Genomic DNA, 57,671 nt, shown 5'->3' with positions numbered 1-57,671 from the left:
CAAGGAAAGCACCCAAAGCCGGGGAGAGACCAATGGCAACCATCAGCTCGGAAACCCCGATTACCAGAAACAGGGAGGAAGCGGTCAGAAGTTCTGTCATTCCGGATTTGGAAACATATCGTAAGAAAGGAACAAATACATACCTGCCTAAAAGGATCAGAAAGGCAACGCCAAAGATCACCGTAGCTGCCTGAAGCCATTCCGGAAGTTTCTGAATAAGGATCTGAATCTCGTTATCATGATGTGTTGCTTTATAATTGGCGATAAGCGGCAGAATAGCCAGAATAGGAATTACAGCAATATCCTGGAACAGGAGCGTCGAGAAGGAAGCTTCTCCTGCCATTGTTTTAAAGTTATTCTTTTCCTGAAGGGTCTGCAAAACAATGGCTGTGGAAGACAATGCAAAGCACATGGCAACGGCAACAGCCTTATCTATTCTCCATCCTGCACTTATGAATACCAGAAATAACAATGAAATCGTGAGAATCATTTGAGTAAGCCCCAGTCCCATGATCTTTTTCCGCATTTCCCAGAACTTCCGGGGCTCCAGTTCCAGTCCTACCAGAAAGAGAAGCATAATAACCCCGAATTCACTGGCGTGCATAATATCATTAACGTCTTTTCCCGTAAGCCTGAGAACATAAGGGCCTATGATGATTCCGCCTAAAATATAGCCGATCACAGAACTCAGCCCAAATTTTCTGGCGAGCGGAACCATAATGATGGCTACTCCCAGAAAAATTAATGTATTCATTGCTAAGCTGGATTCCATAGGCTATTGATTCAAAAGTTCTGTAAATTCTTTTTTGTGTAAAATAATTTCTTTTTTGCTGAGTTTATTGGCTTCGTATACAATCTTAAGATGTCTGATATCTGCTTTGAAGACTTTTAATGATACAATCAGCCCGCTGATCAGTTCATCAACGGTATACTGATAGGTCCCGTTTTTACTGAATGATCTTTCTTTTCCGCCGGTGGTGACAAGGATATAGACTTCTTTTCCTTCTAATGGATTGTGTTCGCCTTCCTTCAGCCAGTCCCTGTCAAAAACTTCATCAATCCACAGTCTCAGCAGAGGAGGCATCCCAAACCAGATAAGAGGAAACTGGAATATAAAACGGTCATAATTTTTCAGACGTTTTCTTTCCCTGAAAGCGGCAATATGAAAATCAGGATATTCTTCATAGAGATCTCTTAAAGTGTAATGCTGGTGGCGGACATAGAAATTAATGAGCTCCACATTCGAATTGGAGTGCTCCAGATAAGGATGGGCAAAAACTACCAGCGTCTTCTTCATAAACCTGTTTTCAGTAAATATAACGAAAAATTTTTGAATTAAAACCAGTTTTTGTGTTGATTTGTTAATTTTTTAATATGTAAAACGGAATTTAATGTTAAAAAGGATAAAGAAAGGTTTGTTTTTTAGTATTTTAAATAAAAAATCGGACTGTTTAGTCCGATTATGTTGAATTTTAAATATTGTTGGGTTACCATCCGCCGGATGCCCCGCCGCCGCCAAAGCTTCCGCCTCCTCCGAAGCCGCCAAAGCCTCCTCCTCCGCCTGAACTTCCGCCGCCGAAACCGCCTCCTCCGAAGCCTCCGGGGAAAGGAAAGAACCCACCCGGATAATTTCTGCGTCCGCGTCTGGTGATGATCACGTCATCGTCATCATAATTTCCACCGCCACCACCACGTCCGCCTCCTTTGTTTCCGAAGAGAATAGCGATAATGATGAAAATAACAAATGCAATAATGAGTACTTTGAAAGCGCTTCCATTACCGGAAGGTGATGAGGTTTCCGTTGGTTTAAATTTTCCCTCAACAGCTTCCATGATTGCTGAAGTCCCACGGTTGATCCCTTCATACCAGTTCCCCTGTCTGAAATGAGGGGTCACAATATAATCAATGATCTGCCCTGCTACAGAAGCGGTCAAGTATTGTTCTATAGCTCGTCCCTGCTGGATAGCCATGGTTCGGTCTTCAGATGCGATCAGGAAGACAACGCCGTTATCCACCCCTTTTTTTCCGATTCCCCATTTTTCCCCAAACATTGTTGCCAGAAAGTTAATGTCTTCTCCTTTGGTAGATCGAATGATGATCACTTCAATTTCCGTTGAGGTAGAGTCTGCAAATTTAATCAGCTTATTGTTCAGTTCGTTTTTTTCCTGCTGGGTAAGCAGCCCGGCTTCATCCACAACAGGATAAAGAACCGGTGGCTTTGGGGGAATGGTATACTGTGCTGATACAAAAGTGTAAAAGCAGAGCATCATCAATGAAAATACTATTTTAAGAGAACGTAATTTCATTTGGGAGTTGGTTGGGGTTTTCTCCCTGTATGGGAAAATATTTTTTTAGCTCAATACCGGTTTCCAGAATAGCACTTTTCAGCGCTTTGTAATAATTTCCTTTGGCAAATTCAGCGGTGATATAATCATGAAGATGGTCCCAATAGGATTGGTGTACTTTTTCATGAATTCCGATATCCCCAATAATGGCCAGATATTTTTTCTCAAAATTGACATGAAAAAGCACAGCATTCCTGTCAGCAGTTTTATTCATACAGAGTTCTCTGAAAACTTCAAATGCCGTTTTTGCATTTTGGTCTTCCGTATTAGAGTCTATGTGCACTCTGATTTCACCTGTAGAATATTCTTCTGCCGATTTTATCGTTTCCACGAGGGAATTAATCTGCTGATGGGTCAGGAATTTATTCATCTTTGAATACTTCAGGCGCTTTATTAGCTCCGGCTTCTGCCTTGAAATAAGGTTTTTCTTTAAAGTTGGTAAAATTGGCCAGAATGTTATTCGGGAACGTTTTGATGGATGTGTTGTAATCTTTAGCAGCATCGTTATAATATACCGTTTCGGTTCTGATGCTGTTTTCAATCGCTGTATATTCTCTCTGGAAGTTAATGTACTGTTGGTCCGCTTTTAAGTTCGGATAAGATTCCACTACGGCCATCAATCTGCTTAATGCTCCGGATAATTCTCCCTGTGCTGCCTGGAATTTTGCCATATCAGCTTCAGTCATATTCGAAGGGTCAATGTTGATAGAAGTTGCCTTGGAACGGGCTTCCACTACTTTTGTTAAAGTTTCCTGCTCGAATTTAGAGTACGATTTAATGGTTCTTTCCAGATTAGGAATAAGATTGGCTCTTTTCTGGTAAACAGTCTCAATATTAGACCATTTAGCATCTACGTTCTGCTCTTTTCCGACGAAATTGTTGTAGCCGCTTTTTCCCCAGAAGAAAATAACTGCAACAATGATAAGCAGCGCAATACCGATAGTTCCTGCGCTCAGGCAGCCTTTATTTTTCATAGTTTATTTTTTTAATTTTTTGTGCTAATCAAATATACAAATTATGTGCTAATTTTGCAGAAAATTATTAGAATGATAACAATAGTGGTGGCGATAGGAGAAAACCGCGGTATTGGTTCCAACAACCAAATGCTATGGCACCTTCCTAAAGATTTAAAACATTTTAAAAATATCACTTCGGGACATCCTGTAGTGATGGGCAGAAAAACGTATGAAAGTATAGGAAAGCCTCTCCCTGGACGTACTAATATTGTCATTTCAAGAAAGAATGACTGGTTTGAAGAAGGTATTTTAATTGTTGGAAGCATCAAAGAAGCCCTGAAATTTGCTAAAAAAATTGATGAAGAAGTATTTATTATCGGTGGCGGGAATATTTATAAGCAGACTATAGATCTTGCGGATAAGATTGAACTTACTACCGTTAAAGCAACTATTGAGGCTGATACCTTTTTTCCGGAAATGGATGGTAAAGTCTGGGTAAAAACAAATGAAACCTGTCATGAGAAGGATGAGAAAAATCCTTATGATTTCTGTTTCCAGACGTTTGAAAGAATCAAGACTGATGAACTGTAAAAATTCTAAGTTCTAAGTTCTGGGTTCTAACCTCTAAATTCTTTATCTTTGCACTTCTAAAATTGAATAATGAATAAATACATAAAAATTGTAATTGCGGCAGTTCTTATCCTTTTAGGACTTTATATGATGTTCTTTACGAGAAGTTTAGGCTGGGGGATCGTTGTATTCCTTCTTGCTTCACTGCCGATCTTACTTTTCTTTAAAAATGAATATATTCTCCTTGCTTTCTGGCAGCTGAGAAAACAGAATATGGAAAAAGCCGCTGAATGGTTAACTCACATCACAAGTTACCAGGCACAGCTTCATAAGTCCCAATACGGATATTACCACTATCTTTTAGGTCTTACGCAGGCTCAGGCACATCCTACGAAAGTAGAGCCTTTAATGAAAAAAGCCTTGGAATATGGTTTAAATATGAAACATGACCGGGCGATGGCTACCTTAAATCTTGCAGCCGCTGCGATATCCAAAGGAAGAAAGCAGGAAGGCCAGAAACTTCTGGATGAGGCAAAAAGGTTAGACAGCGCAGGAATGATGACAGATCAGATCAAAATGATGAAAGACCAGCTGAAAATGCCTACGATGCAGAAACATATGCACAACCCTAATATGAGACAAAGAGGAAAATTCTTCTAGCAGATATAACAAAAGCACCTAATTTTAGGTGCTTTTTTATTTTGAATAAACTACAGTTACATTTCAGAATTATGATCATAGCCATAAAATTTGGGCATCTGCCATTGATATTTCACAGCAAGTGTTCTGATGGCAACAATCAGTATAATTGTAAAAATCTGTATAAAGGTATAGGATAATGAAGTGAATTTCGTCATCAGGAGAAATGCAGAACCTCCTACAATACAGGCGGTAGCATAAATCTCTTTCCTGAAAATCAGAGGAATCCTGTTCAGAAGAATATCCCGGATAATACCTCCAAAACAACCAGTAATCGTCCCCAGAGCAATACATATTAATGGGTGAATACCCGCATTTAATCCTTTCTGAACCCCGATAATGGTGAAAAGCCCCAGTCCGAAGCTGTCAAAAATGAACAGTGTTACCTTAAAGTTCTTTTCAATGGATTTAAATACCATGGCAAATATCGCGGTGATCAGGATTAGGGCACACATCAACAGATCATGCATCCAGAAAACAGGAATGTCCAGCAGAAGATCTCTTACTGTTCCTCCTCCTACAGAGGTAACGAAGGCAATAATGAGCACCCCAAACGGATCAAGGCGTTTCTGCATGGCAGCAAAACTTCCTGACATCGCAAAAGAAATGGTTCCAAGAACTTCTATGGCAAAATTAAACTGTTCGTGCATATCATGGTGAGTAATGAATGATGAGCAATGGGTAATAAAAATTATGCCATTTCATCCGGTAATCATTCGAATTAACTATTTTATAATCTTTACATTCTGCTTTTAAATGTAAGATTTTCTCCAGATTAAAAAATCTTTATTATATTCCAGATGGTTCTAAAATTACTTATTGCTCATTACCAATCATTTATTTTTCTATCCTCACCGAGTCTGGTACCAGCAGTTCGTATTCTCCGCCGTGATTGATGATCTCCCGGACGATGCTGCTGCTGATGAATGATTTTCCGGAAGAGGTCAAAAGAAAGACCGTTTCCAGTTTTTTGTGAGCCAGTGTTCTGTTGGTATGAGCGATGGCTTTCTCAAATTCAAAATCAGCAGGATTTCTTAATCCTCTGATGATGAACTGGGCGTTTTTTTCAAAACAGTAGTCTACCGTTAATCCTTCAAAATAATCTACTTCCACATTGGGAAATTCAGCGACTGAGTTTTGAATAAATTCCATTCTTTTTTCAAGAGGGAACATATATTTTTTCTGGGAATTCTGCCCGATTGCAATAATTAATTTGTCAAAAAGCGGAGCCGCTCTTTCTATAATATCATAGTGTCCCAGAGTAATAGGATCAAACGATCCGGGGAAAACAGCAATTTTCATATGGTATGAATTATAAATTTTCAGTTGTAAATTATGAATGATACATTTTTATTGTATATCTATAATGTACAACTTCTACTTTCTATTTTTTAAGTAAAGCTTTTTCTACCTCGTTTCCGCAAAGATCCATGATAGAGATTCCGTAATGTCTTGCCTGTTGCGGCAGGATACTGGCAGGAGAGAAGCCCGGATTGGTATTCATTTCAAGCATGTAAGGAATTCCTTCCATCAAAATAAACTCGCTTCTTGAAAATCCGCTCATTCCTAATGAATTGTATGCTCTTTTTGCAATTTCTTCCACTCTCAGACGGGTTGCATCATCAATTCTTGCAGGTGTAATTTCTTCGGAAGCTCCTTCATATTTGGCTTCATAATCAAAGAATTCATTGGTAGGAACAATTTCAGTGATTCCTAAAACAATGGTTTCGCCTTTAAAATCAATAACTCCTACGGAGACTTCCATTCCGTTCAGGAAACTTTCAATCAGGATCTCGTTATCCTCTTTGAACGCAATTTCTGTGGCAGCAATCAGTTCAGATTTTTCTTTTACTTTAGAAATTCCCAGAGAAGATCCGGATTGGTTCGGTTTTACGAAAAGAGGAAGCCCAAGGCTTTCTGTAATCTCATCGATATTGATGTTTTCTCCTTTTCTTAAATAAATGCTTTTGGCAGCCGGAATTCCGTACTTTGACAATACAGCCAGTGTATCTTTTTTATTGAATGTTAGAGCACTCTGATAGAAACCGCAGCCGGTATACTTTTGTCCTATAGCGTCCCAGTAAGCCTGAAGAATTCCGTTTTCGCCCGGTGTACCGTGGATAATGTTAAAACAGACATCAAATTTCAGGGTTTTATGGGTATCTAATGTTACAGAGAAATCGCCCCTGTTGATTTCATATTTTTTATCATTTTCGTCTAAGAAATACCATTCATCTTTAAGGATCACTACTTTATATACATCATATAGATTTCTGTCCAGAGAATCATAGATCAACTGACCGCTTTTTAAAGAAACGACATATTCGTCTGAATAGCCTCCCATGACAACGGCAACACATTTTTTGCTCATAACCATATAGTATCAATTAAGGCAAATTTAAACATTTTATACATTGTAATAAGGGAAATTGGGAAATTTTAGAGACGAAAATGAAATGTGTTAAATAAAAAGCACATTCTAAAATTATTAGCTATATTTGCCGTTATAATTATAGTATTTTTAAGTATGCTTAAATCACTTTTCAATTGGAAAGTTTTGCTGAACTTAGTAGTGGCCATCGGTGTTTTTGTGGGGTTGGTATGGCTTACGTTCCGCTGGCTGGAATACCACACCAATCATGGTCAGGAGATTCCGGTTCCCAATGTTATTAATAAATCGGTATATGACGCTGTTAAAATATTAGAGGATACAGGCCTAGAATATGAAGTAGACAGTGCAGAATATAATCCTAAATTTAAGCCTTTTCAGGTTTTAAAGATGCACCCGCTATCCAGTTCCAGAGTAAAACCGGGATCACTGGTCAGAATTGTAGTGAATCCAAGAACCTGGGCGCCTATTACGGTTCCGGATGTAATTAATAAATATTCAGGATTAGCTTTCCAGAGATTGGATCAGGTAGGACTGAAGATTGGAGATACGATCTATGAGCCAAGTATTCAGAAGGATGCCCTTTTAAGAATATTATATAAAGGAAACGCCGTAAGTCCGGGAGCACGTCTGCCTAGATTCTCTATGATTGATGTTGTAGTAGGATCAGGTCCTATGAGGAATATCTCCATTCCTAGTGTAGTAGGATTATCCGTAAAAGAAGCAAGAGCAATTATTGCAAAAAGTATGTTTGAAGTAGGACTTGTAGAGCATGAAGATGGTGGGAAAGATGAGTCTGATATTATCTACTATCAGGATCCTGCATCGGGTGATGTAAGAGATCAGGGAATGCAGATTGATCTTTGGGCAAGTAAGAAAACTCCTGCTGAGTTGGGAGCTAAAATAAGTCAGCTGAATTCTATCTACCGTATGAAAGTAGATACTTCGCTGCCTCCGGTGCGTTACGAAGAAATTCCTGCTCACCCTACCCCTAGCTATGATCCGCCTGCGGATGTTCCGGCTCCAAGGAAAGAAGCTCCAAAGCCTGAACCTGTGAAGACAGAAACACCGAAAGCAACAGTTCCTGCCAAACCAGCGGGATCTGCAACGGAAAAGCCTAAAACGTCTTCAGCTAATCCATCAGCCGGAAATACAAATAATAAACCGGCAGCCTCTACAACAGGGCAACAACCCGCTCAAAAGCCAAAAGCTAAGAAGATGGTCATAGAATAGTAATAACTTATTATAAAAAATAAGGCTTCAACTGTAAAATGTTGAGGCCTTTTGTGTAAAAAATAAAACAATGGCAGAAGATAACGAAGATTTTTTTGACGAGGAATTACTGGATTCCGGGAATATAGACAGTATTGAAAATATTGATATTGATGAGGAGAATAAAGGGTTGTATGAACATCTGAATATTACAGTAGACAGCAAGCAGGAACCTCTGCGGATCGATAAATTCTTATTACTATACAGACAGAATTCTTCAAGAAACAAAATTTCCCAAACCTGCCGTGCCGGAAATGTAGTGGTAAACGGAACTCCGGTAAAGCAGAATTACCGTGTGAAGCCGGGAGATCAGATTTCGGTACTGCTTGCGCATCCACCGAGGGAGAATGTGATTATTCCGCAGGATATTCCTGTTAATATTATATACGAAGATGATGATCTTGTCGTTGTAGATAAAGAAGCCGGAATGGTAGTACATCCCGGTTTTGGAAACTGGGACGGAACTCTGGTGAATGCGCTGGCTTTCCATTTTGAAAATAACGGGGAGAAATCTGATCTGGACAGGGTGGGACTTGTTCACAGGATTGATAAAGATACTTCCGGATTACTGGTTATTGCCAAAAATGAATATGCTTTAAGCTTTTTGGCTAAACAGTTCTTCAACAGAACTACAAAAAGACTCTACTGGGCTTTTGTCTGGGGAAATCTTCAGGAAGATGAAGGAACAATTAAAGGCCATATCGGAAGACATCCGAAAAATAGAATGCAGATGTCGGTATATGAAGATGGCAGCCAGGGGAAACATGCTGTTACCCATTATAAAGTATTGGAACGTTTCAAGTACATGACCTGGGTGGAATGTAAGCTTGAAACAGGAAGAACGCATCAGATCAGGGCTCATTTCAGGCATATCGGGCATACTTTGTTCAATGATGAGAGATATGAGGGGCATACTCCTTTGCGGGGAGTGAATCTGCCTAAGTATAAGCAGTTTATAAAAAATGTTTTTGATATTCTGCCAAGACATGCACTGCATGCCCATACTTTAGGTTTTATACATCCCACGACAAAGAAGGAATTGTATTTTGAGAGCCCAATGCCAAAAGATATGGCGGATGCTGTAAAAAAATGGAGAAATTATTTGGAAAACTAAAAATATATTGAGAATTTTTTTATATTTGTTGAATTGAAATCAAGATTTGTTATGAGAAAACTATATGCTATCGTATGTTTAGCTCTTTTGTCGAATGCATACAAAGCACAAGAATCACTACCATACTATCAGCAATATCTTTTGGATGGTGAGTTCCTGTTCAACCCAGCTCAATACGGAAAGACAGATTACGTACAGCTCAACGCCAATTATCACAAACAATTTGACAAGTTCAGCGACTCTCCAAACACGCAGTCTATTGGGATTAATGGAAACATTTTCGATAGAGTGGGAGCCGGACTTTCTATTTTCAGAGACAGCAATGGGCCTATCTCTGCAGGTGGTATTACTGCTGGTGCTTCTTATTTTATTCCACTAAGTAGTGAGGGGGAAAGAAAAGACCAGTTCTCTTTCGGTACCAGTGTAAGTTTCTATAACATGAATTTTGACTATACTTCGGTGAACGTTGAAGATGGTTATGATCCACTATTGATAGGAAAGGAAGGAAATATCTTCATGGCTTATGCCAACTTCGGAGCAGCAGCTACCTATAGAAATATTTTTGCAGGTGTTTCCGTGAATGATATTGCTTTAAGTAATGATAAAGCAATCGTAAACGGAATTGAACCTTCACCAATTAAGTTCTTCCTTAATTTAGGATACAACTGGCATTTAGCAGATAATATTTTCCTGACACCGTCAGCTTTGATCAACTTAAATACAAACTCAACAAGAATGATCGATTATAACCTAATGGGTACATTCTTTAATGATATCAACTCTTTCTCTTTCGGGGTAAGCTACAGAACAGTACAAAACAGATTCGACAGCCAGCAGCTTCAGGTTGCACCCGTAGTGAAAGTAAGATTTAATAAATTTATGGTTGGAGCTACTTACAACATCGGGATGTCTGATATTCAGACGTATGGAGGAAACAGCTTTATGATCAGTCTTGGTTATAACTTCGACAACTTTATTAATCATAGAGGATTTAGATATTAATCTGATTTAATTTAAATAAATTTGAGCTCTGAATTTTTTCAGAGCTTTTTTTATGATCTATATTCACGTTCCTTTCTGCAGACAGAAGTGCAGCTACTGCAATTTTCACTTTTCCACATCCCTGAACTTTAAGGATGAGATGATCCGTGCCATGAAAACGGAAATCATGCTCAGGAAAGATGAGCTTCAGGATAAAAATTTAAAATCCTTATATTTTGGAGGAGGAACTCCTTCCATTCTTTCTGCGGATGAAATCGGTTCTCTTATTGATGAAGTGCTCCGATATTTCAGTTTCGACAAAGATATTGAGATCACTCTGGAAGCAAATCCGGACGATCTGGATAAAAACTTTCTGAAACAGCTTTCAAAACTGCCGGTTAATCGTCTTTCCATTGGAACACAGAGTTTCTTTGATGAAGATTTAAAGCTGATGAACCGTGCACACAATGCGTCAGAAGCAGAAGGTTCCATCAAAAGAGCCCAGGATTTCGGCTTTGAAAACCTAAGTATTGATCTGATCTATGGTTCGCCAACCTCTAATCTGGAAATCTGGAAAGAAAATTTAAATAAGACCATTGCTCTTGAGGTTCCTCATATTTCATCTTATGCTTTGACGGTAGAACCAAAGACTGCTTTGGAAAACTGGATCTCAAAAGGAAAAGTGATTAGCCCGAAAGAAGAAGAGCAGAACAGAGAATTTTATTACTTGACAGATTTCCTGAAAGATAACGGATTTGAACATTATGAAGTCTCTAATTTTGCGAAACCCGGTTTTTATTCCAGACATAATTCCTCCTATTGGAAGTATAAGGAGTATCTGGGAATAGGACCTTCTGCCCATTCCTATAACGGATTTGATGTCAGAAGCTGGAATGTGGCCAACAATCAGCAGTATATCAAAAAACTGAGTAGTAAAAATCTTGCTAAAGAAGAAGAATTGCTTTCACAGGAAGATCAGTTCAATGAAATGATTATGATCGGGCTGAGGACCATCTGGGGAGTAGACCTGGAAAGTCTTAACAGTAAGTTTTCGGATCAAATTCTTGAACAGTTCCGGAATGAAATAAAATCTAAGCTGGAAGAAGGTATTTTAATGACTGAAAATAACCATTTGAAAATTCCTGAGAAACACTGGTTCATGGCAGACGGAATTGCTTCAGATTTGTTTATTGTATAATGGCTGTATATATGCAACTGTGCCATAAAATTCACTATTTTTGTATAAAATTTCAGTTCGTTTGAAAACTAAAAAACAAGATTATTCGCATCTTTCATCCAGCCAGCCGATCGGTATTTTCGATAGTGGGGTGGGAGGTCTTACCGTAGCTAAAGAAATTAAGAGGCTTCTTCCGAATGAGGATCTGATTTATTTTGGAGATACCAAGCACCTTCCTTATGGTGAAAAGTCAAAAGAAGCGATTATAGAATATTCAACCAAGATCACCAATTTTCTGCTTGAGCAGAACTGTAAAGCTATTGTGGTTGCCTGTAATACAGCTACAGCCAATGCTCTGAATGAAGTGCTGCAGTCTGCTGCAGGAAGAGTTCCTGTTATTGACGTCATTAATCCCGTGGCTGAAAAAGTATCTTATGAAATCCATAATAATGTTGGGGTAATCGCTACGAAAGCTACAGTAAACTCAGGCTTGTATAAGAAAAGCATCCGGAAGCATAATAAATGGATCAAAGTAGATGAGCTGGCAACACCGTTATTGGTTCCGGCTATTGAAGAGGGGTTTAAAAACCATCCGATTACGCACGCCATCATTTATAATTATTTAAGCAACAGCAAGCTGAAGAATATAGAAACCCTGATCCTTGGCTGTACTCATTATCCGCTTTTGATTGATGAGATTAAACAATATTACGGAAACCGTGTCCGTGTGATAGATTCTCCGAATATTGTAGCCAATCATTTGAAAATTATTCTGGATAAGTACCATCTTCTGAATGAAAACAATCCAAAACCCAACTATCATTTTTACCTTTCAGATCTCACCAAAAATTTTGAAAAGATCTCTAAGAAGTTTTTCGGGAAAACGATAGACCTGGAGTTGAAAGTATTATAAATAAAAGGCTGTTTCTATAATGAAACAGCCTTTTTTGATGTTCAGACCAGTCATTGGTTTTTACAACGCATCCAGAATTACTTTCTCAGCCTTCAGTCTGGATTTTGGATTGAATTTCGGTTGATTGGCATCTGTTTCCTCTTTAACTCCAATAGCTACAGCAAATAAAGTTTCATATTTTCCGTTTTCCAGAATTTCATCATACTGTTCCGGCTCAATTCCTTCCATTGGGGTAGAATCTATTCCCATAGCTGCACAGGCGGAAAGCAATATACCTAATGATAAATAGACCTGGTGAGCCAGCCATGATTTTACAGCAGCTTCACCTTTAGGTTTTACCCGGTTTATGTAATAGTTTACTGCTCCTTCAGGAAGGTTTTCCTCAATCTGCTTTTCAAAGTCTTCAGTCTTTTTTATCACTTGGAAAATAATCAGATGGCTGCAGTCCAACACTTTTTCTTTATTAATGAAAGAAACTTCTGCCAGCTGTTTTTTTAATTCAGGATTGCTGATGAAGATAAAATTCCATGGCTGGCTGTTGATGGATGAAGGGCTCAGGTTCAGAATTTCTTTCAGTTCACTGATTTGTTCTTCACTGATGGCTGCCTGAGGGTTATACTTTTTTACCGTATACCTCGTTTTCATTTTTTCTAAAAAGTTCATAATTTATACTATCATTTTTATAGTTGCAAAATTAATGTAAGTTTGTTACCTTTGCAATAACGGTTAAAAAGGATAGTATAAAAATGTATACAATAGACGATAAAAAATATCCCTGCTGCACAAGCGTGACGATGAGATTTATAGGTGGAAAATGGAAAGCTGTAATCTTATATCACCTGATAGACGGAGTTAAAAGATATAATGAGCTGCGAAAGCTCGTTCCCACCATTACAGAAAGAACGTTGAGCCTTCAGCTAAAGCAAATGGAGGAAGATGATATTATTGAAAGAAAAGTTTATACTGAAAAGCCTCCTTTAATGGTAGAATACAGCCTGACCGATTTCGGAAAGACGCTGCTGCCTGTTCTGCACGCCATTACAAACTGGGGAAAGGGTGCTCCGGAGCTTTCCAAAAAAATAATCAGGAATTAAATTTCCTGATTATCTTCTTTATTCGGTTCAAAAAAACTGAAACTAACGTTTCCGTATTTTCGGGTTTCTTTTAAATTGGAGTGTTCAAGCTTCATACGGCTTTGATGTTCTACGATCAGAACTCCGTTTTCTTTCAGGAATTTATTGTTGAGGACTAAAGAGATCAGTTCATAATATTTCTTTTCTTCCATTTCGAAGGGAGCATCAGAAAATACAATCTCAAAACTCTTTTTATTTCTGAACTTTTTAAGCCAGTCAAACACATCCCCTCTCTGTACATTGATCTGTAAGGACATATCCAGTTCTGATGCAGTAGAATTGATAAATCCGGTATGTTTCGGGTTCATCTCCACAGAAGTAACATCCTGACATCCTCTGGATGCAAACTCAAACGAGATAGAACCAATCCCTGCAAAAAGATCCAGTACGGAAATGGACTGCATATCATACGTATTTTCCAGAATACTGAATAAAGCTTCCTTAGCGAAATCGGTTGTTGGTCTGACATCAAAATTTTTCGGAGCCGCTATTTTCTTGGCTTTCCACTTGCCGGATATTATTCTGAACATATTTTTTTAGTTGTTAGGTAACAGACATAGGTGGCAGATCACTGAATTTGGGAATTAATCCCTATGATCCGCTGCCTGCAGTCTAATTGAGTATAAAATTCTTATTAGGAACGTTATCAAAAACAATTTTCAGGTTTTTGACAAATTTCTGAAGTTCGGAGATAAAGGTTTCATTTTCTGTGGTCTCACCATAAGCATAGAAATGGGTCTCATTGATGCCGAAACCTATTTTACTCAAAGTAAACATGATGAAATAAAGAAAATCTACTTCCGAATTGACATCCAGGTTGTTATACAGGATGATTTTTTTATTATCGATAGCAAAAAATTCACATTGGTTATGATATAGATTGATATGAATTTCTTTGCCGGTTTTAATGTTGATAGAATTTAAAAACTTTTCTCCCGAAAAATTAAAATGGACGGGAACCGCAATTTCTTTTATTTTTTTATAAAAGTTTTTCTGAAAAGTATAATAAAACTGTACCCCGAATTTTTTATTAACAGAGAGCATCAGTTCTTCTTTTTCTTTGTTGGTAGGAGCATTGAACGCAATAAGTTCAAATCCTGCCTCATGCTCAGAATATCCTTCCGGCATCAGGGTAAAATGATTCAGAGCCGAAACCACCTGTATTTCATCAAACCTTTGTTTGATAAGCATTTCATCAAGCTTGTCTTCGATTAGATTTTCCGTTGTTTCTTCCGTAACGAAATAAGACTTTTCCTCCAGGACACTCTTGTTTTTGGTGATCTGGCAGATTATTCCGTCTTTGGTAAAAAGTAAATTAAGTACGTTCATATTTCTATTGAATGCAAATTTAGTGAAATTCTATCATAACGGCACCCGATTGATGGTGAAGTATTTCTTTATTATAAAAATCGATATCAGTCTGGCTTTCCAGAACATTCCATACCATTCTCTGCAGGGTTCCGTCACCAATACCGTGAACAATTTCAAGTCGCTTCAGATGATGTTTTCTACAGAAACTTAGCACTTCCATCAGTTTTTCCTTTTGGATGAAAAGTCTTTCAAAACTGTCATAATCATTAGGATTCTTCACCAGATTGTGGAAATGAAGATCCAGAACCATATGATTTTTCTGGTGTTTTTTAGAAATAACCTTTTTCGGTTCGGCTTTCTTTTCAACCCTAATATTCTCGTAAAGATCAACATCTTTGGGAACCAGCTTTTCTTTTGGATACTGATGAGTGAATCCGTACTCATCTTTAAAAACCACAATATTTCCATTTACGGAAGTAATAATTCCGCTCAAATCTTCATCTACTACAGAAACTTTGTTCCCGATCTTCATAATTCTTAACGCCTGTTTACTTTTAACCTTTGTTTCCCAGTTCAATAACTTCAAGATCCTTTATTTCTTCACCATCTACTACAAATCTCATCATGGTTCTCACCTTATGCCAGCCCTGTTGTCCGCATGCGCCGGGATTAAGGTGCAAAAGGCTGTTCTTTTCATCATACATTGCCTTTAAAATATGGGAATGTCCGGAAATAAATAATTTAGGGGCTTTCTCAGCAATCTCTTTTTTGGTTAACGGAGTATATTTCCCAGGATATCCACCGATATGAATCATCAGAACCTCAAGATCTTCGCAGAAAAACCTGTTCACTTCAGGAAATTCAGAACGGATCTTTGCGTTATCAATATTTCCGTAAACTCCTTTCAGAGGTTTTATTTTTTCCAGTTGTTCAATAACGTCCATACTTCCGAAGTCGCCGCAATGCCACACTTCATCAGCCTGCTGTGCATATTCTAAGATTCTGTCATCTATATAAGAATGCGAATCGGAAAGGAGAAGGATCTTGGTCATAAAACGCTGGAATTTTTTACAAAGTTAGGAAAGATTTAATTTTTCAATATTTAAAACGAAAAACTTTTATCATCCGTAAAATGGTATCTCTTAATATTTAGTAAATTTGGGAGAAATATATAAAAAAAATGAAGCAGAAATTTTCTTTTTTCCTTCTTCTTTTGGCGGTGGGATTTTCCAATGCCCAGGTGGAAGAAAAAAAACTGGATGAACTGATCCAGAATACTCTGAAAACCTTCGATGTTCCCGGAATGTCTGTAGGAATTGTAAAAGATGGAAAAGTGATCTATTCTAAAGGTTTTGGGCAGCGCTCTTTAACTACAAAACAGCCGATGGATGACAATACACTGGTAGGTATTGCTTCCAACTCCAAAGGGTTCACCTGTACCGCTCTGGCCATCTTAGCAGATGAAGGAAAACTGAATTGGGACGATAAAGTTTCAAAATATATCCCTGAGTTTCAAATGTACGATCCGTATGTTTCCCAAAATGTAACGGTAAAAGATCTTGTAACCCACAGAGCCGGATTAGGATTAGGACAGGGGGATCTGATGTTTTTCCCGGAAGGTGGAAGTATGACTGTGAATGATATTATACACAACGTACGTTATCTGAAGCCTGAGAACCCTTTTAGAACAACGCTGGACTATAATAATATTATGTTTATCATTGCCGGAGAAGTTATTCACAGGATTTCCGGTTTAAGCTGGGCAGAATTTATTGAACAGAAAATCATGAAGCCGGTAGGGATGACCTCCAGTTATGGCAGCTATAACAAAGCAAAAGCAGTATCCAATAAGATTGATGCCCATGCTCCTGTAGATGGTAAAGCAGTAGCCGTTCCGCATGACTGGAATGAGACCGCTAATGCAGCAGGCGGAATTATGAGCAATATTAAAGATATGACTACCTGGGCAGATTGTCTTTTAAATAATTTCACTACTAAAGACGGCAAAAAACTGGTTTCAGATAAAAATGTACAGCAGTTGTGGAGCCTTCAGATTCCGGATAGAGTAGCGATGAAAAATCCTTATGACACCAGTTTCTATGGATATGGATTGGGATGGTTCTTAAGTGATGTGAAAGGACATAAACAGATACAGCATACCGGCGGATTAATAGGAACTGTTACCCAGTTCACCCTTATTCCGGATCTGAAATTGGGAATTGTAGTATTGACTAATCAACAGTCGGGAGCGGCTTTCAATACCATCACCAATACCGTAAAAGATTCTTATCTGGGAATTGCAGACAGAAACTGGCTGAAAACTTACGGAGAGAGAATGGCAAAAGTGAATGCTGAATATGAGAAGCAAAAAAAAGAAGCTTTTGCAAAATCTGAAGCTTTCAAAAAAGATAAAAACCTGCAGCCTAAAGCCGAACAGTTTGTAGGAAAGTATAATGACGAATGGTTTGGAGATGTGGAAATTTCACAACAGGGAAGTACCTACAGAATTATCTGTAAAAATTCACCAAGACTGAAGGGAGAATTGCTGCCTTATTCCAATAATACATTTATCATCAAATGGGACGACAGAAGCTACGATGCCGATGCCTATATTATTTTCGCCTATGATGAGAACGGTAAGGCAGAATCTGCAAAACTAAAGGCAATTTCAGATATCACAGATTTCAGCTTTGATTTTGATGACCTGGATCTGAAAAGAAAATAACAGAAGAGATTATTAAATTAACCTCAGTTCGGGATAAGAATATCTGATAAATGCAGGTTTGAAGCTGGATGATGGAAGAGGGAAGTTATGAAAGTCATTAAGAGCAAATATTGATTTGTTTTAATTTTCTGGAGGCTTTCAAACTCCTTGGCCCGAACTCACGTTAAATTATTCAATAGAAACGGGCTTAGGCCCGTTTTGTTTTTTTATATTATTTCAACACATTTAAATCTGCTTCAGTACGGGAAAGTTCAGTATTCAAATGTTGTTTTTCAAAGAATTGTTTCAGCTGGCTGAGGCGCTTTTTAGGATCGTAATGAATACTTGAGTTCAGTTTTTGCTGACAAAGCGAGCAGGCTCTTGCAAAATGAAAATCCGCCTCAGAAAGTGAATTGGTTCCGTTCATCACACAATTGGCATGAAGGCAGTGGCTGATGCCGAACATATGTCCGATTTCGTGGGAACTTATTTTTATTAGCCTAAGAAGACTTTCATTAAAATTAGATTCTGTTAAGTTACCATTAGCAAATCTGTACAGGGAAGTTACACCTACACCGTCTTCATAAGAAGCAAATCCGAAAACATAATTCCATTCCGGTCTGGGATACAGATCTCTTTCTGTAATTCCCATGAGTACCACACCATCTTTGGGCTTTCGTTTAATCAGAATATTGTCCAGAACATAGCTCGCCAATACCTGCTCATGTCCTTCCCTGGATATTCTTTTAGCCGTTTTGTCAATAATTGAATTAGGTAAAGCAGGAAGAATTTTTGTTTCCAGTTGGTAATAAGCATTTAAATATTCCTTAGTGAGCTGGATCTCCTTTTGCTGCAACGCATTGAAATTTCCTACAGGCTGTAGATAAATGATGTTTTTTCCGGGCTCAGGTTTTATTTTTTTTGACTTCTGAAAGTCTTCAAATTGCTGAAATTTTTCATCGTGGCTGTACCTCCAGCTTCCCGGTTGGGGATCAGAAAGTTTTACATCATTGATGGCGATTGTTTCCAGATAAGACTTTTCCTTCTTCTGGCAGGAGAAAAGGAAAATAAAAATAACTGCATAAAAAATACTATTATATTTTACCTGGTTCATAAAAGAACAGCAGCTTCTTTTTGGCTCCGTCAAATTCAGACCACGAATTGCAGTCGATCTCAAAGCCTGCTACCCCGCAGGTGGGAAAGTGAAAAATATCTTCCGAAATAGAATTGGCAAAGTTTGAAATACCATTGTTATGAGAGAACAGGGCTACAGAATTTATATGGTCATCCAGCTCGTAGATCACAGATTCAAAATTTCTTTCCGAGGGATTATACAGTTTATCTGCTGTTGACATATTCAGCTGATAGGTCTGGTTAAAGATCCTGCAGGTATTCAGTGCACGGACCGCCGGGCTGGATACCAGATAATCGATAGAAATATTCTTGTTTTTCATGAATCTGGACATGTTCATAGCGTCCTGCAATCCCTTATCTGCCAGGGGTCTGTCAAAATCTTCCGTTTCTTCCGGCCAGTCGCTTTTTGCATGTCTCACGAGGATGAGTTTCTTCATACTTTCGTTTTTTGGAAGATTAAAATTATAAAAAAAATAATGGAATAAAACATGATTTTTATAAAAAAACTGCGTTATGAATAAAATCAGTAAATTTTACTAAATTTGCAGACTTATGGGACAGATCCTTGCAATAGACTATGGAAAAGTGCGCTGCGGTATTGCCGTAACAGATGATATGCAGATTATTGCGAGCAGCCTGGATACCATTCAGACACCACTTCTGATGGAGTTTTTGAAGAAGTATTTCAGTGAAAACAAAGTGGATGAAGCAGTCGTAGGACTGCCTACAGATCTGAAGGGTAATATTTCTGAAGTGGAGACGGATATTTTGAAATTCATTGGAGTGTTTCAGCAGGAATTTCCGGATATCAGGGTTCACCGTTTCGATGAAAGATTTACCTCGAAGATGGCTTCCTTTTTTATTTCCCAGAGCGGAAAAAATAAAAAAAAGAGGCAGGAAAAAGGATTAATAGATAAAGTAAGTGCAACTATCATATTGCAGAATTTTTTAGAACAAAGAACAAGATGATTTTACCGATAAGAGCTTTTGGGGATCCTGTTTTGAGAAAAATGGGAAAAGACATAGATAAAGACTATCCCGGATTACAGGAATTGATAGACAATATGTTTGAGACGATGTACAGTGCAAACGGTATCGGATTGGCTGCACCTCAGATCGGGCTGGATATCCGTATGTTTGTGATTGACGTAACTCCGCTGGCGGAAGACGAAGATTATGAAGATATTAAAGACGAATTAGCAGAATTCAAAAAAGTTTTCATCAATGCACAAATTCTTGAAGAATCAGGCGAAGAATGGAAGTTCAACGAAGGATGTCTTTCTATTCCGGATGTAAGGGAAGATGTAAAAAGAAAGGGAACCATCGTTATTGAATATTATGACGAAAATTTTGTGAAACATACAGAAACTTTTTCCGATATTAGAGCCCGCGTAATTCAGCATGAATATGACCACATCGAAGGGATTCTGTTTACCGATCATTTGAGTGCGTTGAAGAAAAAGCTGGTAAAAGGCAAACTGACGAAAATCTCTCAGGGGGATGTAAGCATCAACTATAAAATGAGATTTCCAAAATAAGGATAAACAAGGATAAAAAGAAAAAATAATACAGAGCAAAAAGCCCCGAGCTGATTGCAGAATTTACAAACAATATAATTATGCTGTTAGAAAAAATAATTTCAATTTCAGGAAAGCCAGGACTTTACAAATTAGTTTCTCAATTAAGAAACGGGTTTATTATTGAAGACGTTACGACCAAGAAAAAAGTAAGCATCGGAAACTCAAGCCAGGTAAGCTTATTAGATAATATCGCAATGTTTACAGTGGATAAAGAAGTTCCTTTGTTCGAAGTTTTTGAAAATATTGCTAAAAATCAAGATTACAAAGAAACAATCTCTCACAAATCTTCAGATGCTGATCTGAAAGAATTTATGACGGCTTCTCTTCCTAATTATGATACGGAAAGAGTATATGCTTCTGATATCAAAAAATTGGCTCAATGGTATAATATCCTTCATAAAGCAGGATATATTACTCCGGAAAGCTTCGTAAAAGCAGAATCTGAAACTTTAGAACCTGCACAGGAAGAAGTAAGCATTGACAAAGATGCTCCTAAAAAAGCAGCTCCAAAAGCAGAAAAACCTGCCGCTCCGAAAGTAAAAGCTACTTCAGCAGCAAAAGCAGCTCCAAAAAGTACACACAGAAAGCAAGGATAATTAATCCTTAATTGTAAAATACAAAGCCCCGTCAATCCCGATGGGGCTTTTTTGTTGAAATTTATTCGCTCGCAGATGGGGTCTATAGCGCAGATTTTTTGATATATTTTGTTAGGTTTGCACAAAGACGCTATTTTTTTACCAGCTTTATGGATATAAGACGCCAGATTTTATCTCCGATAAAATTTCATACTGTGAAACTTGCTGAAAATCTCCGATTTTCTTGCGCCTTAAAGCAGCATAATCAAAATCTTGCGACCTTGCGTTTTCCAACCAAAGATTGCTGTTATGTTTCGGATTCATTCAATTTTAAAAATAAGGTTTGCCGGGGAGCCCAAATAACCCTTACCTTTGTATAATATTGAACGTTCAACAAGTTATGAATACCAGACAGGAAAAATTAGAAGCCTTCGGAAGATTGCTGGATATTATGGATGATCTCCGGGAAAAATGCCCATGGGACCAAAAACAGACCCTGCAGTCTTTACGTCATCTGACATTGGAGGAAACGTATGAACTTTCAGATGCCATTCTTCAGGAAGATCTTCAGGAGATAAAAAAAGAATTGGGTGATGTACTTCTTCATCTTGTTTTTTATGCTAAAATAGTTTCTGAAAAAGAAAGTTTTGATATAGCAGATGTAATCAATTCCCTGAATGAGAAACTCATCTTCAGGCACCCGCATATTTATGGGGATACTGAAGTAAAGGATGAAGAAGAAGTGAAGCAGAACTGGGAAAAACTGAAACTGAAAGAAGGCAATAAATCTATATTAGGCGGTGTTCCGAAAAGCCTTCCAAGCATGGTAAAAGCCTACAGAATACAGGACAAGGTAAAAGGGATTGGATTTGAATTCCATGATGCGGAGGATGCCTGGAAAAAAGTGGATGAAGAAATACAGGAATTCCATGAAGAAACTGATCCTGAGAAGAAGGAACAGGAACTTGGGGATGTATTTTTCTCATTGATTAACTACGCAAGAATCTCTGGGATCAACCCGGATTCAGCGTTGGAAAGGACTAATTTGAAATTCATTTCGAGATTTCAGAAAATGGAAGGACTTGCTGAGGAGGACGGCCTGAAACTTGCAGATCTGTCACTCGAAGAAATGGATGTCTTTTGGGAAAAGGCTAAACGTTTGCCTTAGCAAAGAATTTTTTCAGCATCAATAGATAATTAATAACTTAGATTAAAAATAGATATGTTACGGACACTCATATTTTCAGCCTGCATTTTGTGGAGCTGTAATCCCAAGGCTCAGGATACCCCTAAAAATGATGAATTAAAAGTGGAGTTTTCTCTGCCCAAAAAGCTAAAGGAAGTTTCCGGAATAGCATTATCCAAAGATAAAAAAACGATCTGGGCTATTGAAGACCAGGGGAATAAGAATAGGGTGTATGGCCTGGATATGAAGGGGCAGCAAATTGCTGATGTTTTGGTAGAAAATGCAGAAAACAGAGACTGGGAAGATATAACAGCCGATACACAGGGAAATATCTATATTGGTGATTTCGGAAATAACGACAACAACAGACAGGATCTTGCCATTCTGAAGATAGGCCTTCAGAATATAGAGCAGAAAACAGCTAAAGTAGTGGAGACTATTAAGTTTCATTATGAGGGACAGACCGAGTTTCCTCCTAAAAAATCGAACTGGCTGTACGACTGCGAAGCTTTTGTTGAGATGAACGGTAGTTTTTATCTGTTTACGAAAAACAGAAGCAAAGGTTTTGACGGAACATTTCTGGTATTCCAGGTTCCTAACAGGGAAGGAGATTTCGAGGCTAAGCTAATAGGGAAACTGAAGCTTGATGGAAAATACAGTGATGCTGCTATCACATCTGCTGCCATTAACAGTACAAAAGATAAAATTGTTTTGCTGACCCATAAGAATATTCATGTTCTTTCCGGATTTAAAGCGGATGATTTCAGTACAGCAAAGATTGAAAAAATATCTTTAAATCATAATTCCCAGAAGGAAGCCGTTGTGTTTCTTGATGACAAAACCCTGCTGATTGCTGACGAAAAAGATAAGCAGACAGGCGGAAACGTGTACCAATTTTCTTTTTAGATAAACGACAGATCTAAGCTTTATATAACTTAAACTAAAAACCTTCAGTTGAAAGCTGAAGGTTTTTTGATGTTATATGTCATAATAGCTTAAAAAGTCATTCCGACTCCTGCCGAAATCCTTCCGCCATCTGAACCGTAAAAATAATTAAGCCTTGCAGAAAGCATCTCTACAATGCTCATCCAGAAACCTGCTCCTACAGACTGGTGCCATTTGGTGGAATTTTCATTATCATTCCATACACGGCCGATATCATAACCGATTAGCACTCCCATATTGGCGGGAACGATATTGTTTCTCACCCTTCCGAAATCCCAGCGGACTTCAGAATTGTTGGTGAAGTATGATCTTCCTGAGAATCTGTCGTTTCTGAAAGCTCTCATTCCGTTATTCCCTCCGATACTTGCCGCCTGATAGAATTCAAAATTATTATTGTTAATCCACATCACGTTGCTGGAATTGGCAAAAACAAAATTTCCTTTTTTATCAATTCTGTGGTCAATCGTCAATGTTCCGTTCAGCGTGACGAAATTCTTTTCAAAGTTGGATGTATTGGCTTTCCAGTCTGCATTAATCAGGAATTCCAGTCCTAAAGTCGGGAAAGCATTATTATCCATGTTTTTGTAACTGAATGTATAGTTGGCCCCGGTAAACTGCTGGCTTTTGAACACATCAGGACGTACATCCGGTGACTGGTCTACAAAACGGTCGCCTTTTCGCTGTACTTTATTATCCTCAAACGTAAGCTGGAACTGATGCTGAAGATTCATCCAGCTTTTTTTGGAAATGGAAGGGGCAAAATTGAATCTGGATATTCTGGCCCGGTTGTATTCCCTTTCCGTATTTTCTTTGTCGTAGGGGCTTTCATTGGAAAGGCCAAAGAAGTTTCTGGAAAATTTCGGAGTGGTATAACCTGCGTCAATATTTAAATCCCATCCGGAAATCGCTTTCTTAAAGATCCCTTTATACACAAGATTGAATCCTGCCGTAGCCGTATAGAAATTAGCTTTCAGACTGTGCTTCTGTGTGTAAGGATCGCGGATGAAGTTATTCACAGTATAATTGGCAAGGAAACCTATAATTACCCCGTCATCAGGATTGTAATCCGCATTCGGGTAACCCGCAACATAATTGAATTTCGGGTGTTTATAATTGTAGGTATTGATGTCATAGTCATCAGAAATATTTTTTGTTGCCGATCCTGCATTGTAGGTGTTTTTCTGAGATTTGAAATCATAAATTTTCACTCTGCTTCCGTCTGCAATATTATACACATCATGGTTGTAGCCACCTACGAGTCTGATGGCCATTTTAGGTCTGCCTTCTCCTGAAACTTCATAAATATCATCATCTTCCAGTCCGTAAATCCAGAGCTCCTTGGTTTTGGAGTCATCATAGTTTTTTTCGAAGACCAGCTCAGGATTTTCTTTGTCTTTGTCTAATTTATATTGTTTTACATTAACTGAATGCCCGGTTTTTGTGACCACAAACTTATCAGGATTCACGGTTCCGGCCAAAGGAACTTTTTTCTGAAGCACATCATAATATTGGGATGCATAATTCTGCAGTTTTGTTTTCCGTATTTTCAGCTTACTCAGGATGTCGGAAAGAGTTTCATCTTTTACTTCTTTCGGAAGATTAGTGAAGGCGTCGTCAATATCAGCATCCGTAAGATGATCCTGGATGTATTTGGCCTGAGCAATCCATTCTTCCTGTGTAGAACCTTTCAGGAAAACCAGATCCAGTGGATAAGGCTCCATATTCATCCATTTTACATTTTTTATGTCATCTTTGAAGGTTTTCATATGGCGGATAGCCGGAACATTCATAATGATTCTGAATGCAGCCCCGTCATACTTGCTGAAAGCCTGATCTCTGTCTTTCGGGATCGGTTTGTATACCACCTGATCTCCCTCCTGGTATTCTGCCCATTTCCATTGATCAGAATGCCTGTCCCAGTCGCCGATCAGCATATCGAAGATTCTTGCTCTGATGTAGGATTCACGGTCTACGGAATATTTATAATTTTTAGTGAAATTTTTCAGAACATCATCTGTAGAAACAATGTCTTTGGCATTATCCAGTGAGGCAAGGGTTTTAGGATCGGAAGAGAAACGTTCCTCAATCATGTACATTTCATCCCCGTAGTTTTCATTATATTCTCCCAGCGTATACTGCTTCGGGATGTAATATAATTTCGGATTGCTGTGAAAGATTCCCACCTTATCAGCCATATTTCCTACAGAAAAAGGGGTAAAAGGATGATTGGTAGTGTAAAAATCCAGCAGGAATTTTTCCGGGAAGGTATTATTCAGCTCATTTCCGAAAGTACTTTTCTTAAAAGCCATATTATTAAGGAAACGGACGGCGCTTTTCTTTACTCCACGCATCACAAACTCCTGTCCGTCTGCTGCTTTTAGTCGTAAGCTGTTCGACTGGTTTCCTCCTCCTTCTCGGAAAGGGGTAAAGCCTCCGTTTAACGTAGCAAGATCAGCTGTAGGAGCTTCGATAGGAATTCCGTAATACTTTCTGTAGTGTTCGCCCCATAGCCAGCGGTACACATTCCCTTTTTGGGTAAGCTCCACAGGGTATACTGTTGAGGTAGCAGTCCCAGGAAAAGTACGTGGATAATTATTGACAAATACATCCGGTTTTGAGATCACGGAAATATGGGTAAGCTTTTGTAAGTTGTTATTTTTTGTAGAAAAATATTCAACATCAGTGCTTTGATCTTTTCTGATATTCAGGACTGCGAAGCCGCTGCCTCCGTAAGAGAAATCGGTCTTCTGGGCAATGGTGGAGGGATCTGTTTTGGAACCTGCGCCACTGATAATCTGTCTTATATTCCGGTCTTCATGATATTGAAGATTATGATCATGTCCGGAAACAAAAATGATATTCTCTTTATCCTGAACAATGCTTTTTAAACGGTTGGCCAGATCAGCATAATGCTGGTTATTGAGATCTTCTGGACTGGCACCGGAAGAACTTCTCAGTATATTGATAAGACTTGCGACACCGGGAACCGGAATTTTACTTTTCAACGGAAAAAGATGGGATTTTGCTGAATTGAATCCCGCATGGGTACCACTGCTGATGATGGGATGATGCAGCGCAACAATGATTCTTTTATCCTGGTTTTTAGTCACCAGATCTTTAAATTCTGTAAAAAAATCTTCACGGGTTTTGATGGTGCAGCCTTTGTTCACCCCTGGATAATTATCCCAATTGGCCAAAGCCCATTCAGAATCAATGACGATCAGTTTGATGTCTTTTGATAGGTTAATATCATCTATAGGACAGGAATTTTTCGGTAAAAAAGCTTTTTTGTCGTTGAAATAATTCTTCACGAAATCCTCCTGTGCTTTTAGACCTCCCAAACCATTGTACCAGTCATGATTTCCCGGAATAACTAATGTTTTTCCTTTAAAATTTTTAGTGATAATCAATTGGTCTTCCAGCTTTTGTTTTGCCAAAGTATAGTCTTTGTCTGTCTCTTGGGGCATTCCGTTGGGATAGATATTATCTCCCAGGAAGATCAGCATCGAATTACTGTCTGCAGAGTCCAGCTTGTTTTTAAGAAGGCTGAGCGTCTGTTGTGCCTGAACTTCATCTGCATTGCCTGCATCACCAATCAGGAAAACTTTAAAATCATTTTCAGATTTTATATCAGAATTTTTTACTTCAAATAAGTTTTTACCCTTTTTTACGTTATATGTTGCGCAGGAGTAGAGAACTCCGGCAGACAATACTGCTCTAAAGGCAATAGAAGTATTTTTTAAATGAGTTTTAAAGGATAAATTCATAAATTTACATTAACAAAAATTCAGGGATGAGCATTTTACACAAAGCCAAAGATTATGTTGAAATCTTATTCAAAGATAAGTTATCTTCTGTATACTTTTACCATAATTTTATTCATACCACCTATACGGTCAATAAGGCTGAAGAGATTATGAAGCATACCCCGGTTTCTGAAGAGGACCAGGAAAAAGTGCTGCTGGCTCTCTGGTTTCATGATACCGGTTATATAGAATGTGCCCAGAACCATGAGGAAAGAGGGGTTGAAATTCTGAAAGACTTTTTACAGAAAGAAAACTATCCTGAAAATTATATCCACGATGTTTCCCAATTGATTCTGGCAACAAAAATCACTTATGAGCCGCAGAATCTTCTTGAAAAAATTGCGAAGGATGCCGATTGCAGCCATTTTGCAAGCCATGACTACAGTGATATTTCCGATTGTCTGAGAAAAGAATGGGAGCTTACGAATGTAAGATGCTTTTCCAATGAAGAATGGAATGCCGGAAATCTTGATATGCTGAAAAATAAACATCATTACTATACAGAATACGCCAAGGAAAACTGGGATCCTTTGAAAAAGAAGAATATTAAAAAAATAGAGAAAAAGCTGGAAAAAGAAGACGATAAAAAAGAAAGCTCCGATAATAAAAAAGAAAAGGAACCTAAATCTGACCGTAGTGTGGATACGCTGTTCAGGGTAACTTTGAATAACCATACCCGACTGAGTGATATTGCAGACAGCAAAGCGAACATCCTGCTTTCCGTGAATGCGATCATCATTTCTGTATGTCTTTCTGTGCTGGTTCCTAAACTGGATACTCCCAAAAATTCACACCTGATCATTCCAAGTTTTATTCTCCTGCTATCGAGTGTACTGACAATTATATTTGCGATTTTATCTACAAAACCCAATGTCACGAAAACGGCATTTACCGCCCAGGATATTAAAGAAAGAAAAGTAAACCTATTGTTTTTCGGGAACTTTCACCAGATGTTGTTCAATGATTATCATGATGCGATGAGAGACCTGATCAAAGACCGGGATTATATCTATGATTCTATGGTAAAAGATCTTTATTTCCTCGGAAAAGTGCTGGATAGAAAATACAAGCTTCTTTCTATTACCTATAAAATCTTTATGGCCGGTATTATTATTTCCGTGCTTTCTTTTGGGTATGCGTTTCTTTCGCTTTGATGAAGTGAAAACTTTATCTGCATACTTTTTTTAATCAGAGGGGCTATTTTTTCTTAAAAAATTATTGACGAAAATTTCAAATACTTTTCGCCCTACCGTCACAGACTTGTCAATAGATAAGCCTGGGACTTTGTGATGATTAAAAACAAGCATATTTGGCTGCTTTTATTTTTATTTTATTCATGCGTTTGTGAATTTTTTATATATTTAACCCACCAAAAAAACAAAAATGTATGAAGAAAAAATTAAACCTTACCAGGATTTTCCTGGTCATTCTGGCAGTGCTCTCTGTCTGTTCCTGTATCCGTGAGGATCTCCTTCAACCCGATAATACCAAGGGATTACCATCGAAAGGTGCCACTGCTGCAAAATATGTTTCGAAAAGTTTATGGCAGGAAGACGATGTATATATTGCGAAAATACAACAGGTATTCTTAAAGGCCGCCAACCTGGAAAAAGTAAAAGAAACTTATGGCGAGCTGTACTGGAATTATGCGATGAGTTTCGGTCAGTTTGGGGAAAAGTATCTATTGGTTCCTGTAGTGAAAAAAGACAAAGTTGTTCTTTTGATGGAGGCGGTAAGAAAAGGTAACAGGGTGTATTTCTATGAAAAAGATGATGCTGATCTTCTAGGTTTCTTTCAGCATGTACTATACTCTAATATTCTTAGCCACAGCGAAGTGATAGACGGGGCTGCCGCTAAGTCAAAATATGTATGCTCTACCAGAACCATTGTGATAGGCTGTCTGAATGGACAAACGGATTGTGAGCCGCTGAGCTACTCACAGATGGTTTGCGAATGGAAGGAAGGTGGGAACGGAGGCCCTCCTCATAAGAGTTTTGATCCGCTTGGTGACCCGTTTAGCGGTGGAGGTGGTGGAGGTGGAAGCAGTGATGACGGCCATGAATATCCTGATCCACCAGAAGATCCATGCGAGAAAAATAAACAGATCATTACCAACCCGGGGATACAGAATAAAATAAAAGATGTAAGAGAGAAAGCTGACAGTAATGGCAGATATGAGTTTGGGTTTAAGGTGAATGTAGATGGTACATCCACTGAAGTAACTCAGGGACCTGTAAAAGGAGAATGGGAGGTTGGAAGTTTAGCGGGGATTAAAGGTTTTTATCACTCACACCCGGATGTAGGAATCCAGATTTTTTCTCCTAATGATATACAATCATTTTTCAGAACTAGAGTGACTTCAGGAACCCCCTCTACAGTAAGTGATATTTTTATCGGAGTAATAGGCGCTAAACCATGCAGCTGCCCGGGTGGTAAAAAATATTTTCATTATATGATTCGGTATGAAGGTTCATTAGAGGATGCAGGGACGGTTACTTTTACAGATTATAATATGATAGATATTATAAAAGATTATCAAGAAAGAGAAAATAAATTAACGTCTATATTGCCTACTTCTCCGTATTCAGATGATGGAGGAGTATCACTTAATTATAAAGGTGTTGAAAAATTATTTTTTGATACATTAGATAGAATGAATATAGATAAAACAAAAATGGTATTGCAAAGAATAGAAAATGATGGAACTATTAATACAATTATGTTTAATAATAATGGAATTCCAACCGAAATTCCTTGTCCTAACTAAAAAATTATCAAAATGAAAACTTACTTGTCAAAAATTATATTATTAGCTACTATAACATTAACTTTTTCATGTAAAGCACAGCAGGTGTATCCTTTAAATACAGATTATGAGACAGTACCCAATAATTCATATTTAAAAGATCTTAATAGCGAACTGGAACGTTATATTGGGGTTTATAAAACTAATTATGGAGGAAATGAAATTACATTGTTTATCACAAAGGATAATCAAAGACTGATTAAAAGAGCAAATAAAAATTTCTATCGGGATATTTTGATAATAAGATATATGATAAAGAATTCGTTTGGTAATGTACTGCAAGATATTCAAAATATGACATTTCCAGATAATCAACCCTCACATCATTTTATTGAAAGTATTGCCACCAACCCCTTACAAAATACTGTAACATTTATTTATAGTGGAACTAATTGCGGGATAGGCTGGGGAAAGATTATATTGAAAAAACTTAATGATACACAGATATCTTGGATCTATAGGCCAAATGGTTCAGCCACTACTGATGAAAATTGCCCGGGAAATCCAGATAAAACGGTATATCTTCCGGATACGGAAAATTTAGTTTTTACCAAACAATAATGAAAGGATTTGTTTCCTTTTTAGGAGAATTACTTGCTATGGTTTCTCCCAGATACAGAAGATTTAATCTTTGCCCAATAACGAATAATGGTAGTAATTATAAAACGACCACAATAATTTAAGCAGAACTTAATTATGAAATCTTTATTATTTTTTTTTATTCTTTCATCTGCCTTATTACATGCTCAAATTATTAAAGATTCAATTTTAGGAAAACCTAAATTTGTAAAAGAGTTCGTCATTTTTCTAAATGATTCTGGACCATATACTTTTATAAAAGGGGATGATGAATATGGTCACTCAATCATTAAGACCCCTAGTAACCTAAGAAAAAGTATGAGGGATACGTGGTTTGAGACCTATTTTTGCAGATATATAAATAATGAAACCTATTATGATAAAAACAGAAATATTATAAAGGAAACATGGTATTACAAGTCGGGAGAAATTGTTGATGATTATGTTTATACGTTTGATCATTCAAACAGATTAATTACAGAAATATCTAAAAACAAATATTCCGAAAGAAGGTCTAAATACTGGTATGAGGAAAACAGTAAAACGGCAGCATTTAAAGAAAATTCTTATCAATGGAAAGATGAACCTGCAAGAAGATATTTGAATAAGACTGGAAACTATGAACCTTTAATTGTAACGAAGTTTGACACTCTTACAAAGAAAGACAGCATTTTTGCCGTAACGAATAATATTTGGAAAGCAACAGGAAAGGGATCTTTTATGAGAAGCACAGACTCTGTTTATCATAAGAGATTGAGTAGAATTAAAATTTATGATAACGAATACAGGGTTATTGAAGAAGATTTTTTCAACTATGAAGATAATCTTCAAAACAAAATATATTCCATGGGACAATTTCGATATCAATATGATGCATCTGGAAATATTGTAAAAAAAACGTTACTAAAAGAAGGAAAACCTTATTCATATAGTTTTTTTGAGAATGGAAAATTAATTAAAGAAGAAAAAGCTGAAAGTTCAGAATATACAGTTTATACTAAAAACCAAAAACAAGAAAGGAAAACAACATATTACAAAGGTGAAATTTTACATGATCAGATAATTGAGTATAAAGGCAATTATATAACCGGACTATTTTTTCTGGATAAATTAGGAAAGGAAGATCAAAAAAAGGAATCCAAAATAATACGTTTCAAGTATAAGTTTGATAAATATAAAAACTGGATAGAAATAATTAAAAATGTAGATGGAAAAGATTTATATAAGTGGGTCAGAAAAATTGAATATTATTAAAATCTAATATCTGCCTTTCTAAAATGAATAGTAACTGATCTGGATATTTTAATTTTAAACTATTGAAATCCTCAGAGCCAGCAGCCCGGTAATTCCCTGAAGATCCTCTACTTTCAGGAATTCTACATCGTGCTGAAGGATTCCCTTTTTCTGGAGCTTGGCGATGTATTCCAGATATTCTTTCTGGTTTTCCATGCCAAAATAAACGATGGTAATCTTTCCGGGACAGGTAATCCTTTCTGTAGAGTCTTTAACATGGGATTTGTCAAGACGTTTTTTAACAATTTCATAATAAGAATTGTAGGCACCGTCTACATCAAAGCGTTTTTCATCCATTCTGAAACGGATGTCTATTTTTTCGTTGTACACAAAGATCAGGGAGGCAATATCCAGTCGGATGGGAAGATCCATTTTAAATGTCTGGAATTCGCGTTCCATATTGCAGATGGTTTTCAGCTGCCAGTATCTTAATTTGTGAACGACTTTGGAGGAGTATTGAAGTTCCGGGGCAATATTGTGCCCGATGTACAGATTATGCTCCACACCATCCGATTTGAATCTTTCATAATAATGCGGAAAGATTTGCTGGGCTTTGATCTGACTTTCATCCAGCATATCTGCCAGTTTCCTGTTGAGCAGGGTAATGGAATCATCCAGCCTTTTCCGGTTGGCATAAAAGAGGTCGGTTTGTGGGAAGACCTGTAAAAAATAATCTTTGATCTTTGCTTTGATTTCTCTTGTTGATTTCACCTCTAGTTTGCCCTGCAGGTAAGGATGAATTTCTTCTCTCAAAATCCTTTGGAAACGTTGTTCCGTATCAGCTTTGATCTCGTTGTTCAGTTCATTTTCAAAAACATCCAGTGCCAGCAGGTATTTCTCTGAATCGGAATTAATCAGAGTGAAAATATCATGAAGGACCTCAATCTGTTGATTAAGGTCTTCCAGCATCAGGTTAAAACGTTTGTCTGAAGAAGAACGGATATCTGAAAACCCAAACAGAGGGGTGAGATTCTTAAAGGAGATCTGCTTCAGTGTATACATTTTCTTGGCCAGATAAGCATTGAAATATTTTTCGGCTTCGTTCCGGAATTTCCAGACTACGCTGTTATGGATGGAAGTATATTCACGTTGGATAATGGCTTCTATCTGATAGTTTTTTTCAAAGCTGAACCGGGTCAGGGAGAACAGGATCATATCCGTGAAAAACTCCATCTTTTTCAGCTTTAAGCCGTTGAAACTATTGGCATGATGAGACGTAAATTCCATGATGGCCAGAAGCTCATTGTCTTTCATGATGGGGATCACCATGAAGCTGTTGATATCGTTCTCCTTTAAAATACTGAAAGAGGGCAGCGCTTTTATATTTTCATCCAGATTGCCGACATTGGAGACGACAATTGGTTTTGAATTATGACTTAAATTGTTAAAAGTATTGATTCGTGTTTCTTCGTCAAAGGCATTGATCCAGAAATCAAGAATATGATTACTGAAAAGGCTTTCATAGATCGGAAGTTTCTCCAGTTTCTGGCCTTTCTGGTCGAAAAGCATTAATCCGAAGCTAAGGTCTGCCACATCAAAGTACGATTTGAAAATTTCTGTAAGGTTTTCATCAGGACTCAGGTCTTCCGGGTCGATCTCTATCATACTTGATTTAAGCTCGGATAATGCCACTTCCGAAGTACAGTCTACCAGCGATATAATGGTGAACCCTTTCAGAACCCATGACTGTGACGGGAAATACCTTTTCCAGAGCTTGAAATCATCGAGGTTTTCCAACAGCATATCCAACACGTCATCTTCAGGAATTTTTGCCGTTTCTGTAGGATAGATTTCTGTAAAATCTGAATTGACCGTAATCTTATAATGTTTCATGATTCCCTGTTTATTCGGGATATCATAGTAAAACGGGATAGTGCTCTTGATATCTTTTTTGAAATAGCTCTGAAGGATCAGGCAGCAGCAGAATACATAAAATTCATTGTCATCAATATTCCTGAGTTCTATTTCAAAATCTTTACCGGCATCTTTAAGAATACTTTTAAATCTCTCCGTGTAATTGAAGGTGATATTGGAAAGTGGAATACTGGCCGCTTTGATCTCGTTATGGGTGAGTCCGGTGGGGAAGAGGTCTGCCAGAAGCATTCTGATGAGGTCCTCATGTTTGTCCAGAAGAGAAACATCCTGAAAACCTTCTCTTAGTTCCTGAAAATTTTTAGTACTGTCGATCAGGGATTCAGCGTAATTGACACGATATTCCAGACGATCATTGTACCGAATATGTTCCAGTACATCCAAATATTTTTTGAATGAAATGTAAACCTGAAAGGGTGAGTCTTTTTTGTAAAGATTGGCCAAAAGCTGAAATTTAGAGTAAAGTTATGAAAAAAACGGAACTTCCAATTTGAAGGGATTAGCTAAAAATGAAGCCAGGAAAATGTTTTGTTTAATACTTTTAAATAGATCTCTGAAATCTGTAAAACATTATTTGTTTCTCCTTTTCTTTTTTAAAAAATCAACAGTTTTATGTACAAGATTAGGATAAAAGTCTAGTGTTCCGATCTTTAATTCTTTGGTTGCCGGAAAGAGGAATTTCATCACAGGAATGGAAAGCATCACGGCAAAAGGCAGTAAAAGTATTCCCGGGCCATTATTTTCTGCCGGATCTTTTTTTAGAAAAAGAACAAAAGCGGCAACAGATAAGGCTGCTAATAATGTGATAAGTATTTTCTTCATAAGATAATCAGCTTTTCAAATATAATGAATTTTAGACTGTTTTCTGATGAAAATGCCTATTGTTTTTCTTCAGAAACGCACAGTTTTGTAATTTCTGTTTTTCCGATAAGGGAATGGTCATATTTCAGGATTTCCGGTTCTTCCGGATCGAAGGTAATATCCTGAAGTTTTTTTGCAGCAGGGAAAAATTCCAGCCAGCCTACCGCATGATCTGCCATCATTTTTACGGATGAATCTTCGGAAATATCATTGGTTACATACAGTTCAACGGTGATTTTTTCAGATGTGACCTCTTCTATCCGGATTTTAACATCTTTGAAAGTTTTCAGAGCAGAAACATTGCTGGATTTCACCAAAGCTGCGATTAGTTCTTCGCACGATTTGAATGTGTCTTCTTTTTGAACAAGTGCTTTCTTTTGGGCAGGCTGGGCTTTAACAACAGTTGCTTTGGGTACTGAAGCTGTCTGCTCCTGTTTCTTTTCGCATGACAAAGAAAGAAAAGCTGCTACGGTGAAGATCAGAATTGTATAGATTTTCATTGAGGTTTGAAAAGGTTTAAAGGTCATAAGTTTTATTGTTTCTCAATCTTATATTCTTTCTGTTCCCCGACTATTGATTCCATAAGGCTTCCTTTAAGTATTAATTGATCTGTCTTTGTGATGGTCAGGGATTTTCCTGTGGATGGATCTTTTAATTTTAGCTCTTTGGGGGATTGGCTGAGCACTTCCAGATTTTTTTGAAGGATTTCAACATAAGAGTCAATGACAAAAATGGCTTTTTTATTGTGAATATCCAGTTTGATCTGGCCCCATGCCCGTGGATCGGCAGATTCATCTTTTAATCTCAGAACGTTCCAAAATATTTTCCGTTCCAGGTGAAAGAAGGGGTGGTTTGCTGTGAAACAGCTTTATCTGAATTGATTTCCTGCTGTTTTTCCGAAATCTGTTTTTCAGGAATAATTTTCTCTGCTTCAGAAATCGGAGCAGATTTCTGTTTGTTTTTGGAATCATTAGTTTCCTTGCAGGAAATGATAGATACCACCAGGAGAAATAATAGAGTTCTCAGTGTTCTTTTCATGGTTTTTAATTGCAGAGTTCAAGAATCAGGGGTGTTTTACCTCCGTTTTCACGGATCAGCAGAAAATCTTTTCCGGTAAATTCAAGACGTTTTGTTTTCGTATATATATCAGGAAATAGAGAATACATTTTATTTTTTATTGGTTGGATGTTTTACTGATTACGAAACGATAGCTGGAAGATGGCTTCATTGTATAAAGCTCCGTATCGTAATATTGATCGGTCAGAATGATTGGAATAATATTTTGTTTTCCGTTTTTAAATGTAATAAATTTATTGATTTCAACTGTATCTTCAACAGGTGCTACATCTAAAATGATTTTTTTTACCAGTTTTTCTTTATCAAAATAGTACAACCTGTATCCATAGATGCCGGATTCATCTTCTTCCTGAATTAAAAGTATGTTCTCATACCCATCAGTAAATATAAAAGGAGTAAGCACGTAGGCATCCGATACAATAAAATCAATTTCTTTATTGTTGATATACATTTTTTTTCCACCGATATTTTTAGATTCATCTAAATAACTCTTTAACTGTAGTGTTAATCTGTTTTTCTGATAAATTCCCTCAGCCTTGTTTATTGTATTCCATTTTTCGTAAATGAAATAGGCGTTATTCTGGCTTTCAGGTTGATCAGAATTTACTTTATTGATCTTTTTATCCTTTTTATTAGTATCGTTAACAGGCTTTATCGCATCAGAACCTGATGGTTGATGGGTTTCCGGCTTTGTTTCTTTGCAGGAAAATAAAATAGAAAGTCCGACTATAAAAAGTATTTGCGTCTTTATCATTTTAGTGACAGGGTTCAAGAATTAATGGGAGTTTACCGCCGTTTTCTTTTATGAGGAGAAAATCATTACCCACAAATTCTAGTTTTTGTTTTTTCATGTTATATAAACCAATCCATTGGAGTTCTGCTTTCCCATTTTTTTGTAGAATCAGTTTTCCAATAACCTTATCTTTGGAGATCTCCTCATCTACAATTTTTAGATATTCTTTATAATAGTTTTCCTGAGAAGATACACTTGCATATTTCAGAAGATATTCATTCTTATTGGACGATCTTTCTACCTTTAGATTGATGTAAATGGCATTGAAATCGTACAGGGATAGAAAACCTTCATTTTTATTGACACTCAGTTCTGTTAATTCATTCTGACAGATTACGGCCCACATTCCTTTTAAATCCGAGGGATAAGTTTTTGTTTCAATAATTGTTTTATTCCTATTATTGTTTGAATTTATTAAGTGTGCTGAACTATTTTTCTGTGTAGTATTATCTATAGGTTGAAAATTCCCCTTGAACTGATAAGAACCAATTTCTAATAAATATGAACTATTTTGTTCTGATAAAGTAGCTTTAGAGTCTACATATAATTGATGGATATCCTCATGGGTTTCAAAATAAAAATGACTATCCGAAAACGTTTTTTTTAATTGATCATATTTTAATATTTGAAATGTTAAATACTCTTCAGTAATTGACGGAAATAAAAAGATGAGGTTATTTTTATCATTGGCGAGAAGCTTAATTTCATCAATAGCATCTTTGGCTGCAATGTCATAAGAAAAATTGAAATCAGTATTAATTTTTTGACTATCAATTTCTAAAATTGAAGTTTCCTTTTCTAAATCTAAAGTTAAAAAGATGTTCTTCATTTCTGAAGTTTTTAACTCATAGGTTATATTTTCTGAGTTTTCTTTTATTTTAACTTTTTCAATTTTAACTTCTGAATAAATATTAGAAACAGTTCCTGTCTTTTTTATATCTATTTTAGGCACTTCTTTTTTACAGGAAGTGATATTGATGCCTATAATTAATAGGAATAACAAGGACAATACATTTTTTAGCAAATATTTACTATTCATTATTTTATAGCTCCATTATTTTATATTTCTTTTTTAAAACTCTTTTTTCAGTAGAGTTATTTCTTGTATATATATTAATATCAAAAGTTTCAGTAATAACAAAATCTTCAATGGTTTCTCCATCCATTTTTCCAATTTGTAATGAAGAAATAATCTTATTATTGTTGACAATTTTTAAAAAATAGCCTTCAATATCAGAATCGGTAAAAGCAAGAATTATGGGTTGTAAATTGTTAATTTTCGGAAGAAGAAAAAAGATAGATGGTTGCTCCTTGATACCATAGTTTTCAAGGATATCTTTATTCTCCAAAAAAGTGTAAGAAGGATACTTACCCTCACAATTCTTATTATCTTCGATACATGCTTTATAATAAGTATCAAAGTCAAATGGTAAAGTACAAAATTTGCTGTTGTTAGTAATATAAGTCTGTTTTGTTTTCGAAAATTTTGATATATCTACATTCTTATTTTTTAATAGAATCTTACTAAATTTTTTAAACTCTGCTTGAACATCAGGCATAAGATTTTGTAAAATATCATCATTTTTTCCTTCAAGGTTTACTTTTTCTATTTCACCTAAGCTATTATAAACAAAGTTATATTTCTCATAATATGTATCAGATGGTTTTTCATTAATATAGGTTTCAACTTTGAATTTTACATTTACTGTTTGCTTATCTTGTGAAACGGTTTCTGGTGTGTATGTCATCGCACAACCTGATCCACAGCTTAGTACAAAAGAATTATCATTTATATTATTAATAACAGACGAAACTTGATTTTCTTGTTTGGCTCGGATTATACTTTTATCTGAATCATTTTTCTTACAACTGATTGTTATAAAAAATAAGCAAAGAATTAATTGTGAAAATTTACTGGTTTGCATTTTTTGAATTTATTAAAGCAAATTGTACTTTAAGACAAGCATAAACTATGTAAAATATTATTTAGTCTTTTGTAAAGGCATTTCATTATTGCCAGGATTTATAAAATATATTGGACTTCCTGAGATAAAGTAATTATTGTCTGTTTTTTCAATATAAATAATTCCCATGTCACCAGCAGATTCGTCATAATTAATTTTGATTTTTTCATTATCAATTTGTTCAGCTTTTAAATTAGAATAGTTATTTTTTGTTCTGTCTTCCGTAACATGTACCATAACGTCTTCTAAAGAATTTATAGTGATATTGAAAATTGTTTTTATATTATCTTTATTTGTAGCCTCAAAGTAATAGGATCCTTTCCAAACATTAGTATTATTCTGAACTACAGTATTGTTTTCTTTTGTAAATAATTTTTGTTTTACCAAAAGTGTTTTTCCAGAAGTATTGATTTTGTATTGCTCCCATTTTTCAACACTTGCTCCGGATTCATCTTCTGCAATATCTAATAAATAAATATTGTCTTTATCAATATAATAATATTTTGTTTTTACAGTTAAAGCCTCGGAATAGTTGAAAGATTGATATACAATAATAGAATCTGACAGCGTTTTATTTTTCTCAATATATAATGTTGCTTGATAACTTAAATCTGCATTATTTGTACTTATAGGAGATGAGTTTTTAATGAATAACTCTATTCCCGAAGACAGTTTTCCAATATGGATCTTTTTATTGATAGAGTTTAGCTGGTCATAGTCAAATTTGATTTTTGATAATGCACATTTTGAATCATCTTCTTTAATCTGCTTTTCAGATCTATCAAAAAATGTAGTGCTTAGTTTACATGAAGAATCAATAGAATTCACAAAACTTAAATTAGAAATTAAAACGTCACCATTCCAAATTTTGCCAATAAAGAGCTCATTAGATATAGTTGTTTTTGATATGTTTTCCTGTGTTTTTTTACAGGAGAATAGGCATAGAATGGCAATTATATAAAATATTTGTTTCTTCATCATTTTAGTGACATAGTTCAAGAATTAACAGGAATTTACCGCCATTTTCTTTTATGAGGAGAAAATCGTTACCCACAAATTCTAGTTTTTGTTTTTTCATGTTGTATAAACCGATCCATTGGAGCTTTGCCTTCCGGATTATGGAGATAGGCTTTAATTTTGAAGGTGTATGTATACCTGTCTTGTTATTCTGATATAGTTTCATTTAAGTCAAGCTGTTTAAGAAGAATTTTTTTAGAAATTTCTTTTTTTATCCATTCTTCTTCTCCTGTTTTTGCACTCGTTCCTAAGGTTGCAATAAATATTTTTTCGATATAAAAGTCATTATTTTTAAAAAGAACAGGAATAACAACTTTTCTGAATATATTTTGATATTGATCAGTAAAACTCAAGATTAAATTGAAAGCTTGATTGTTTTTCGTTTTCGTTTTAATATCTATAAAATCACAAACAAAGTTTTTGTTAAAAAAAGATTTATTATTAGATTTTGCTTCAACATTATAACCTTCCGTTTTTTTCTCTACAATAATTATATCCTGATAATTATTGTTATTAAAATTTACTTTAAAGCTCTTAGTTTGGCCTAACTCATTTGAACCACTATTTGAAAGAGAAATTGTATCTTCTTCCATACTTTCTTTTGACTTTAAAAAGTATTTTTTACATTCTGGCAAGTCACAGCCTAAAAGCATTGTTGTTTTACCGTTAAAGAGTGATATATATGATCCTCCATTAATTTGTAAGTCATATTTTTTTCCTTTGTATGAATAATTACTTACATCAATATTACAGGGTGTAATCGGATATGAAAAATGCCATTCATTTTCGGTGATAGATGTAGCTAAACTCATTATTTTATCTACATCATCATTATTCAGAGACCATGCTTTATCTTTTTTATTTAATGTTTCTCCTGTTGAATATTGTCCTTTACATTTTGCAAAGTAAGTTGTCACTTGAGTCTTTTTATTTTCATTCTTATCCTGTCCCTTACAAGATAAGATAACTGACAATAATAAATATAAAATTGTAATATTTTTCATTATTTTAAATAATCTTTAATGGCATTATAAACAATCTGTCCTTCACCTGCTTCTTTTGCTGCTAAATGCTCATGACAATCAATTTTACTTGTATCTAAGTTATAGTAACTTAAAAGTGCGATGACAAGACATGCTACAGATTTTGCTTGTTCTTCAGTTAAGTTCTCCCAGCCTGCAACTGGATTTTGTCCCTTTAATCCTAATGTAGGTTTACCATTTTTATCTATTGCAAAACCAACTACTTCAATTCCTACGGATTTTGAATTCCATCCAGCACAATGCCAAGTCACTTTTGATAAATTAGCTGTTTGAATAATTACACCATCTTTCCCAACAATAAAATGTGTCCCATAATAATCTATACCTCCTTTTTTATTTTTTCTCCCACCTTTAAAAGCATTGATACAAGCTTGGGTTGTTCCACCGGCAGTTCTATGTAAGATTATTTTTTGAACACTTGTTTTTGGGTCTTTAAAAGTTCCATGTTCAATTACAGCAACATGATTTTTCATAACTCTTGAATGTTCTATAAAACCATTATTTACATTGAATGCTGTAGTACAAATACAGTCTTCTAAGTCACTTGGGCAAAGTTCATTCTTGCTTGATTTTTCCTTTTTATTTAGATTACAGCAGTTTTGAGGATATTGAAAAACTGTTTTTAATGCATTTATAGCATTAACCCGTTGATTATAGCCATTGATTGAGGATGATTTGGTTGCATTAGGCTTATTAACCATTCTGGAAGTATCAAAAACACTATCTTTATCAGCAAATGGATTAATATTTCCTTTATCATTATATTTCCAATACCATCCGCTTGACATGGCTGCTATTTCAATATTTGTAGAAACTAATTTAGGATTTTTTACAACATCATATCCGGAATTATCTTTAAATTTTTGATAATTTCCCTGTAATGTTAAATGAATAAACCCTCTACCTCTATATGGATCATAAGAATATTCTTGATTTATTTTCCCTTCTACACTTTTCATAAAAGCACCTGTTTCATGATAACATTGTCCTAAGAAGTGTATTTTTCTAATACAAGAAGTTATTTCATAATTTTCAAAAGTTTTGTTTAATACTTCAGCAAACTTTTCATATGATTTATCATTAAATTGTTCATGTCCACCTGTAAATAAATTGTCTTTGTTCCATTTATAGAAATTTTCTCCAGCTTCATCAAAGGTTGCTTTTCGCATTGCAATTACCATTTCTTTTAATTCCTTGGGATTAATTGCTCTATCACAAAAACATGTACAATTATCCGTCTTTTTTTCCAATTTCGGTTCTTTAATTACTGCGGGACTATTCCCTGGCGGGGGCGGAGCGGTAGGTCTTTGATCTTTTTTTATGGTGCCATTGCTTTCTCCCCAGTCCCAAAGCTCATTCCACCAGTCAATCACTTGGTGTGCTATGTCTTTTTCTTCTTTTTTAGACTTTGGTTTGTTCTCTGCAGGAGAGTCCTTAGCTTTGGACTGTTCTTTCGGAGAGACCGGTTTGGGGCTGGGTTTGCTACTCGGGAGATCAAGGATGATAGGATTTTTTACACTTTTATTCTCCGTAGCATGCTTTTTATGGGAATAGTATTCTACCGTTACATAAAACTCCAGTTCTTTAGGATCGGTTTCACCTTCCATAGCCTTCTTCATTAAGGCTTTGGTGAGCATAAATTCTACTCTGGCAATTCCGTTTTTTACTTTTTCTTTTTTGCTATCTATGGGTAAGTTTTTTGCATTATGACCTGAACCTTTGGCGTCATCTTCCCAAAGAGTAAATTGAAGATACTGGCCTTCCAGATTCATGCATTTGGCTTCTGCGACCAGTTTTTCCGTGAAGCTGAAAACAGTTCCGGGAGTATCGTCTATGTATTTTAATTCAACTTTATTGATTCTGGGAACATCGCTGGGTTGTGGCTGTATTTCCAGTGCCATTGGAGCTCTGCCTTCCGGATTATGAAGATAGGCCTCAATCCTGAAGGTATCTTTGTAAGCTGTTGTGTTAAAGGTAAAGCTGCTTACTCCTTTTTTCTTGATATTGGTAGGAACAAATTTCCCATTTACCTTTTTAAAAAGATGCCAGGTAACGAGTGCCGGATTTCTTTTCTCCAATGGAGTGGCAGGATACCATTCATCAATTTTATAAGTAACCCGTTCTCCTACTTTTGGTTTTGTATTTCCCGATATTTTATAAATTCCTTGTTTAGACATGGCCGAAAAGTTTTTGATTAGTAGGCGTCTGGTTCAGTGTCCTGCATTTCCTTCTGGAATTCCTTGAAATTCATGAAGGGATTGATATGATGCTGCTCCTGGGGATCTGCTTTTTTTACATTCTGCTGAGTCATCGCTGCGGTTTGTCCATGTTCCATGATGGTGATCTTTCCGCCTGTGGAGCACATAAGTTCTGAGACTTCAGTAACGCAGCTTTTGTCCATTACCTTTACTTTTTCATAGGTTTTCTGCCATTTTCCTGCGGGAGCGTAAGCGCAGGGAAGATACCCTCCAGATGAAGGTTTCAGTTTGCATCTTCCGAAACTTGGCCCCGAGGGATTGAACTGAAGATCATCTTCAGTTACGGCCAGATAATCGGCTTGACCTTTTTCATTATTCCAATAATGTTTCTGGTGAGAGGTTACTTTAAATTGTGGAAACTGATCGCCCTGATTACATTGAGCTTTTCCTTTCTGTATGACGAGATGTTTTCCGTCATGTGGTGATGCGGATCCGGACATATTTTGCGTTTTTATTGGTGTTGTTTCAAAGATAGTAAATTATTTTAATTGCTTTTCCAGTGTAAATACTTCTTTTTCAGTTATATTTCCGATCTGGATTTCAAAATTTCCGGTGATTTTCTGAACTTCCAGATCAGTCCGATTGATATAATATTCCGCTTCATGGTGGCAGGCTACGGAATATCCATTAAAAGGTGATGATTCCTGATATTCATGGTTTTTGTCATAAAGCTGATCAAGGTTTCTGTAATCACAGGAAGTTCCTTTCTGAACGATTTTCAGTATTTCATTATCGGTTGTATCCGGTTCTCTGGGTAAAATCCGGTTATACAGTTCGAAACGGATTGGGGAAGCATTGGTCAGCCATGGAAGAAACTCATGGTAAATACCGGAATCTGTCCAGCTTTCATATTGAACGTTATAAAATGAACCGAACAGAAATTGCATGGGCAATGTATTTCGGATACCTGTCAAAATTTGTTTCTTACTTTCAGCTTTCTTTTTTAACTGATTGATATAAGAGGCGGACCATTCATCAGTAAAGTATTTTTTTAAGGCCTCGAGCTCGTTTTTAAGAACTGTTTCCGGATGATGGAATGCTGCCTCTGTAATTTCTCCTGCTTCATTAATTCTGATTTCTAAAGGAAAAATAATTGCTGCACAGGCTTTGGCTAAGCTGGAAATTTTACTGTCTGATTCGTAGCCGTCTTTCATGGAACCAAATTGCTGGACTGAAAAAAGATGCTGGTCTTTTTCATGTCTCAGATACTTCAGTTCTGTCTGGTACAGATAATTGGACAACAGGGTATTATCCTGATATTTCTGATGTCTGACTGTATAGCTGCCCTCCATCAAAGGAATTTTAAATGGGATTTTCCCGTGTGGCGGATGATAATAGAGGCTGTCACCGTTTTCATTGATCTTTTTATTGAGCTTTTTTATTTCATCACCAAAGGGAATATGGAGAAGAGTACCGGTTTTCAGTTTTACAGGATCTACAAGCCGATCATACAATGCACAATGGGTATTATGAAAATCTTTGATATATTTCGGGTTCTCTACTTTCAGATCAGAAGCAATCTTCTCTAAGGTATCGCCCGGAAGTGTCATGTAGGTGATCATGTGATAATGTGTTTTTAATGATTAATAAGTTGACCGTTATAGTTCTAGACAACGGGATTTATTTATCAGAATGTAATTTATAAAAAATTCCATAAAAAAAACTTCCAAATCATGTGAAAGGTTTATTAATAAAGCAATTATCCCTGAAAACAGGGAGTAATTTTATACATTGAATCTATTTATCTGGGAAGAAATTTTCTTTATTTTGATTTATTTGCAATAGTAATTTTCATCTTCCACTTAAAAAAACGAATCAAGATAAAAACGAATTGATACAAAAAAACCTCTCAGTTGCCTGAAAGGTTTTGTGTTATATGTTTAATATTCGCTTATAATCCAAACTGCTTTGCAAACAGATCCGGGAAAACTCCCAGGAGGATAATGGATACAATAACGAATACCGCTACAATATTATAAGTAACTGTTACTTTTTCTGAAGACTTGAATGTTGATTCTTTAAAGAAGAACATCGCAATGATCATTCTTAAATAGTAAGCAATGGAAAGGGCGGACCCCAAAACAGCTACCAACACTAAGAAAACTCCGTGCTTTGAATTCATCGCCTGGGAGAATAAAGCAAATTTACCCATGAAACCTGCAGTTAAAGGAACTCCGGCCATTGAAAGCATAGAGATTGCTGCTGCTATTGCCAGTAAAGGCTCAGTTTTAGCAAGACCCTTGAATGCTCCGAATGAAGTTTCTCTTTTCAGTTTTTCTACCCAGATCAGGCACATGAAAACTCCTACTGTAGATAGTGAATAAGCAAATAAATAAAATGCTAAGTTATAAGTAGAAAGGCTTGTCATACCGAAGAATACCAATCCGATATATCCTGCATGGGAAACAGAAGAGTAAGCAAGCATTCTTTTTGCGTTCGTTTGTGCAAGACCCATAACGTTGGCCAAAAGTAAGGTGATGATTAAGAATACCCCCAATACATTGATCCAGTCCTGGGTAACTCCTGCAAAACCAATCGTCATTAATCTGAACAGAGCAAAGAATCCGGAGATTTTCACCACACTCGCCATAAAGGCTGTAATCAGGGAAGGGGCACCTACATATACGTCAGGGCTCCACATATGGAAAGGGGCTAAAGCTACTTTGAATGCCAGTGCACAAAGGATAAGCAATACCCCTAGGATGAACATAACATTTGTAGTGTTGGCCAATCCGAATTCATGGATCTTATATAAATCAAAACTTCCGGCACTTCCGTAGATGAATGCAATACCGAACAGTAAAAAACCTGTTGCGAATGCACCCATTAAGAAATACTTAATTGAAGCTTCGTTGGATCTTAAATCAGTTTTGTTGGCTCCGGCCATTACATATAATGGGATAGAAAGAATTTCAACACCTAAGAACATGGTTACTAAGTTCTGGTATCCGAAAAGAACAATTCCTCCAACTAATGCAAAAAGCATCAGGGCATATAATTCCGACTGGTGGCTTCTGTGGTTGCTGAATGCAAAACCTCCGAGAAAGAATAACAATAAGGTGGTTACAATTGATATTTTAGTGAACAAAGCTGTATTAGCCGTATATTCATACATATGTCTGTACTTTTCGAAGAAAGCACATTCTGGCATGAAACTTACGTACAATGCGATGATCAATCCCAAAATCCCAATGTATCTTGCGAATTTTCCCTGTTCAAAAACTCCCGAAAATAACGCAACAACTGCCGTTAGGAAAACAATAATTAAAACACTCATAATATAGATTTGAGAGGCGAGATTTAAGTTTAAAGGCTTAAAAGTTTAGAGTTTCCGGTTCAGAACCTTCCGTCTCTTATCTCTTTGTCTTTTACCTTTAGTCTTCTCTGATCTCTTATTTTTTAATTTTTAAATCTTTTAATTTTTTTAGTTAGCCATCGCTGTGTAGATAAACTTCACCGAACTGCCTACCATATCGATCACCGGCTGTGGATAAATACCCAATAGGATCACGAAAACCGCTAAACTTGCCAATACAGAGAATTCTACACCGGAAAGATCTTTTGCTGTGCTTAGAACTGCTTCATCACCTTCACCGAACATTGCTTTTCCGTAGAATCTCAACAGGTATACCGCACAAAGAATTATCGTAAGACCTGCAATCACTGCCGCCAATCCGTTGAAATCATATACTGCTTTTAACAGGATAAATTCTCCGATGAATCCATTGGTCAACGGAACTCCCATTGATCCCAGGATAATGATCAGGAATAACACGGCAAATTTTGGAGCTACTTTTGCTAAGCCTCCCATTTGTCTGATATCTCTTGACTTAAATCTCTTATATAAAATATCACAACAGTAAAACAATCCTACTACGTTGATACCGTGAGCAAAAGTTTGAACCAAAGCACCTTCAGCACCTTCAATATTGAATGTTCCTCTTAGAGTAATCACTGCTGAAGCGAAGATTCCCGCTACCATTAATCCAACGTGAGAGAAAGAAGAATAAGCAATAATTCTCTTCATATCGGTCTGGATGATCGCGATAAGTGCACCGTGAACAATTCCCACAATAGCAAGGATGATTACAATCTGTCCTGAGATTCCTGCAATTGGAAGTGGAGTGATTGGAAGTAAATAACGCATTACCCCGTACACCGCCATCTTAAGCATGATCCCTGATAACAACATCGATCCCTGAGTAGGAGAGTAGGTATAGGTATCAGGCTGCCAGGTATGGAAAGGGAATACCGGTAATTTCACTGCGAAGGCAAAGAAAATGAACCAGAATACCACCGTCTGCTGTGTTTCGTTAAGCTGAGCATTATACAGGTCTGTAAGTTCGAATGATGCAGAGTGGTTGTACACATAGATCAATCCTGCCAGCATGAATAATGAACCAACGAATGTATAAACGAAGAATTTCGTAGTGAATTCAAATCTTTTATTTTCCTGACCCCAAAGTCCGGCAATGAACCAGATCGGAATTAAGGTTACCTCCCAGAAAATGTAGAACAATAGTCCGTCTAAAGAAGTGAACACTCCTACAAGACCAAACTGCATTAACAGAATCAGACCGTAGAATGTATTTCTGTAGTTTACATTTTCATTGAAAGATGATAAAATAATGATTGGCGCTAAAATGTTCGTCAATAATAAAAGCAGCATGCTCATTCCGTCAATTCCGAAATGCAGAGTGCTTTTTATGAATTGAGACCACGGGTAATTGATTTCATGCTGCAATACACTGTCTACGGTTGGATTAAAATCGAAATCCGAAATAATGTAGAATGTTACAAGCATCTGGATCAATGCAATTCCCAGCGCCAAATATTTGCTGGAATTATTCTTCCAGGCAAAAACTAATCCCGAACCTACAAGAGGTAATAGTAATAATGTTAATAATAAACCAGACATTATTGTAATATAAAGTTAACAATCAGTATAATTCCCACAGCTAAAGACATGATAAGGATATAAGTCTCTACATTTCCGTTCTGGATGCGCTTCATTGCTTTTCCGCTGTCTTCAGCGCCTTCGCCTACGAAGTCTACAAAACGGTCTAAGATCCCTTTATCAAACATCTTTCCTCCGCGTCCTAATCCTTCAACAGTTTTTACAATCAATGCATTGTAAAGTTCGTCTACATATAGTTTTTTAGCAGAAAGCTTTTCCCATCCGGTATAGCTTTCTTCTGCAAGAGCCATTTTTTTCTTTTTCACGTAGGTGTTTCTTACGATAAACCATACAGAGAAGAACATTAGTACTGTTGCTGCTAATAAGATCATTTCAGTATTGAAAGGTACTCCGGAAAGAGTAGCTTCCATCTGCTTGTAGCTTTGCTCGGTAAGAACCGGTTTAAGCCATTCCATCAGCTTGGCATAATGTCCGTGACCGATGAAGTGTGGAAGGTTAATGAAACCTCCAAGTACAGAAAGGATAGCCAATACGATCAATGGTAATGTCATATTAGACGGGCTTTCATGTAAGTGGTGTTTTTGCTCTTCAGTACCTCTGAATTCTCCGTGGAAAGTCAGATAGTACAGTCTGAACATATACGTTGCTGTCATAGCTGCTAAAACAAATAAGATTACCCAGTACATCGGGTTTTTAGCGAAAGCAGCGACTAAAATTTCGTCTTTGGAGATCATCCCTGATAATAAAGGGAAACCTGAAATGGCTAATGTTCCGATAAGGAAAGTAGCGTGGGTAAGAGGAATGTATTTTTTTAGACCTCCCATGAAACGCATATCCTGTTCGTTGCTCATCGCGTGGATCACAGAACCTGCTCCTAAGAACAATAAAGCCTTAAAGAACGCGTGCGTCATTACGTGGAACATCGCTGTGGTATAAGCTCCAAGACCTAAAGCAATGAACATAAATCCAAGCTGTGAAACGGTAGAGTAGGCCAATACTTTTTTGATGTCGTTCTGACGAAGGGCATAGAAACCAGCCAAAGCAGCCGTTAAAAATCCGATGAATAAAATTCCTCCCTGTACTGTAGGGGCTAACGTAAATAAGAAGTTAGATCTCACTACTAAATAGATACCTGCCGTAACCATCGTTGCCGCGTGGATTAATGCAGATACAGGAGTTGGTCCGGCCATCGCGTCCGGTAACCATGTATATAAAGGAACCTGAGCCGATTTACCGGTTGCACCGATGAATAAACTCGCTGTAATAAAGATAATTACTGTTCCGTCCAATTCAAATTTTGAAGAATTCTGAGCTACCGTAAGATAATCTACAGCATTCGTCTGAGAAGCAATCATAAAGATACCGATCAGTAACGCAAGGTCACCAATTCTGTTCATGATGAAAGCTTTTCTTGCCGCTTTACCGTATTCCTCGTTGGTATACCAGAATCCGATCAGTAGATAAGAACAAAGACCTACACCTTCCCATCCAATGAAAAGAATAAGGTAGTTGCTTCCCATTACCAAAAGTAACATAGAGAAAATGAAAAGATTCAGATAAGTAAAGAACTTATAGAATCCTTTATCGTGGCTCATATATCCGATAGAGTATAAGTGGATCAGGGAACCGATACCTGTAATGATCATGACCATCATTAAAGAAAGCTGATCGATCTGGAATCCGAAATTAATCTGAACCCCGTTTACTCTGAACCATTCAAAAGCTCTTACGATTACCGGCTGGCTTTCAGAATTGAAATTCATGAAAAGACTTACAGCAATACAGAATGATCCGAAAACCATGGCTGTTGCCAAAGAACCCACCACTATTTTCGGAAGATTTTTCCCGAATAAACCGTTAATAAGAAACCCTAAAAGTGGTAAAAGTACTATTGCATACACTAAATTTTCCATTCCTTATCCTCTTAATTTATTAAATATACTTACATCTACAGAACGGGTATTTCTATACAGCATAGCAATAATTGCAAGACCTACCGCAACTTCTGCAGCAGCCACTACCATAATGAAGAAAACTAAAAGCTGTCCGTCTCCGTTTCCTTTATACGCTGAAAAAGCAGCCAATAAAAGGTTTACAGAATTCAGCATAAGCTCTACACAGCCCAAAATAACAATAGCATTTTTTCTCAAAAGTACTCCAAGCACTCCCAGACAGAATAATACTGAACAAAGAATGATGAAATAATTCAGAGGGATGCTTTGTATAAATGTATTTACTTCTCCCATAATTTTATAAATCTTTTTTACCGATTAATACCGCACCTACAATACCTGCCAAAATCAGGATAGAAGCAAGTTCAAACGGTAAAACATATTCATTAAACAAAAGTCTGCCCAGATTTTTCGTAAGACCAACCCCTTTATCTACATTTTCCAGTACAATGTGGTTGTCGCTTACTCCTCTGAATACACCTAAAACTCCAATTAACAGAAGACCTGCCGTAAAAACTCCAACAAATTTTAAAGTATTGTTCTTCTTACTTTCGTCTTGCTTATTAAGGTTAAGCATCATCAGGATATAAAGGAATAATACCATGATGGCACCGGCGTATACTATAATCTGAATGATTGCCAGGAACTGTGCATTAAGAAGAATGTACATTCCCGCAATGGAAAACATCGTAACAATTAATGATAGAATAGCATAGAGAGGATTTCTTGCAAACACGAAATACACCGCACTTGCCACTGCTAAAAACGCCACCAAGAAAAATAAAAACTGATCCATTATTTTACCGCATTTTTTTGTTTCTCGGATTGTCTGGTCGTGATGTCAATCCTTTCATTTATTTTTTCAACTAATTTATCTTTTCCGTAAATGAAAGAACCTCTGTTGGTTTCCACATCCACCAATCTGTCGGTAAGATAGATGGCAGATTTCGGACAAGCTTCTTCACACATACCGCAGAAGATACATCTCAGCATATTGATTTCATATACTGAAGCATATTTCTCTTCTCTGTAAAGACCTTTTTCTTCTTTTGTTCTTTCTGCAGCAGTCATGGTAATGGCTTCTGCAGGACAGGCTACGGCACAAAGTCCACAGGCTGTACATCTTTCTCTGCCTTCCTCGTCTCTTTTCAGAACGTGCTGGCCTCTCCAGATGGAAGCTCTCGGTTTCTTTACTTCCGGATACGAATATACTGCGGGAGCACCTTTTATCACGGTTCTTACAGCATGCTTAAATGTAATCCCCATTCCTGTAAAGATCGCAGGAAGGTAGATTTTTTCAGCAAGGGTCATTTCTTTATTGGAAACAACTTTTGATCTGTTAGTTAATTTCATTATATAATTTGAAATTTGAAGTTTGAGATTTGAAATGTATTGAAAATTTTATCTCTCAAACCCTTAATTATTAATTATTATTTCTTTTAAATTTATTTCCGTTGTGTTCTGTCATTTTCAGATAACTGATAAATCCTGACAGTTTTTTAGACAAAGATATTGTTTGGCTTTTTAAAAAATTAAAAACTTCTTCATCTAAATAATTTCGGTCAAAAGCTCTGATCAATTGAGAACGAACTTCTCCTGCAGAACCTTTAGACATGGTAAGAAAGTTTATCAATTCTTTATTACCTTCTCTTTCAAACCCTTCGGCTATATTATCCATAATTGATGCAGATGATCTGTCAATCTGGTTTTTATCATGGTTTAGAAATTTTGGATTCAACAAACATTCTTTCTGAATCAATTGGCAAAGACTTCTTGACTGCTGCCATATTTCCAAATCTTCAAAATTATTTATCGTTGCCATATTTGATATTTGAAATTATTACTCTTAAAATTACTAATTTAAAGTCATTTCGCTGAATCTCAAATTTCAAACATCAAATCTCAAATTTACTGGAACGCTAAAATTACAGCACCTGTAACTAATAGGTTCACTAATGCCATAGGAATAAGAGTTTTCCATCCTAAGTGCATTAACTGGTCATATCTGAATCTAGGAAGCGTCCATCTGATCCACATGAAGATCAGGATTCCGATTACTGTTTTCGTTAAGAAAGCAACAATACTTAAGATTCCTGCAGCGTTTTCTCCCCAGTTCTGAGTTACCCATTCAATTCCAGGGTAGTTGTAACCTCCGAAGAAAAGAACAACCATGAATGCATTGGAAATAAACATGTTCACGTATTCACCGAACATATAAAGTCCCAGCTTCATGGAAGAGTATTCCGTAGAGTATCCTGTTACCAATTCAGATTCACATTCAGGTAAATCGAAAGGGTGTCTGTTGGTTTCTGCCAAAGCAGCTACAAAGAAAACAAGGAAGGCAATAGGCTGATAGAAAATATTCCAGTTCATTCCGGAACCCCAGGGAATAATTCCCCATAATTTTCCACCAGTCTGGCTTTCTGTAATTTCTTTTAAATCTAAACTTCCTGTCATCATAATGATAGAAAGAAGGGCTAATCCCATCGCCAATTCATAAGAAATCATCTGTGAAGAAGCACGGATAGCACCCAGTAGTGAGTATTTGTTGTTCGAAGCCCAACCTCCGATCATAATTCCGTATACCCCGATAGAAGCCATTCCGATAATGAAAAGAACTCCCACGTCAATATTCGCAACCTGAAGATCAAAAGAAGTACCTGCAATATTTAAACTTTTACCCCAAGGAATAACCGCCCCAGTGATTAATGAAATAAACATTACTAAAGCTGGTCCCAATACGAAAAGAAATTTTTCAGCATTGGCAGGCGTAAAGTCTTCTTTAAAGAAGAATTTTCCACCGTCAGCAAGAGGCTGCAGCAATCCGAAAGGTCCTGCTCTGTTAGGACCAATTCTATCCTGCATAATAGAGGCCACTTTTCTTTCCGCCCAGGTAGAGTAGGCTGCAATCGTCAACGATAGCAGGAAAAGCGCTAGTACAAGTATAAGTTTAAATGTTAGTAAATCCATTCTGAATTTTAGATTTTAGATTTTAAATTATAGATTAATGAATTCATTTATAATTTAAAATTTATAATTTTTATAAATTTTCGTCTTTTTCGCTGATTTCTTTCGCCATTGGGTTATCCAGAACTCTCAGCTCATCTTTAGGCTTTTCATAGTGGTTCAATGAAATAACAGAATGTCTGTCGATATGTCTTGGCCCCTCAATGTTCCAATCTGATAAAGCTTTTCTTTCGAAACGACAGGTATCGCAGATGAATTCTTCAACTTCACCCCACTGGTCTTTTCTGGCTGTTACTCTAACGATTTCGTCACCTTTCATCCAAACTACAGCTTTTCCTGAGCACTTATCACATTTACATGAAGCATTCATTGGTTTTGTAAACCATACTCTGCTGGCAAAACGGGCTGTTCTGTCTGTTAACGCTCCAACCGGGCACACGTCGATAACGTTTCCGATGAAGTCATTATCCAAAGCTTTATTTAAATAGGTTGAAATTTCAGCGTGATCTCCTCTGAAAAGAATTCCGTGTTCTCTTGAATCGGTAAGCTGATTAGCGGTAAGAACGCATCTTGCACAAAGAATGCAGCGGTTCATATTCAATTTGATGTTCGGACCAAGGTCGTCAGCTTCGTAGGTGTTTCTTTCGAACTCGGTTCTTGTGTTCTCTACACCATGCTCATATCCTAAATCCTGAAGGTGACATTCTCCGGCCTGGTCGCAGATAGGGCAGTCCAGCGGGTGGTTTACCAATAGGAATTCGGTTACTGCTTTTCTTCCTTCCTGAGCCTTTTCGGAGGTAAGGTTTTTCACTTCCATTCCGTCCATTACATTGGTTCTGCAGCTGGCAACCAATTTAGGCATTGGGCGCGGATCTGCTTCAGATCCTTTAGAAACTTCCACAAGGCAGGTTCTGCATCTTCCTCCACTGGTTTCCAATTTGCTGTAGTAGCACATTGCAGGAGGTACAGATTTTCCGCCGATTTGTCTTGCAGCTTCCAGAATAGAAGTTCCAGGCAGTACTTCGGTGGTCTGTCCGTCTATCGTTATTTTGAATTTTTTAACCTCTTCGCTCATATTCTATGCTTTTCGCTTATGCTTTTAGGGCGTTAAGCTCTATTTTAATTATACTTCTTCGTGTTAAATGTATATCCTACTCCTGCAAGAACCTGTCCGAAAACAAAGTCCTGTCTTGCTTTATCAGGTTTATTATTTAATGTAGTTTTAATATCCCACATATTAATATATCCTGCTTTGGCTTCTGCTCTGATCATCCAGTTTTTCCAGAAAACCAGGTTAAGACTGGATCTTAAATCGGCTCCCATACCTGCAACGTGAAAACGGTCACTTCTTTCATTTCCAAAAAGCTTTATATTACTTTTCGGGAACATCACTCCGAGCCCGGCTCCGTAAGACCATACCAGATCTATATTTTTCTTATGAATAAGGTTTTTATATTTTTCTAAACCTAAATTCTCATAATTAAGTCCATCTGTATGTTCAAAGGTAAGAAACTGAGAGTCTGATAAGTCCACTTGTCCGTTCTGTACCATTCCTGCATATTTGGGATCTGAAATAGTTCCTGAAAAATCAACCGTCTGGTTCTGTTTCATTACATATTTCATGTGGTCTATTCCTAAAACAAGAGCCAGATCATCTTTTATAAAATATCCGAGTCTGAAATTATACTGGGTTACAGTAAACCAGCTTGGATCAATATAAACGATTCCGAACTTGGTAGGTTTATCCCTTGCCTGCACATTATTCAGCTGAAAATCATAACCGTTTCCTGAAAAATGGATATCAGAATTACTGAAAGCTCCTCTGTTCCAACCGTAGAAAACGAAAACCTGACCTTTTTTGCTCAATGGTAGAGGCTTTTCTTTCTTTTCAGCTTTATATGGAGTTACCTCCAATTTATATTCTTTGTCTAATGTATCTTTTTTTATTTGCCCAAAAGCAAAACCTGACATCATTAAGCCGACAACTAATAACTTCTTCATTTTTTTAGCTACGCATTTTTTTCAACAGCCGGAATAGGATCTGCATAATTTGCCAATCCATAGTTTTGTGTCTGAGCCAATTCAGGGTTTTTCACATGCCATTCAAATTCATCTCTGAAGTGACGAATCGCCGCTGCAACCGGCCATGCTGCTGCATCACCTAACGGACATATCGTATTTCCTTCAATTTTTCTCTGGATATCCCAAAGAAGGTCGATGTCTTCCATTTTTCCTTCTCCTTTTTCTATCTTCTTCAGAATTTTGTGCATCCATCCTGTTCCTTCACGGCAAGGTGTACATTGTCCACAGCTTTCGTGATGATAAAATCTCGCTAACGTCATGGTATGTTCTACCACACACTGGTCTTCATCTAAAACAATAAAACCTCCTGAACCCATCATGGTTCCGGTAGCGAAACCACCGTCTGCCAATGACTCGTAGTTCATGTATCTTGGTTCTCCGTTTACCGTTCTCAGTAATAAGTTAGCCGGAACAATCGGAACGGAACTTCCTCCAGGAATACAGGCTTTTAATCTTTTCCCGTCTTTAATTCCGCCACAGTATTCATCAGAGTAAATGAATTCTTCTACCGTGATCGTCATATCAATTTCATACACTCCCGGTTTGTTAATGTTTCCACAGGCAGAAATTAATTTTGTCCCTGTAGATCTTCCTACCCCGATTTTAGCGTATTCAGCACCTGTAATATCAATAATAGGAACGATAGCCGCAATAGATTCTACGTTATTTACTACCGTTGGTCTTTCCCAAAGTCCCTTTACAGCCGGGAAAGGAGGTTTCAGTCTTGGATTTCCTCTTTTTCCTTCAAGGGATTCAAGCAATGCGGTTTCTTCACCACAGATGTAAGCTCCTCCTCCTCTCTGAACGTAGATTTCAAGATCGAATCCTGTTCCTAAAATATTTTTACCTAAGAATCCTGCTGCTTTGGCTTCTTCAATCGCTTCTTCTAAAATATCAGGAATCCATGAATATTCCCCACGGATGTAGATATAAGAAACGTTTGAGCCTAAACAGTAAGATGAAATAAGCATTCCTTCAATCAAAAGGTGAGGAAGGAATTCCATCAAATATCTGTCCTTGAATGTTCCGGGCTCAGATTCATCTGCGTTCACCACAAGGTGTCTTGGAACGCCTTCTGGTTTTGCCAGAAAGCTCCATTTCATTCCTGTTGGGAACCCGGCTCCACCACGTCCTCTCAATCCTGAAGTTTTTACTTCTTCAAGAATTTCATCAGGAGTCATTTTCAAGGCCTTTTCAGCTGCTGTGTACCCTCCCTGCTTACGGTAAGTTTCAAAGTAGCGGATGCCTTCTATATGTGCGTCTTTAAGTAAAAGTTTTTTACTCATTGTTATTTGCTTATTGCAATTGGCTTTTGGCTTCTTGCATTAATTATTATTAAACGTTAAGTGAATAATTTAAAATCTAAAAATTAGAATTTAAAATTTCTATTAGTCTAAAGCAATCTGTCCCTGTCTGCAAAGATCAAGGATTTCGTCTACTTTTTCTATCGTTAAATTTTCATGAAAGAATTTTCCAAGCTGCAGCATTGGTGCATATCCGCATGCTCCAAGACATTCTGCCGGTTTCAGGGTGAACATCCCGTCTTCAGTAGTTTCACCGTCTTTGATGTTCAGTTTGGTTCTGATATGGTCCAGAATTTTTTCGCTTCCACATACCATGCAAGGTCCTGTACGGCATACTTCCAATACATATTTTCCTACCGGTTTCATGTTGAACATCGTATAGAAAGTAGCCACTTCATATACTTCAATCGGCTTGATACTTAGTAATCCGGCAACATAATCCATTACAGGAACGTCCAGCCATCCTCCGAATTCTTTCTGTGCTAAATGCAGAACAGGAAGAAGAGCAGATTTTTGTCTTCCTTCAGGATATCTTGCGATAATTTTGTGTACCTGTGCTAAACTTTCCGGTTTAAAAGCTATTGTTTCGCTCATTTTTTATCTAAGATTTCAGATGTCAGATTTCAGACATCAGATTTTAAATTTATATGTAAAGCTAAGTGTCTAGCATCTGAAAATCAGATATCTGACATCTTATTTTTTATGCGTCTAATTCTCCCGCAATAATATTCATACTACACATCGTTACAATGGCATCTGAAATTACAGAGCCAGTAATCATTTCAGGATATGCCTGATAGTAGATAAAACAAGGTCTTCTGAAGTGAAGTCGGTAAGGGCTTCTTCCTCCGTCACTCACTAAATAGAAACCTAACTCTCCGTTTCCACCTTCTACAGCATGGTAAACTTCTCCTTTTGGTACATCTGTTTCTCCCATGACAATTTTGAAGTGGTAGATCAGTGCTTCCATTTTCTGATATACATCTGCCTTTTCAGGAAGATAGAAGTCCGGAACGTCTGCGTGGAACGGACCTTCCGGAAGGTTTTCGTATGCTTGTTTGATAATTTTAAGGGATTCCCAGATTTCCTGCTGACGAACCATGAAACGGTCGTAAGTATCTCCTGAAGTTCCTACAGGAATAATGAAGTCGAAATCTTCGTAGGAAGAATAAGGCTGTGCAACTCTTACATCGTAGTCTACACCTGCTGCACGTAGGTTAGGACCTGTGAATCCGTAGCTTAATGCTCTTTCTGCAGAGATCGCTCCGGCACCAATCGTTCTGTCCATAAAAATTCTGTTTCTTTCTAATAAAGTACAGAATTCTTTAAATCTTGGCGGGAAGGTTTTTAAGAAGTCTTGTAATAACTCATGGAATTTCGGGGTGAAATCTCTTTCAAAACCTCCAATTCTTCCCATATTGGTGGTCATTCTGGCACCGCAGATCTGTTCGTACATATCGTAGATACGCTCTCTTTCGATGAACATATAGGTAAGACCTGTGATGGCTCCTGAATCCATTCCGGTTACCCCGTTACAGATCAGGTGGTCGCCGATTCTTGCAAGCTCCATCAGAATAACACGCATATAGTCTACACGTTTAGGAACTTTTATACCGATCAGCTTTTCTACTGTCATATGCCATCCTAAGTTGTTAATAGGGGCAGAACAGTAATTCATACGGTCAGTAAGGGTAGTGATCTGAGAATAATTTCTTCTTTCGGAAATTTTTTCAAAGGCTCTGTGGATGTATCCTACGGTTTGTTCTGCGTGAAGGATTCTTTCACCATCCATGGTAAGGATATTCTGAAAGATCCCGTGAGTAGCAGGGTGGGTAGGTCCTAAATTGAGGGTATACAGCTGCCCGTCAATCTGTTCCTTACTTTCGTACTGGTTGAGTATATTAGATAATGAGTTATCTTTCATAATTTAAATGCTTTAGGCTATAGGCTTTAGGCTTTAAGCTTACCGCTTATTGCTTACTGCTTATTGCATTATTTTTATCTTCCGAACATACTGTCATTCTTATCCGTTCTGGTTCCGTCTTCAAGGCGGTATTCCTTCAGCATCGGATGGTATCCTAGATCTTCCATATTC

Annotated in this window: 61 protein-coding genes (2 of these 61 cut by a window edge); 18 read left to right on the top strand and 43 right to left on the bottom strand. The window is 36.9% G+C overall.

Features of this window, described 5'->3' with window-relative positions:
- From J2Y40_RS19720 to J2Y40_RS19700, 5 genes are all read right to left on the bottom strand, one after another.
- Positions 1-772, bottom strand: the beginning of a protein-coding gene (locus J2Y40_RS19720) for a monovalent cation:proton antiporter-2 (CPA2) family protein (protein WP_153398010.1). 1,115 nt of this gene lie to the left of the window's left edge; 772 of the gene's 1,887 nt are visible here — the first part of the coding sequence; the start codon lies at positions 770-772; its stop codon lies beyond the left edge, outside the window.
- Between the two features lie 3 nt (positions 773-775).
- Positions 776-1,297 carry an NAD(P)H-dependent oxidoreductase gene (locus tag J2Y40_RS19715; protein ID WP_153398012.1) on the bottom strand — a complete coding sequence of 174 codons (522 nt, stop codon included), beginning with the start codon at positions 1,295-1,297 and terminating at the stop codon, positions 776-778.
- A 190-nt stretch (positions 1,298-1,487) separates the two neighbouring features.
- The gene (locus J2Y40_RS19710; RefSeq protein WP_153398014.1) at positions 1,488-2,306 is read right to left on the bottom strand and encodes a YgcG family protein; all 819 of its coding nucleotides are present in this window, start codon (positions 2,304-2,306) and stop codon (positions 1,488-1,490) included.
- Positions 2,287-2,715 (bottom strand): TPM domain-containing protein, encoded by a 429-nt coding sequence (locus J2Y40_RS19705; protein WP_153398016.1) that lies wholly within the window; start codon positions 2,713-2,715, stop codon positions 2,287-2,289. The genes J2Y40_RS19710 and J2Y40_RS19705 overlap by 20 nt, the downstream gene beginning before the upstream one ends.
- Positions 2,708-3,319 carry a LemA family protein gene (locus J2Y40_RS19700; protein ID WP_153398018.1) on the bottom strand — a complete coding sequence of 204 codons (612 nt, stop codon included), beginning with the start codon at positions 3,317-3,319 and terminating at the stop codon, positions 2,708-2,710. The genes J2Y40_RS19705 and J2Y40_RS19700 overlap by 8 nt, the downstream gene beginning before the upstream one ends.
- A 72-nt stretch (positions 3,320-3,391) precedes the next feature.
- On the opposite strand from J2Y40_RS19700, the gene J2Y40_RS19695 reads away from it, so the two are divergent.
- Together J2Y40_RS19695 and J2Y40_RS19690 are read left to right on the top strand one after the other, a co-directional pair.
- Positions 3,392-3,892 carry a dihydrofolate reductase gene (locus tag J2Y40_RS19695; RefSeq protein ID WP_153398020.1) on the top strand — a complete coding sequence of 167 codons (501 nt, stop codon included), beginning with the start codon at positions 3,392-3,394 and terminating at the stop codon, positions 3,890-3,892.
- A 69-nt stretch (positions 3,893-3,961) separates the two neighbouring features.
- The gene (locus tag J2Y40_RS19690; protein ID WP_153398022.1) at positions 3,962-4,531 is read left to right on the top strand and encodes a DUF2892 domain-containing protein; all 570 of its coding nucleotides are present in this window, start codon (positions 3,962-3,964) and stop codon (positions 4,529-4,531) included.
- A gap of 56 nt (positions 4,532-4,587) precedes the next feature.
- Here J2Y40_RS19690 and J2Y40_RS19685 read toward each other — a convergent pair whose 3' ends face one another.
- From J2Y40_RS19685 to J2Y40_RS19675, 3 genes are all read right to left on the bottom strand, one after another.
- The gene (locus tag J2Y40_RS19685) at positions 4,588-5,220 is read right to left on the bottom strand and encodes a trimeric intracellular cation channel family protein (protein ID WP_153398024.1); all 633 of its coding nucleotides are present in this window, start codon (positions 5,218-5,220) and stop codon (positions 4,588-4,590) included.
- Between the two features lie 187 nt (positions 5,221-5,407).
- Complete coding sequence (gene coaD, locus J2Y40_RS19680; protein WP_153398026.1) at positions 5,408-5,872, bottom strand: pantetheine-phosphate adenylyltransferase; 465 nt, start codon at positions 5,870-5,872, stop codon at positions 5,408-5,410.
- Between the two features lie 82 nt (positions 5,873-5,954).
- Positions 5,955-6,941, bottom strand: coding sequence for a D-alanine--D-alanine ligase (locus tag J2Y40_RS19675; RefSeq protein WP_153398028.1), 987 nt, complete (start codon positions 6,939-6,941; stop codon positions 5,955-5,957).
- Between the two features lie 156 nt (positions 6,942-7,097).
- On the opposite strand from J2Y40_RS19675, the gene J2Y40_RS19670 reads away from it, so the two are divergent.
- The 5 genes from J2Y40_RS19670 (at position 7,098) to murI (ending at position 12,416) form a co-directional block, all read left to right on the top strand.
- Positions 7,098-8,192, top strand: a complete 1,095-nt coding sequence (locus J2Y40_RS19670; protein ID WP_153398030.1) for a PASTA domain-containing protein — start codon at positions 7,098-7,100, stop codon at positions 8,190-8,192.
- 70 nt (positions 8,193-8,262) lie between these two features.
- Complete coding sequence (locus tag J2Y40_RS19665) at positions 8,263-9,345, top strand: RluA family pseudouridine synthase (RefSeq protein WP_185152006.1); 1,083 nt, start codon at positions 8,263-8,265, stop codon at positions 9,343-9,345.
- Positions 9,346-9,396: 51 nt separating this feature from the next.
- A complete protein-coding gene (locus J2Y40_RS19660; RefSeq protein ID WP_153398032.1) occupies positions 9,397-10,347 on the top strand; it encodes a PorP/SprF family type IX secretion system membrane protein in 951 nt (316 codons plus the stop codon).
- A gap of 52 nt (positions 10,348-10,399) precedes the next feature.
- Complete coding sequence (gene hemW, locus J2Y40_RS19655; protein WP_310000886.1) at positions 10,400-11,524, top strand: radical SAM family heme chaperone HemW; 1,125 nt, start codon at positions 10,400-10,402, stop codon at positions 11,522-11,524.
- A 61-nt stretch (positions 11,525-11,585) separates the two neighbouring features.
- The gene (gene murI, locus J2Y40_RS19650; RefSeq protein ID WP_153398035.1) at positions 11,586-12,416 is read left to right on the top strand and encodes a glutamate racemase; all 831 of its coding nucleotides are present in this window, start codon (positions 11,586-11,588) and stop codon (positions 12,414-12,416) included.
- Between the two features lie 60 nt (positions 12,417-12,476).
- Here murI and J2Y40_RS19645 read toward each other — a convergent pair whose 3' ends face one another.
- The gene (locus J2Y40_RS19645; protein WP_153398037.1) at positions 12,477-13,079 is read right to left on the bottom strand and encodes a nitroreductase family protein; all 603 of its coding nucleotides are present in this window, start codon (positions 13,077-13,079) and stop codon (positions 12,477-12,479) included.
- An 83-nt stretch (positions 13,080-13,162) separates the two neighbouring features.
- Here J2Y40_RS19645 and J2Y40_RS19640 point away from each other — a divergent pair, with 83 nt between their 5' ends.
- Positions 13,163-13,510, top strand: a complete 348-nt coding sequence (locus J2Y40_RS19640) for a helix-turn-helix domain-containing protein (RefSeq protein WP_153398039.1) — start codon at positions 13,163-13,165, stop codon at positions 13,508-13,510.
- On the opposite strand, the gene rsmD is transcribed toward J2Y40_RS19640, so the two are convergent.
- The 4 genes from rsmD to J2Y40_RS19620 all read right to left on the bottom strand — a co-directional run bounded on the left by rsmD (position 13,507) and on the right by J2Y40_RS19620 (position 15,912).
- Entirely contained in the window at positions 13,507-14,079 is a 573-nt protein-coding gene (rsmD, locus tag J2Y40_RS19635; protein WP_153398041.1) for a 16S rRNA (guanine(966)-N(2))-methyltransferase RsmD, read from the bottom strand. The genes J2Y40_RS19640 and rsmD overlap by 4 nt on opposite strands.
- 82 nt (positions 14,080-14,161) lie before the next feature.
- Positions 14,162-14,878, bottom strand: coding sequence for a DUF3822 family protein (locus tag J2Y40_RS19630; RefSeq protein ID WP_310000885.1), 717 nt, complete (start codon positions 14,876-14,878; stop codon positions 14,162-14,164).
- Between the two features lie 19 nt (positions 14,879-14,897).
- Positions 14,898-15,392: a Smr/MutS family protein gene (locus tag J2Y40_RS19625; protein ID WP_310000884.1), complete on the bottom strand. Its 495-nt coding sequence runs from the start codon at positions 15,390-15,392 to the stop codon at positions 14,898-14,900.
- A gap of 22 nt (positions 15,393-15,414) precedes the next feature.
- On the bottom strand, positions 15,415-15,912 hold the full coding sequence (locus J2Y40_RS19620) for a metallophosphoesterase (RefSeq protein WP_153398047.1): 498 nt from the start codon (positions 15,910-15,912) through the stop codon (positions 15,415-15,417).
- A gap of 128 nt (positions 15,913-16,040) precedes the next feature.
- Here J2Y40_RS19620 and J2Y40_RS19615 point away from each other — a divergent pair, with 128 nt between their 5' ends.
- Positions 16,041-17,585, top strand: coding sequence for a serine hydrolase (locus tag J2Y40_RS19615; RefSeq protein ID WP_310000883.1), 1,545 nt, complete (start codon positions 16,041-16,043; stop codon positions 17,583-17,585).
- Between the two features lie 211 nt (positions 17,586-17,796).
- Here J2Y40_RS19615 and J2Y40_RS19610 read toward each other — a convergent pair whose 3' ends face one another.
- Positions 17,797-18,678 (bottom strand): archaemetzincin, encoded by an 882-nt coding sequence (locus tag J2Y40_RS19610; RefSeq protein ID WP_310000881.1) that lies wholly within the window; start codon positions 18,676-18,678, stop codon positions 17,797-17,799.
- The gene (locus J2Y40_RS19605) at positions 18,659-19,135 is read right to left on the bottom strand and encodes a histidine phosphatase family protein (protein WP_153398053.1); all 477 of its coding nucleotides are present in this window, start codon (positions 19,133-19,135) and stop codon (positions 18,659-18,661) included. The genes J2Y40_RS19610 and J2Y40_RS19605 overlap by 20 nt, the downstream gene beginning before the upstream one ends.
- Before the next feature lie 115 nt (positions 19,136-19,250).
- Here J2Y40_RS19605 and ruvX point away from each other — a divergent pair, with 115 nt between their 5' ends.
- The 5 genes from ruvX (at position 19,251) to J2Y40_RS19580 (ending at position 22,945) form a co-directional block, all read left to right on the top strand.
- On the top strand, positions 19,251-19,667 hold the full coding sequence (gene ruvX, locus J2Y40_RS19600; RefSeq protein ID WP_153398055.1) for a Holliday junction resolvase RuvX: 417 nt from the start codon (positions 19,251-19,253) through the stop codon (positions 19,665-19,667).
- Entirely contained in the window at positions 19,664-20,236 is a 573-nt protein-coding gene (def, locus tag J2Y40_RS19595) for a peptide deformylase (RefSeq protein ID WP_153398057.1), read from the top strand. Before ruvX ends, def begins: the two co-directional genes overlap by 4 nt.
- Positions 20,237-20,316: 80 nt before the next feature.
- A complete protein-coding gene (locus J2Y40_RS19590) occupies positions 20,317-20,874 on the top strand; it encodes a DUF5606 domain-containing protein (RefSeq protein ID WP_153398059.1) in 558 nt (185 codons plus the stop codon).
- 379 nt (positions 20,875-21,253) lie between these two features.
- Positions 21,254-22,021 (top strand): nucleoside triphosphate pyrophosphohydrolase, encoded by a 768-nt coding sequence (mazG, locus tag J2Y40_RS19585; RefSeq protein WP_310000879.1) that lies wholly within the window; start codon positions 21,254-21,256, stop codon positions 22,019-22,021.
- 54 nt (positions 22,022-22,075) lie between these two features.
- The gene (locus J2Y40_RS19580) at positions 22,076-22,945 is read left to right on the top strand and encodes a hypothetical protein (protein WP_153398063.1); all 870 of its coding nucleotides are present in this window, start codon (positions 22,076-22,078) and stop codon (positions 22,943-22,945) included.
- An 89-nt stretch (positions 22,946-23,034) separates the two neighbouring features.
- On the opposite strand, the gene J2Y40_RS19575 is transcribed toward J2Y40_RS19580, so the two are convergent.
- Positions 23,035-26,751 (bottom strand): metallophosphoesterase, encoded by a 3,717-nt coding sequence (locus tag J2Y40_RS19575; protein ID WP_310000878.1) that lies wholly within the window; start codon positions 26,749-26,751, stop codon positions 23,035-23,037.
- 26 nt (positions 26,752-26,777) lie between these two features.
- On the opposite strand from J2Y40_RS19575, the gene J2Y40_RS19570 reads away from it, so the two are divergent.
- The 4 genes from J2Y40_RS19570 (at position 26,778) to J2Y40_RS19555 (ending at position 31,429) form a co-directional block, all read left to right on the top strand.
- The gene (locus J2Y40_RS19570; protein ID WP_153398067.1) at positions 26,778-27,944 is read left to right on the top strand and encodes a Pycsar system effector family protein; all 1,167 of its coding nucleotides are present in this window, start codon (positions 26,778-26,780) and stop codon (positions 27,942-27,944) included.
- Positions 27,945-28,177: 233 nt separating this feature from the next.
- On the top strand, positions 28,178-29,557 hold the full coding sequence (locus J2Y40_RS19565) for a hypothetical protein (RefSeq protein WP_310000876.1): 1,380 nt from the start codon (positions 28,178-28,180) through the stop codon (positions 29,555-29,557).
- Between the two features lie 12 nt (positions 29,558-29,569).
- A complete protein-coding gene (locus J2Y40_RS19560) occupies positions 29,570-30,157 on the top strand; it encodes a DUF6705 family protein (protein ID WP_153398076.1) in 588 nt (195 codons plus the stop codon).
- A 135-nt stretch (positions 30,158-30,292) separates the two neighbouring features.
- Positions 30,293-31,429 carry a hypothetical protein gene (locus tag J2Y40_RS19555; RefSeq protein WP_310000874.1) on the top strand — a complete coding sequence of 379 codons (1,137 nt, stop codon included), beginning with the start codon at positions 30,293-30,295 and terminating at the stop codon, positions 31,427-31,429.
- Positions 31,430-31,483: 54 nt separating this feature from the next.
- On the opposite strand, the gene J2Y40_RS19550 is transcribed toward J2Y40_RS19555, so the two are convergent.
- The 27 genes from J2Y40_RS19550 to J2Y40_RS19420 form a co-directional block, all read right to left on the bottom strand.
- Positions 31,484-33,784 carry a GAF domain-containing protein gene (locus J2Y40_RS19550; protein WP_153398080.1) on the bottom strand — a complete coding sequence of 767 codons (2,301 nt, stop codon included), beginning with the start codon at positions 33,782-33,784 and terminating at the stop codon, positions 31,484-31,486.
- A gap of 126 nt (positions 33,785-33,910) precedes the next feature.
- Positions 33,911-34,162: a hypothetical protein gene (locus tag J2Y40_RS19545; RefSeq protein WP_310000872.1), complete on the bottom strand. Its 252-nt coding sequence runs from the start codon at positions 34,160-34,162 to the stop codon at positions 33,911-33,913.
- A 56-nt stretch (positions 34,163-34,218) separates the two neighbouring features.
- Positions 34,219-34,701, bottom strand: coding sequence for a hypothetical protein (locus J2Y40_RS19540; RefSeq protein ID WP_310000870.1), 483 nt, complete (start codon positions 34,699-34,701; stop codon positions 34,219-34,221).
- A gap of 304 nt (positions 34,702-35,005) precedes the next feature.
- Complete coding sequence (locus J2Y40_RS19535) at positions 35,006-35,239, bottom strand: hypothetical protein (RefSeq protein ID WP_310000868.1); 234 nt, start codon at positions 35,237-35,239, stop codon at positions 35,006-35,008.
- A 5-nt stretch (positions 35,240-35,244) separates the two neighbouring features.
- Complete coding sequence (locus tag J2Y40_RS19530; protein WP_262885782.1) at positions 35,245-35,367, bottom strand: hypothetical protein; 123 nt, start codon at positions 35,365-35,367, stop codon at positions 35,245-35,247.
- An 8-nt stretch (positions 35,368-35,375) separates the two neighbouring features.
- Positions 35,376-36,032 (bottom strand): hypothetical protein, encoded by a 657-nt coding sequence (locus J2Y40_RS19525; protein ID WP_310000865.1) that lies wholly within the window; start codon positions 36,030-36,032, stop codon positions 35,376-35,378.
- Between the two features lies 1 nt (position 36,033).
- Positions 36,034-37,110, bottom strand: a complete 1,077-nt coding sequence (locus J2Y40_RS19520) for a hypothetical protein (RefSeq protein WP_310000862.1) — start codon at positions 37,108-37,110, stop codon at positions 36,034-36,036.
- Between the two features lie 4 nt (positions 37,111-37,114).
- Positions 37,115-37,996: a hypothetical protein gene (locus J2Y40_RS19515; protein ID WP_310000860.1), complete on the bottom strand. Its 882-nt coding sequence runs from the start codon at positions 37,994-37,996 to the stop codon at positions 37,115-37,117.
- Between the two features lie 57 nt (positions 37,997-38,053).
- Positions 38,054-39,016 carry a hypothetical protein gene (locus tag J2Y40_RS19510; RefSeq protein ID WP_310000858.1) on the bottom strand — a complete coding sequence of 321 codons (963 nt, stop codon included), beginning with the start codon at positions 39,014-39,016 and terminating at the stop codon, positions 38,054-38,056.
- Between the two features lie 182 nt (positions 39,017-39,198).
- The gene (locus J2Y40_RS19505) at positions 39,199-40,056 is read right to left on the bottom strand and encodes a hypothetical protein (RefSeq protein ID WP_153398096.1); all 858 of its coding nucleotides are present in this window, start codon (positions 40,054-40,056) and stop codon (positions 39,199-39,201) included.
- Positions 40,056-42,173, bottom strand: a complete 2,118-nt coding sequence (locus J2Y40_RS19500) for an N-acetylmuramoyl-L-alanine amidase (RefSeq protein WP_185152007.1) — start codon at positions 42,171-42,173, stop codon at positions 40,056-40,058. Before J2Y40_RS19500 ends, J2Y40_RS19505 begins: the two co-directional genes overlap by 1 nt.
- Positions 42,174-42,289: 116 nt before the next feature.
- On the bottom strand, positions 42,290-42,793 hold the full coding sequence (locus J2Y40_RS19495; protein ID WP_153398100.1) for a DUF4280 domain-containing protein: 504 nt from the start codon (positions 42,791-42,793) through the stop codon (positions 42,290-42,292).
- Between the two features lie 39 nt (positions 42,794-42,832).
- Positions 42,833-43,915, bottom strand: a complete 1,083-nt coding sequence (locus tag J2Y40_RS19490; RefSeq protein WP_310000851.1) for a hypothetical protein — start codon at positions 43,913-43,915, stop codon at positions 42,833-42,835.
- A gap of 329 nt (positions 43,916-44,244) precedes the next feature.
- Positions 44,245-45,630 (bottom strand): NADH-quinone oxidoreductase subunit N, encoded by a 1,386-nt coding sequence (locus J2Y40_RS19485; protein WP_310000848.1) that lies wholly within the window; start codon positions 45,628-45,630, stop codon positions 44,245-44,247.
- Positions 45,631-45,777: 147 nt separating this feature from the next.
- Positions 45,778-47,271 (bottom strand): NuoM family protein, encoded by a 1,494-nt coding sequence (locus tag J2Y40_RS19480; protein ID WP_153398106.1) that lies wholly within the window; start codon positions 47,269-47,271, stop codon positions 45,778-45,780.
- A complete protein-coding gene (nuoL, locus tag J2Y40_RS19475; protein ID WP_310000841.1) occupies positions 47,271-49,184 on the bottom strand; it encodes an NADH-quinone oxidoreductase subunit L in 1,914 nt (637 codons plus the stop codon). Before nuoL ends, J2Y40_RS19480 begins: the two co-directional genes overlap by 1 nt.
- Before the next feature lie 3 nt (positions 49,185-49,187).
- Positions 49,188-49,517 carry an NADH-quinone oxidoreductase subunit NuoK gene (gene nuoK, locus J2Y40_RS19470; protein WP_062702146.1) on the bottom strand — a complete coding sequence of 110 codons (330 nt, stop codon included), beginning with the start codon at positions 49,515-49,517 and terminating at the stop codon, positions 49,188-49,190.
- A 4-nt stretch (positions 49,518-49,521) separates the two neighbouring features.
- The gene (locus tag J2Y40_RS19465) at positions 49,522-50,019 is read right to left on the bottom strand and encodes an NADH-quinone oxidoreductase subunit J (RefSeq protein WP_062702149.1); all 498 of its coding nucleotides are present in this window, start codon (positions 50,017-50,019) and stop codon (positions 49,522-49,524) included.
- Positions 50,019-50,576 (bottom strand): NADH-quinone oxidoreductase subunit I, encoded by a 558-nt coding sequence (locus J2Y40_RS19460; protein ID WP_153398111.1) that lies wholly within the window; start codon positions 50,574-50,576, stop codon positions 50,019-50,021. The genes J2Y40_RS19465 and J2Y40_RS19460 overlap by 1 nt, the downstream gene beginning before the upstream one ends.
- A gap of 70 nt (positions 50,577-50,646) precedes the next feature.
- Complete coding sequence (locus tag J2Y40_RS19455; RefSeq protein ID WP_153398113.1) at positions 50,647-51,045, bottom strand: four helix bundle protein; 399 nt, start codon at positions 51,043-51,045, stop codon at positions 50,647-50,649.
- Between the two features lie 86 nt (positions 51,046-51,131).
- On the bottom strand, positions 51,132-52,193 hold the full coding sequence (nuoH, locus tag J2Y40_RS19450; RefSeq protein WP_153398115.1) for an NADH-quinone oxidoreductase subunit NuoH: 1,062 nt from the start codon (positions 52,191-52,193) through the stop codon (positions 51,132-51,134).
- Between the two features lie 70 nt (positions 52,194-52,263).
- Entirely contained in the window at positions 52,264-53,265 is a 1,002-nt protein-coding gene (locus J2Y40_RS19445; RefSeq protein ID WP_310000836.1) for a 2Fe-2S iron-sulfur cluster-binding protein, read from the bottom strand.
- A gap of 44 nt (positions 53,266-53,309) precedes the next feature.
- A complete protein-coding gene (locus tag J2Y40_RS19440; protein WP_153398119.1) occupies positions 53,310-54,191 on the bottom strand; it encodes a hypothetical protein in 882 nt (293 codons plus the stop codon).
- A gap of 8 nt (positions 54,192-54,199) precedes the next feature.
- Positions 54,200-55,558, bottom strand: coding sequence for an NADH-quinone oxidoreductase subunit NuoF (gene nuoF, locus J2Y40_RS19435; RefSeq protein ID WP_310000833.1), 1,359 nt, complete (start codon positions 55,556-55,558; stop codon positions 54,200-54,202).
- Positions 55,559-55,660: 102 nt separating this feature from the next.
- On the bottom strand, positions 55,661-56,170 hold the full coding sequence (nuoE, locus tag J2Y40_RS19430; protein WP_103247731.1) for an NAD(P)H-dependent oxidoreductase subunit E: 510 nt from the start codon (positions 56,168-56,170) through the stop codon (positions 55,661-55,663).
- Between the two features lie 106 nt (positions 56,171-56,276).
- Positions 56,277-57,500, bottom strand: a complete 1,224-nt coding sequence (gene nuoD / locus J2Y40_RS19425; RefSeq protein ID WP_153398123.1) for an NADH dehydrogenase (quinone) subunit D — start codon at positions 57,498-57,500, stop codon at positions 56,277-56,279.
- Between the two features lie 74 nt (positions 57,501-57,574).
- Positions 57,575-57,671, bottom strand: the end of a protein-coding gene (locus J2Y40_RS19420; protein ID WP_153398125.1) for an NADH-quinone oxidoreductase subunit C. 398 nt of this gene lie beyond the right edge of the window; 97 of the gene's 495 nt are visible here — the last part of the coding sequence; its start codon lies beyond the right edge, outside the window; the stop codon is at positions 57,575-57,577.

The sequence above is a fragment of the Chryseobacterium sp. 2987 genome (assembly GCF_031456375.1).
Classification (GTDB): Bacteria; Bacteroidota; Bacteroidia; order Flavobacteriales; family Weeksellaceae; genus Chryseobacterium; species Chryseobacterium vaccae.
The sequence above is the reverse complement of the archived record's forward strand: the minus strand, read 5'-3'. Positions and strand labels throughout refer to the sequence as shown.

Bases quoted from the DNA above. Each gene is read 5' to 3' on its own strand.
- J2Y40_RS19690 (WP_153398022.1), top strand. From the start codon at position 3,962: ATGAATAAATACATAAAAATTGTAATTGCGGCAGTTCTTATCCTTTTA.
- J2Y40_RS19615 (WP_310000883.1), top strand. From the start codon at position 16,041: ATGAAGCAGAAATTTTCTTTTTTCCTTCTTCTTTTGGCGGTGGGATTT.
- J2Y40_RS19580 (WP_153398063.1), top strand. From the start codon at position 22,076: ATGTTACGGACACTCATATTTTCAGCCTGCATTTTGTGGAGCTGTAAT.
- J2Y40_RS19480 (WP_153398106.1), bottom strand. From the start codon at position 47,271: ATGTCTGGTTTATTATTAACATTATTACTATTACCTCTTGTAGGTTCG.
- J2Y40_RS19540 (WP_310000870.1), bottom strand. From the start codon at position 34,701: ATGAAAATCTATACAATTCTGATCTTCACCGTAGCAGCTTTTCTTTCT.
- nuoK (WP_062702146.1), bottom strand. From the start codon at position 49,517: ATGGGAGAAGTAAATACATTTATACAAAGCATCCCTCTGAATTATTTC.
- J2Y40_RS19630 (WP_310000885.1), bottom strand. From the start codon at position 14,878: ATGAACGTACTTAATTTACTTTTTACCAAAGACGGAATAATCTGCCAG.
- J2Y40_RS19695 (WP_153398020.1), top strand. From the start codon at position 3,392: ATGATAACAATAGTGGTGGCGATAGGAGAAAACCGCGGTATTGGTTCC.
- ruvX (WP_153398055.1), top strand. From the start codon at position 19,251: ATGGGACAGATCCTTGCAATAGACTATGGAAAAGTGCGCTGCGGTATT.
- J2Y40_RS19625 (WP_310000884.1), bottom strand. From the start codon at position 15,392: ATGAAGATCGGGAACAAAGTTTCTGTAGTAGATGAAGATTTGAGCGGA.
- J2Y40_RS19570 (WP_153398067.1), top strand. From the start codon at position 26,778: ATGAGCATTTTACACAAAGCCAAAGATTATGTTGAAATCTTATTCAAA.
- J2Y40_RS19560 (WP_153398076.1), top strand. From the start codon at position 29,570: ATGAAAACTTACTTGTCAAAAATTATATTATTAGCTACTATAACATTA.
- J2Y40_RS19605 (WP_153398053.1), bottom strand. From the start codon at position 19,135: ATGAAGAAACTCATCCTCGTGAGACATGCAAAAAGCGACTGGCCGGAA.
- J2Y40_RS19670 (WP_153398030.1), top strand. From the start codon at position 7,098: ATGCTTAAATCACTTTTCAATTGGAAAGTTTTGCTGAACTTAGTAGTG.
- J2Y40_RS19460 (WP_153398111.1), bottom strand. From the start codon at position 50,576: ATGAAATTAACTAACAGATCAAAAGTTGTTTCCAATAAAGAAATGACC.
- J2Y40_RS19665 (WP_185152006.1), top strand. From the start codon at position 8,263: ATGGCAGAAGATAACGAAGATTTTTTTGACGAGGAATTACTGGATTCC.
- nuoH (WP_153398115.1), bottom strand. From the start codon at position 52,193: ATGGATTTACTAACATTTAAACTTATACTTGTACTAGCGCTTTTCCTG.
- nuoD (WP_153398123.1), bottom strand. From the start codon at position 57,500: ATGAAAGATAACTCATTATCTAATATACTCAACCAGTACGAAAGTAAG.
- J2Y40_RS19565 (WP_310000876.1), top strand. From the start codon at position 28,178: ATGAAGAAAAAATTAAACCTTACCAGGATTTTCCTGGTCATTCTGGCA.
- J2Y40_RS19645 (WP_153398037.1), bottom strand. From the start codon at position 13,079: ATGAACTTTTTAGAAAAAATGAAAACGAGGTATACGGTAAAAAAGTAT.
- J2Y40_RS19660 (WP_153398032.1), top strand. From the start codon at position 9,397: ATGAGAAAACTATATGCTATCGTATGTTTAGCTCTTTTGTCGAATGCA.
- J2Y40_RS19455 (WP_153398113.1), bottom strand. From the start codon at position 51,045: ATGGCAACGATAAATAATTTTGAAGATTTGGAAATATGGCAGCAGTCA.
- J2Y40_RS19715 (WP_153398012.1), bottom strand. From the start codon at position 1,297: ATGAAGAAGACGCTGGTAGTTTTTGCCCATCCTTATCTGGAGCACTCC.
- J2Y40_RS19485 (WP_310000848.1), bottom strand. From the start codon at position 45,630: ATGAGTGTTTTAATTATTGTTTTCCTAACGGCAGTTGTTGCGTTATTT.
- J2Y40_RS19685 (WP_153398024.1), bottom strand. From the start codon at position 5,220: ATGCACGAACAGTTTAATTTTGCCATAGAAGTTCTTGGAACCATTTCT.
- hemW (WP_310000886.1), top strand. From the start codon at position 10,400: ATGATCTATATTCACGTTCCTTTCTGCAGACAGAAGTGCAGCTACTGC.
- J2Y40_RS19675 (WP_153398028.1), bottom strand. From the start codon at position 6,941: ATGAGCAAAAAATGTGTTGCCGTTGTCATGGGAGGCTATTCAGACGAA.
- J2Y40_RS19515 (WP_310000860.1), bottom strand. From the start codon at position 37,996: ATGCAAACCAGTAAATTTTCACAATTAATTCTTTGCTTATTTTTTATA.
- J2Y40_RS19440 (WP_153398119.1), bottom strand. From the start codon at position 54,191: ATGAAGAAGTTATTAGTTGTCGGCTTAATGATGTCAGGTTTTGCTTTT.
- mazG (WP_310000879.1), top strand. From the start codon at position 21,254: ATGAATACCAGACAGGAAAAATTAGAAGCCTTCGGAAGATTGCTGGAT.
- def (WP_153398057.1), top strand. From the start codon at position 19,664: ATGATTTTACCGATAAGAGCTTTTGGGGATCCTGTTTTGAGAAAAATG.
- J2Y40_RS19590 (WP_153398059.1), top strand. From the start codon at position 20,317: ATGCTGTTAGAAAAAATAATTTCAATTTCAGGAAAGCCAGGACTTTAC.
- nuoE (WP_103247731.1), bottom strand. From the start codon at position 56,170: ATGAGCGAAACAATAGCTTTTAAACCGGAAAGTTTAGCACAGGTACAC.
- J2Y40_RS19510 (WP_310000858.1), bottom strand. From the start codon at position 39,016: ATGATGAAGAAACAAATATTTTATATAATTGCCATTCTATGCCTATTC.
- J2Y40_RS19610 (WP_310000881.1), bottom strand. From the start codon at position 18,678: ATGAACCAGGTAAAATATAATAGTATTTTTTATGCAGTTATTTTTATT.
- J2Y40_RS19555 (WP_310000874.1), top strand. From the start codon at position 30,293: ATGAAATCTTTATTATTTTTTTTTATTCTTTCATCTGCCTTATTACAT.
- J2Y40_RS19505 (WP_153398096.1), bottom strand. From the start codon at position 40,056: ATGAAAAATATTACAATTTTATATTTATTATTGTCAGTTATCTTATCT.
- coaD (WP_153398026.1), bottom strand. From the start codon at position 5,872: ATGAAAATTGCTGTTTTCCCCGGATCGTTTGATCCTATTACTCTGGGA.
- J2Y40_RS19530 (WP_262885782.1), bottom strand. From the start codon at position 35,367: ATGTATTCTCTATTTCCTGATATATATACGAAAACAAAACGTCTTGAA.
- J2Y40_RS19705 (WP_153398016.1), bottom strand. From the start codon at position 2,715: ATGAATAAATTCCTGACCCATCAGCAGATTAATTCCCTCGTGGAAACG.
- J2Y40_RS19535 (WP_310000868.1), bottom strand. From the start codon at position 35,239: ATGAAAAGAACACTGAGAACTCTATTATTTCTCCTGGTGGTATCTATC.
- J2Y40_RS19445 (WP_310000836.1), bottom strand. From the start codon at position 53,265: ATGAGCGAAGAGGTTAAAAAATTCAAAATAACGATAGACGGACAGACC.
- J2Y40_RS19465 (WP_062702149.1), bottom strand. From the start codon at position 50,019: ATGGATCAGTTTTTATTTTTCTTGGTGGCGTTTTTAGCAGTGGCAAGT.
- J2Y40_RS19710 (WP_153398014.1), bottom strand. From the start codon at position 2,306: ATGAAATTACGTTCTCTTAAAATAGTATTTTCATTGATGATGCTCTGC.
- J2Y40_RS19700 (WP_153398018.1), bottom strand. From the start codon at position 3,319: ATGAAAAATAAAGGCTGCCTGAGCGCAGGAACTATCGGTATTGCGCTG.
- J2Y40_RS19495 (WP_153398100.1), bottom strand. From the start codon at position 42,793: ATGTCCGGATCCGCATCACCACATGACGGAAAACATCTCGTCATACAG.
- J2Y40_RS19490 (WP_310000851.1), bottom strand. From the start codon at position 43,915: ATGATCACCTACATGACACTTCCGGGCGATACCTTAGAGAAGATTGCT.
- J2Y40_RS19525 (WP_310000865.1), bottom strand. From the start codon at position 36,032: ATGATAAAGACGCAAATACTTTTTATAGTCGGACTTTCTATTTTATTT.
- J2Y40_RS19640 (WP_153398039.1), top strand. From the start codon at position 13,163: ATGTATACAATAGACGATAAAAAATATCCCTGCTGCACAAGCGTGACG.
- J2Y40_RS19520 (WP_310000862.1), bottom strand. From the start codon at position 37,110: ATGAATAGTAAATATTTGCTAAAAAATGTATTGTCCTTGTTATTCCTA.
- nuoL (WP_310000841.1), bottom strand. From the start codon at position 49,184: ATGGAAAATTTAGTGTATGCAATAGTACTTTTACCACTTTTAGGGTTT.
- nuoF (WP_310000833.1), bottom strand. From the start codon at position 55,558: ATGAGTAAAAAACTTTTACTTAAAGACGCACATATAGAAGGCATCCGC.
- J2Y40_RS19545 (WP_310000872.1), bottom strand. From the start codon at position 34,162: ATGAAGAAAATACTTATCACATTATTAGCAGCCTTATCTGTTGCCGCT.
- J2Y40_RS19620 (WP_153398047.1), bottom strand. From the start codon at position 15,912: ATGACCAAGATCCTTCTCCTTTCCGATTCGCATTCTTATATAGATGAC.
- J2Y40_RS19575 (WP_310000878.1), bottom strand. From the start codon at position 26,751: ATGAATTTATCCTTTAAAACTCATTTAAAAAATACTTCTATTGCCTTT.
- rsmD (WP_153398041.1), bottom strand. From the start codon at position 14,079: ATGTTCAGAATAATATCCGGCAAGTGGAAAGCCAAGAAAATAGCGGCT.